The following is a 56812-nucleotide window of genomic DNA, read 5'->3' as shown; positions in this document are numbered from 1 at the left end:
ACCGTCCGGGTGTCGCGCGGGTCGATCACCCCGTCGTCGTAGAGCATCCCGGACAAGAACGCAGGCACCGATTCCGCCTCGATCTGGGCTTCGATCATCTGCCGCATCCCGGCATCGGCAGCCTCGTCGACTGTTCCGCCGCGCGCCTCGGTCGCCGCCCGCGACACGATCGAGATCACACCCGCTAGCTGCGCTGCCCCCATCACCGCGGATTTGGCACTGGGCCAGGCGAACAGGAAACGCGGATCGTAGGCGCGACCGCACATGCCGTAATGCCCCGCACCGTAGCTGGCGCCCATCAGCACCGAGATGTGCGGCACCGTCGAGTTGGAGACGGCATTGATCATCATCGAACCGTGTTTGATGATGCCGCCCTGCTCGTACTCCTTGCCGACCATGTAGCCGGTGGTGTTGTGCAGGAACAACAGCGGCGTGTTGCTGCGGTTGGCGTGCTGGATGAACTGGGTGGCCTTCTGCGCCTCTTGACTGAACAGCACGCCCTGCGCGTTGGCGAGGATGCCGATCGGGTACCCGTGCAGGCGGGCCCACCCCGTGCACAGCGAGCTACCGTATTCGGGTTTGAACTCGTCGAAGTCGCTGTCGTCGACGATGCGGGCGATCACGTCGCGCGGGTTGAACGGGATCTTCAGGTCCGCCGGCACGATGCCGAGTAGTTCGGACGGGTCGTGGTGCGGCTCGACGACCTCGGCCACCGGTCCGGGTCCCTGCTTGCGCCAGTTCAACCGGGACACAATGCGACGGCCGATGCGGATCGCGTCCTGTTCGTCGGCCGCGTAATGGTCGGCGAGCCCGGACTGACGCGCGTGCATCTGTGCGCCGCCGAGGGATTCGTCGTCGCTGTCCTCACCGGTGGCCATCTTGACCAGCGGTGGACCACCGAGGAACACCTTGGACGCATTCTCGATCATCACCACGTGATCGCTCATCCCCGGAACGTATGCACCACCGGCGGTCGAGTTGCCGAAGACCAGCGCGATGGTGGGGATACCCGCTGCGGACAGCCGGGTGAGGTCTCGGAACATCCGACCACCCGGGATGAACACCTCTTTCTGCGTGGGCAGGTCCGCCCCGCCGGATTCGACCAGCGAGATCACCGGCAGTCGGTTGGCCAGCGCGATGTCGTTGCAGCGCAGAATCTTGCGCAGTGTCCACGGGTTGGACGTGCCGCCACGCACGGTGGGGTCGTTGGCGACGATCATGCATTCGACACCTTCGACGACGCCGATGCCGGTGACGACCGAGGCGCCGACCTGGAAGTCGGAACCATATCCGGCCAGCGGGCACAGTTCGAGGAAAGCGGAATCCTCGTCGATCAGCAGCTCGATCCGCTCACGCGGAATCATCTTGCCGCGCTTGCGGTGCCGCTCGACGTACTTCCCACCTCCGCCGGCGAGAGCCTTGTCGAACTCCGCCTGCAGTTCGGTCAGCTTCTGGTTCATCGACTGCTCGGCGGAGCGGAAGTCCTCGGCAGCGGGATCAATGGTGGATCGAAGTGTGGTCACTGCTGATACCCCAATCGTTTTGCGGCGAGGCCGGTGAGGATCTCCGTGGTGCCGCCGCCGATGCCGAGGATGCGCATGTCCCGGTATTGCCGTTCGACCTCGGTGCCGGTCATGTAACCCAGTCCCCCGAACAACTGCACCGCCTTGTTGGCCACCCATTCACCGGTTTGCACCGCGGTGTTCTTGGCGAAGCAGACCTCGGCGATGAGATCGTCGCCAGAGGCGACCTTGCGCTCCACCACGGCCCGGGTGTAGGTCCGGGCCACGTCGATGCGGCGCGCCATCTCGGTGACGGTGTCCTGCACCGATTGCCGGGCGATGAGTGGTTTACCGAACGTCTGCCGGTCCCGGGCCCAGTCCAGAGTGAGGTCCAGGCACCGTTGCGCGCTGGCGTAGGCCTGCACCGCAAGACCCGCCCGCTCCGCGACGAACCCGGCGGCGATCTGCGCGAATCCGGAGTTCTCCGGACCCACCAGATTCGACACCGGGACCCGCGCATCGACGAAGGCCAGTTCCGCGGTGTCGGAGCTGCGCCAGCCCATCTTGTCCAGTCGGCGGGTGACGGTGAACCCCGGCGTGTCCTTCTCGAGCACCAGCAGCGACACGCCGGACGCCCCCGGCCCGCCGGTCCGCACGGCGGTGGTCACGAAGTCAGCGCGCACCGCCGAGGTGATGTAGGTCTTGGCGCCGTTCACCACGAAGTGGTCGCCATCGCGCACCGCGGTGGTCCGCAAATGGCCCACGTCGCTGCCGCCATCGGGTTCGGTGATGGCGAGGCTGCCGATCTTCTCCCCGGCCAACGTGGGTCGCACCCAGCGATCGATCTGGTCGGGATCACCGGCGGCGATCAAGTGGGGCAGAGCGATGCCGTGTGTGAAAAGCGAAGCGAACACGCCAGCCGCCGCCCCGGCGTAGTGGAACTCCTCACCCAGCACCGAGGCATCGACCAGGTCACCGCCGGAGCCTCCCACCTCCTCGTCGATGCCAAGTCCGAACAGGCCGAGCTTCGCGGCCTCACGATGCAGGTCACGCGGCAACAGCCCGTCACGCTCCCAGTCGTCCTGATGCGGCCGAACGTGCCGTTCGACGAATCCGCGGACGGTCGAACGGAGTTCGGCGCGCTCCGGGCTGTCCCAGACCGGACTGGTGATGGTCACCTGTTCTCCTCGCTGTCGGGGGATGCGCTGTCAGTTGGTGCCGCGGTGAAGGCGACGGGGATCGGTACCGGACGCGACCGCAGCCACTCCCCCATCCCCTTGGCCTGCGGATCGAAGCGCACGTTCTCGGCGACGCCGCGTCCGAGGACCCCTTCGATCACGAAGTTGACCGCATGGAGATTGGGCAGCCGGTACCGGTGCACGACGAGGTCGGCGACCTCGGGCAGCAACTCTTTGAGCAGCGCAACGTCGAGGGTGTGGTCGAGCCACTCGAAGTGCGCCGGATCACGCACCCACACACCGATGTTCGCGCTGCCGCCCTTGTCGCCGCTACGCGCGCCCGCCACCGTGCCCAACGGTATCGACGATGTCGGTCCCCAGTCGTGGGCACCGGATGGCGACGGCTCGTCGGGGTCGGCGGGCACCTCGGTGCGCAGCGAGCTCGGATCGATCCGCTCCACCACCCCATTGGGCAGGGCCACCCGATGCTCCACCTCGGCGGCGTCGACGTACCCGGGTTCGAACACCCCGTACGGCGAGCCGTTACCCGGCGGACCGGTCATGGTGAAGCCGGGATAGCTCGCCAGGGCCAACTCCACGGCGGTCGCCGAGAACGCCCGGCCGACTTTCTTCGCATCGGGATCGCGGACCACACAACGCAACAGCGCACTCGCCTGCTCCTCGGTGGTGGCGTCGGGCCGGTCGAGCCGGGACAGTTCCCACGCCATCTCGGCCGGCTGCGTCGGCAGCGCATCGGCGAACTGCGCCATGAACAGTTCGGCCTTGGCCTCGATGTCGAGGCCGGTCAGGATGAGGGTGATTTCGTTGCGCACACCGGCCAGATGGTTGAGCGACACCTTCGTGGTCGCCGGTGGCGCCTCGCCGCGCACACCGCTGATCGACACCCGATCCTCGCCGGCCTGCGTCAGCGTGATGCTGTCGAGTCGGGTGGTCACGTCGGGCCCCAGGTAGCGCGGTCCGGTGACCTCGTAAAGCAGTTGCGCGGTGACCGTTCCGACGGTGACCGCACCGCCGGTGTCGGGGTGTTTGGTGATCACCGACGAGCCGTCCGCGGCGATCTCGGCGATGGGGAATCCGAGATGCCCCATCCGCGGCAACTCGGTGAAGAACGAGTAGTTGCCGCCCGTCGCCTGCGCACCGCACTCGATCACATGGCCGGCCACCACCGCACCGGCCAGTGCATCCAGGTCATCTGGTTCCCAACCGAATTCACTGGCGGCCGGCCCCACGGTCAACGAGGCGTCGGTGACCCGGCCGGTCACCACCACGTCGGCACCGGCGTCGAGAGCCATCTTGATGCCGAACGCGCCCAGGTAGGCGTTGGCGGTCAGCGGCGTGCCGAGGCCGAGCTCGGCAGCACGCTCGGTGAGGTCGTCACCGTCGACGAACGCGATCCCCGCATCGATGCCCACGCTGTCGGCGAGTTCGCGCAACGCCACGGTCAACCCGTGCGGGTTGAGTCCGCCGGCGTTGACGACGATCCGGACGCCCTTGTCGACGGCCAAACCGAGACAGTCTTCCATCTGACGCAGAAAGGTCTTGGCGTAACCGGCTTTCGGGTCCTTCATCCGGTCGCGGCCGAGGATGAGCATGGTCAGTTCGGCGAGGTAGTCGCCGGTCAGGTAGTCCAGCTCGCCGCCGTCGAGCATCTCGCGGACAGCGGCGAAGCGGTCGCCGTAGAAGCCCGACGCGTTGCCGATGCGAATACTGCGCGGTGCGGTGGAGGCCATCTCGTCAGTCCTTCGTCGCGGTGCCGGCGGGTTCGCGGCCCGCTCCGGGCGGCCCGGCGAAGGCCTGGGCGATCCGAACCCATCGGCGCGCCTCGTCGCCGTCGACGGTCAGATCCGAGTCGGCCGCTGCACGCCGCTGGGTGACCACGCCGCAGAAATCGACGGCCGGACCCCGCACGATGTCGGGGGCGTCCTCGGGTCCCCACGTCCACAACTGCCCCGATGGCGCGGTGAGCTCGTAGCGGAACGCAGCCTCCGGCGGGGTCAGCCCGTTGACCGTGTAGGCGAAGTCGCGGGTACGGACCCCGATGTGCACGACACCCTTGATGCGGTCGGTGGGGGTCCGCGCCACCCCCAGCGCGTCGGCGACGTCGAGCCCGTGCGCCCAGGTCTCCATCAGTCGCGCGGTGGCCATCGACGCCGCCGACATCGGCGGTCCGAACCACGGGATCTTCACACCGTCGGGCACAGCGCGCAGGGCATCCGCGAGCGCGCTACGCGCGGTCCGCCAGTCGTGGAGGATTCGCGCGGGGGCTGCGGCCGCACCACGCTCGGCGGCCTCGTCGACGTAACGCTCCGCGTTCGGCGCCGCCTCGGTGAGCGCGACCGCGAACCCGTCGGGGTCGGTAGCGGCGAGCAACGCCATCCCGTCGGTCCAGCTCAGGTGGGCGATCTGATGTGCAATCGTCCATCCGGGAGCCGGAGTCGGCCGGGACCAGGTGGCATCGTCAAGGTCGGCCACCAGGTCATCGAGTTCTCGGGATTCATCGCTCAGATCGGCGACGAGAGTGTCCACCAACGACATGCGACCAGCGTCACACATGCCGTCAGAAAAAGCAATCATGCTTGATTGTTTTTTACCGCCGCCATCGCACGTCCGGCGTCGAAACCCGGCCCGCAGAACTCAGCGATAGATGACGTCAGCGGCCGCGGTGCTCAGCACCGTGCTGTCGGCCGACCGCATGATCGCCTCGAAGGACGCGATCCGACGACCCGCCTTCACCGGCCGCACGTCGACGGCGAGCTCGCCGCCGTGCACTGCCGGCGACCTGAGGAACCCGATGGCGAGGTCGCCGAGCTGGTAGTCCGCGCCGGCGGCGGCGTTGGCCTGACCGGCGAACGAGCATGCCTGCGCCGCGATCGCAGCGATCACTCCCCCATGCATGGTGCCGAAGATGTTGCCCATCCAGGGCTCGGTGGTGATCAGGAAACGCACACCGGCGGCGCGGTCGTAGTCGACGAGTTCGACCCGACCGTTGAGAAGGTCGGCGATCGGCCCGGCCGGGCGTATCCCGTTCGCGATCTGCTCGACGATCTCCCGCCCGGTCAGGGACGGCTCGATGGCCGGCGGCAGTTCGACGCCATGGGTGTAGGCACCGCTGGGTGTGGGTTCGGCGCCGCGGGGCTCGGCGGGATGCGCGTCGAAGGATCGCCCCACCGCCACGTTGCGCGCGGTTCCGGTACAGCACAGCCGTCCGGTCGAGGTGACCAGATCGACCCGGGTCGAACCGAAGCCGTCGTCGTGCATCATCAGCTCGGCGGTCCCGGTGACCCGGTCATCCACGCCGACGCGCCCCTGCATCGACATCGCCAGCCGCGCCTGTACGCACGGGGACCCGTTGGGGCCGGACCGGAAGAACGGCAGGCCCCCCAGGTGATCGAACAGCACCGCCAGGGCCGCCAGGTCGATGCGGCCGCGGTGATCGGCGAACAGCGGTCCGAGCTGCTGGTCGGCGGCCACCCGGCCGCCCTCGACCATGGCCACGTTGCCGATACCGAAGGCACTCATCGGATCGGTCGGCGGCTCGCGGTCTGTCCAGTTCATGTCGGCAACCATGGACCAATCCAAGCACTCGCATCGCAGTGGTCGGCGTCACGCATCTCGGATGCATAACAGATCACCACGGGCGCGCCCCGGCGGCCGTGGGCGTCGGCGACCCTGGGAGGCAACGCCGGCGACCATGCGGGCCCACCTCGAAGGGAAAGCAATGACCGTGATCGCGTCCCGACTCGTCTCCCGCGGTACCACCGCGCGCCAGTCCACCCTGATCGCCGCAGCAGCTGCCGCCGGGCTCACCCTGAGCGTCGGCGCGGGCGTTGCCGATGCCGCACCGACCCCGTTGCGTGTCGACCAGGCCCCGAATGTCGGCATCACTGTCGACGACAACGGGATCTCGGGAGGTTTTGCCGCCGATCTCACCGCGGTGGCAGCCGACGGTGAGCGCACCCGGTTGGCGCTGCGGCCGTTCGCCGAGGCATGTGCCGACAGCCTGGCCACCGCACGGGTGGCCATCACCTGGCGCAACGTGAACACGAACCGCACCGACGACGTCACCTTCCCGGTCTGCGCTGCCGGCAAGCCCTCGTCGGGCGCGGTCGTATCCACTGGCATCGGCCGGATATCGTTCACCACCACCATCATCGGACGGGCCGAGCAGGCCTTCACGATCAGCCCCGGCACCGGCTGGTTCATCCGCTGATCGGCTCCGCGGAACGTCCGAGTAGACATTTCTCGGAATCTGTTCACAAGGAATGAGAACACGTTCTACAGTGAGGACGTGGCCGAGACCGTGACGCAGCTCCTCCGCGAGCGCACCGACGACGACAACCTGGCGATCACCTACAACGACATGCAATGGTCGTGGCGGGAGTACATCGCGGCTGCCGAACGTGCCGCAGCCGCGGTCTTGACGCTGACCGACCGGTCACGGCCGCCGCATGTCGGTGTCCTACTCGGCAACACACCGGACATGCTGATCGCGCTGGCCGCGGGAGCACTCGGCGGCTACGTCACCGTCGGTCTCAACAACACCCGCCGCGGCGAAGGTCTGGCGGCCGACATCGTCCGCGCCGACTGCCAGATCCTCATCACCGATGCCGAGCATCGCCCGCTGCTCGCCGGTCTGAATCTGTCCGGGGTTCGTGTGCTCGACACATCGTCGCCGGAGTGGGCCACGCTGCTGGCCGATGCCGGCGAGCTGGTCCCGCTGAGCGAGCCGACCGCAATGGACACGTTCATGCTGATCTTCACCTCCGGAACCAGTGGTAACCCCAAACCGGTTCAGTTCGCGCACATGATGATTCCGTTCGCCGGACCGGTCCTGGCCGACAAGTACGATGTGGGACCAGGGGATGTCTGCTACCTGTCGATGCCACTGTTCCACTCCGCGGCCCTGATGGGCGGCTACTGCGTGGCGCTGTGTGGCGGGGCGGCGATCGCACCGGCGAAGTTCTCCGCGTCGACCTTCCTCGACGACATCCGGCGATACCGGGCCACCTACATGAACTACGTCGGGAAACCACTGGCCTACATCCTCGCCACCGAGGAGCGGTCCGACGACGCCGACAACCCTCTGCGCGTGGCGTTCGGCAACGAGGCCACCGACCGCGACATCAACGAGTTCTCCCGCCGTTTCGCATGCACGGTGTGGGACGGCTTCGGCTCCACCGAACTCGCCATCATCATCACCCGCGAACCGGGCACACCGGAGGGTTCCATCGGCAAGGGTTTTCCCAATGTGGCCGTGTACAACTCGGACACGCTCACCGAGTGTCCGCGTGCCGAGTTCGACGAGAACGGCGCACTGACCAACGCGGAGGACGCCATCGGCGAGCTGGTCAACATCGAGGGCGCCGGCATGTTCATGGGCTACTACAACGACGCCGACGCCACCAGCGAACGAATCCGTCACGGGATGTACTGGTCCGGCGACCTCGCCTACAAGGACGCCGACGACTGGATCTACCTCGCCGGGCGGACCGGCGACTGGATGCGGGTCGATGGCGAGAACCTGGCCGCCGGACCGATCGAACGCAATCTGCTGCGCATTCCCGAACTCAACCGGGTGGCCGTGTACGCGGTCCCGGACGAGCATGTCGGTGACGCGGTGATGGCGGCGGTCGTGTTGCAGGACGACGCGAAGTTGACACCCGAGTCGTTCGCCGAACAGCTTGCCGCACAACCGGACCTGTCCCCCAAGGCGTGGCCGCGGTTCGTCCGTATCGAGGATGACCTGCCCACCACTGCGACGAACAAGATCCTCAAGCGGGAGCTCAAGAAGGACGGACCGACCTCGACCGGCGGAACGTTGTGGGTGCGGGATGCGCGGTCCAGGGACTACCGGGTGGTGACCACCTCGGCGGCCGTGTGAGCGTGCGAATGCCCGTCGACCCCTCCGACCCGCGCAAGCCGCTTCCGGAGATCGGCTACTACGCACTCTCCCGGCACCCCGTCAACCCGGGTGAGCTGGTAGACGAGGCCGCCCTGGCGGATCGAGCCGGTTTCGGGACCGCATTCGTCTCCGAACGGTTCAACGTCAAGGACGCCGCCGTCCTCTGCGGGGCCATCGCGGCTGCGACCACGCGTATCGGGGTCGCCACCGCGGCAACCAATCACAACACCCGTCACCCGATCATCACCGCGACGATGGGGGCAACTCTCGCCGAACTCAGCGGCAACCGGTTCGCCCTGGGCCTCGGCCGCGGGATCGACGCGCAGTGGCAGATCCTCGATGTGCCGCCGGTCACCGGGGCGCAACTCGCCGATGTCGCCGAAGTTCTCCGCATCTTGTGGCGCGGCGAGATGATCGTCGGACACGACGGCCCGATCGGGAGCTTTCCGCTGCTGAATCTCGGCGTCTCGGTGACACCGGTACCGGTCATGCTGATCACCATGTCCCGCCGGACACTCGAACTCGCCGGTCGCATCGCCGACGGCGTGGTGCTGCACACCTTCTTTTCCGACGAGGCGACGCGTAGAGCCGTAGAGATCGTGCGCACCGCCGCCGAACGCGCCGGACGGGACCCGGCGTCGGTACGCATCTGGTCGGTCCTGGCCACCATCCCCGACGGACTCGGTGACGCCGAACGACTCCGTCGCCTCTACGGACGACTGGCCACGTACCTGCAGGGCTACCCCGATGTCCTCATGAAGGCCAATGACTGGGCCGCGGCAGATCTCGAACACCTGAGAGCGACGGACGCGTTCGTCGGCGCGCGCGGTCCGATTGACGCCACCGCGACCGACGACGAGATCCGGCAACTCCATGCGGCCATACCGCAAGCGTGGGTGGCCGACTCGGCGACCGGCAGCGCGGCACAGTGCGCCGCCACTATTGCCCACCAATTCGACCTCGGTGTCGACTCCGTCATCCTGCACGGGGCGGCCCCGTCCGAACTCCTCGACGTCCTCGCCGCGTATCGGTCCATCCGACCGGAACTGCCTGATCTCCCGGTCAATCCCGGACTCTGCGCGGCCTACGCGCGCGTCTCGATCGGTGACACTCGATGACCGGGAGCGGGGTGAGTCCATCGCCCTCGAAACCGGGGTTGATCCCCACCGATGTCGACGCGGTCACCGCCGACTTCCTCACCGGTGTGCTGCGTTCGGCCGGTCACGTGGCGACGGTGGCTTCGGTGTCGGCATCTCCGGTCGGTTCCGGTCAGATGGCCAGTTCGTTCCGGTTGTCGCTCACCTACGCGATCAACGACGCGACGCTCCCGACAACCATGGTCGCCAAGATCGCCACCGGCCCACTCGACCAACGCACGTTCGCAGTGGGCGCATTCCGCAACGAAGTTGCCTTCTACGCCGACATCGCCCCGACAGTCGACGTCCCCACTCCACGCGCATACGCGGCGGTGATCTCCGATGCGGGAAGCGAGTTCGTGCTGCTCCTCGAGGACATGGCCCCGGCGGAGCAGGGTGATCAGATCGCCGGCGCCGATCCGCAGGCCGTCACCGCGGTTGCCGTTGCCGCCGCCGGCCTGCACGCACCCCGGTGGTGCGATGAAACGCTGCTCACCGAAGCCGGCCTGAACTTGCCCACCGCCGAGGACGCGGACATGATGCAGGAGTTCCTCGTCCCGATGGCGGACACCTTCCGCGAGCGGTTCGCGCCGACGGGGCCGGACTCTGCAGCCCTCGACCATCTCGTGGCGCACGCACACGACTGGCTCGTCGCATCCGACCAGCCGTACACGATCATCCACTCCGACCTGCGGCTCGACAACATCCTGTTCGATCCGGACGGAACGGCCACGGTGGTCGACTGGCAGACCATTGCCGCCGGTCCCCCCTTGCGCGACATCGCATTTCTGGTCTCTACGAGTCTGTCGGTCACGGACCGGCGCGCTCATGAACGAGCCATCGTGAGCGCCTACCACGACGCACTGTGCACACGCGGGATCGCCGACTACTCGGCAGCGCAGTGCTGGAACGATTACGTCGACGGCCTGCTGCACACGCTGCTGCTGGTGGTGTTCGGCGCGGGCGCGGCGCAGCCCACCGAGCGTGGTGATCGCATGTTCGCGACCATGTTGTCGCGGGGTGCCGCAGCCGTCGCCGATCATGCGAGCGGATCGTCGGGGTGAAACTGGTGATCGGGGCGACCGGTTTCCTCGGCTCCCGGGTGACGCGGCAGTTGGTCGAATCCGGCGAACACGTGCGGGTTCTGGTGCGCGCGACCAGCAACACCCGGGCCATCGACGATCTCGATGTGGAGCGGGTGGTCGGCGACCTGTTCGACAGCGACGCGCTGGCGTCGGCGATGTCGGGCTGCGAGGTGGTGTACCACTGCGCGGTAGACGCGCGCGCCTGGCTCACCGATGGCTCGGTGTTGGATCGAACCAATGTTGACGGGGTGCGTTCGGTGCTTGACGTCGCCGCCCGTGCCGACCTGCGAAAATTCGTGTTCACCAGCAGCATCGCGACGATCGGACGCCGTCCGGACGCCATCGTCGACGAGACCGACGAGTTCAACTGGCACCACGAGGCGAACGATTACATCCGGTCCCGGGTCGCCGGCGAGGACGTCGCCCTGGGTTACGGACGCGACGGCCGGGTGCCGGTCGTCGCGCTGTGCGTGGCCAACACCTACGGCCCTGGCGACTACCTGCCCACCCCGCACGGGTCGTTCGTCGCGGGCGCCGCGCTGGGCAAACTGCCCTTCACCGTTCGCGGGATGCGCACCGAATCGGTGGGTGTCGACGATGCCGCCGCCGCGCTCCGTCTCGCCGCCGACAAGGGCCGCGTCGGCGAACGCTACATCATCGCCGAGTCGCAGATCGATCTCGACGAGGTCGTGTCCATCGCAGCCGGCATCGCCGGTCGTCGAGAACCCCGTCTGGTGTTGCACAAACCGACGATGTATGCGATCGGTGCGGTGGGCTCCTTGCGCAGCCGACTGACCGGTGCCACACCCAAGCTCAGCGTGCAGACCGTACGGCTGATGCACCAGATGTCGCAGATGGATCACCGCAAGGCGGTGCGCGAACTCGGTTGGGAGCCGGCACCGGTGGCCGATGCCGTGCGTGCGGGGGCGCGGTCCTGGCTCGACCTCGCGGCGCGGCGAACGGCTGCAGGTGCCGGCCCTTCGTGACGCCCACCCCTCACATCAGTTCGTGCCCAGCAACTCCGCGAGTTCGCTCAGCGTGTAGGGGGCGCTGTCCTTGTGGTCGCGGTAGGCGACGAACGACGCCTGCTGGGGCTCATAGCGCCCGATGAAACCGCCTGCTGCGGTGAATATTTGACCGGTGACGTGTCGTGCGGCGCCGCTGGCGAGGAACACGTAGAGCGCGGCGACGTACTCGGGCGGGGCAGGGTCGAGCGCCGCGTCCCGGGTCACCTCGTCGAGTATCCCTCGCCGATGCAGGCTCTCGATATGCGACACGTAGTCGTCACCGCTCGACAACCGCGACTTCGCACCGGGCATCACCACGTTCACCCGGACGCCACGGTCGGCGAGGTCGGCACCAGCGGCCAGCGCAAGGGCGTTGACCCCGCCCTTGGCCGCCGGGTAGCCACTGCCCCCGAACATCCCGAGCGAGGCCGCGGACCCGGTCAGGACGATCGACCCGGTCTGCTGTTCGGCGAAGACCCGGCCGGCGGCCTGCATCAGATGAAATGCACTCATCAGATGTGCGTCGAGCTGGTCACGGAACTCCTCGGCGCTGATCGACAGGATCGTCGATCCCGGCGGTTCGGCGATGCCGGCACAGTTGATGGCGATGTCGAGCGCCCCGAACTCCGAGAGCGCCGCATCGACCATCTTCTGGGCCACACCGTCGTCACCGGCCGACCCGACAACGCCCACCGCATAGCCACCACCGCCACGGATCTCGGTGACGGTCTCATCGACGGCAACCGGATCTCGACCGTTGATCACCACCGACACACCTCGTCCGGCGAGCGCGTATGCCACCGACAGACCGATCCCCCGGGTCGCGCCGGCCACCGCGGCAACGCGACCCGAGAGACTCAGGTCCCCCGCCCCCGGCCAGGGGGCGGTCACCGACTCGGGGTCATCAAACACCGCTACCCACCGGCGTGATCGGAATCGATCGCCCACGGTCGGTGAACTCGAAGTCGGCGCCCGAACTGAATCGCGCGATCGCCACCTCCCCTGACTCCTGGTGCGCGGCATCTCCTCTGCTCATCACGAACTCGGTGACTCCGTCGGCAGCGGTTGCCGACGACACCGCCCAGTATGCGTCCACCGCGGTCGCGATCGCCTGCAGCGGTTCGACGTGGTCGGCATCGAGAAGCGCGATCCAGCCGCCGTCGACGGCCGCATCCGACTCGGTGGGCACCACAACGATGACGTCGTCCCCCCGCACCTCGGCAGCCACCCCGGTGTAGGCGAGCGGACCGAGAACCGGATGCAGGTTGATCACCGTCGCCAGGGCCGACGCGTCGGCGCCCAGCGTCAGCGCCCGCCGCAGACGGTCGGCCGACAATCCCGCGATGCCGGTCAGCTGTTTGCGGTAGATTTCGCGCACCTGGGCCTCATCGGTCGCGTGCCGACGAACCGACCAGAGGAAGCCGAGCGACAACAGCTGGTGCTGCAGTGCGATCTCCTCGGCGATCCGGGCGAGCGCGGTGTGTGACCACTCCCGGAACTGGAGGTCGGCCAGCAGCGGTCCCCGGTAGTCGACCAGTCCGTCTGTCGCCGACGCGTCGATGGGGGTGAGCGTCACCGTCCCGGCTCGGGTGCCGAACATCTCCTGCGCATCGGACGGCAACGGCAGTTCGTCGCGGTCGTCCTCGATCGTCACTGTCCACTCACAATGCGGTGTACGACCTTCCGGCCGTCGCGGCGGCCGGTGGATCGGACGGATGCGCGCCCGACGGTTCGTGGCGATGGCAGTGGCGTCGAAAGTCGGGTCCTCGATGTCGTGGCACATCGTGGTGACGTAGTCGTCGCCCATCGGTTCCACGTCCATCAACGCGCCGCAGTGCTGCAGGAAGAAGGAACCGTGGTACTTGTCGGTCACCTCATAGCGAAAGTCCATGAACTGTGGTGGCGCACCGATGTCGAGTTGCAGACATTTGAACATGTCCTCGACGCCGTCGCCGTCGATGCCGAGAGCGGTGCGCATACGCTGGGTGTAGACGGGGCTGGCGGCCATCCACTCCTCGATGGCGACCTGCCCCATCACTTCTCGCCCGAAGGCGCTGATCAGGTGTGCCATACCACTGCGGTCGATCAACTGCCCGGAGAGCAGGAGTTCGGGCACCAAGACGGCGAGTTGCGACTGACTCAGACCTTGGTAGGCCGGGGCTGGAGTAGTCATCTCAGTGCTCACCAGAACCCGACGGGCGCCTTGCCGAACGGATACCAGCCCGGCTGATCGCCGGTGGCCTTCTCGATCCGCTTGAGCATGCCGTCACTCATCGCGTTGTTCTTCAGCATCTCGATGAACAGCGCCGACACGTTCCCGTAGTCGAAGAAGTCGCGCTGCCAGGAGAACTGGAAGTTACCGGCGTACTTGAACCAGCTGCCCTGAATACCCTCGAGGGCGTAGTTGGTGCCGTCCTCGCGGGTGCCCTGATACACCTGCTTCCAGAAACCGATCATGTCGCCGGTCTGATCGTCGATCACCCACGCCTGATACGGATACTCCCAACCTTCGAGGCCCTCCATCTCCTGGCCGAGTGCGATGTCGCGGATCTCGTCGCGTCCGACGGCCATGAAATCTTTGTCGGGGCCGTAATTCCACCCGTAGGTGGCGTCTTCGGTGTAGAACTCCGCCAGCGGTTTCCAGTCGCCGGCCTTCTCCGCCTCGACGTTGGCGTCCAGCCAACGCTGTTTCATCTCTTCCAGTTCGGCACGATCAAAAGGCATGTCGCGTCTCTCCACTCATTCGTCGTCCACAATCTTGAGGGCTTGTGTCGGGCAATACATGACCGCGGCCTCGACCTCGGCTCGGCGGCTCTCGTCTGGCTCCTTGTCGAGGATCTCGACGTGGTCGGAGTGCGCTCGGAAGACCTCAGGCGCCTCCATCTCGCACATGCCGTGCCCCTGGCACAGATCCAGATCCACTTCGACACGCATCGGCGCTCACCGCCTCCGGTACTTCACACGGCACGGCTGCTGCAGCTGGACGACCATCTTGGAATGATCATTGCGGTAGGTCTCCGACGGCTGCAGCATCTCGAACTCGTAGTTCTGGAACAGTACCGAGAAGATCGCCTTGAGCTGCATGATCGCGAACTGCGCCCCGACGCAACGATGGCGGCCGGCACCGAACGGAATCCACGTCCACCGGTTCACCAGGTCCTCCTGCCGGGGCTTGTCATAGCGATCCGGATCGAAGGTGTCCGGCTCGGGGAAGTCCTCGGGTAGCCGGTTGGAGATGGCCGGGGACACCGCGATCGACTGACCTGCCGTGATCTCGAAGTCCTCGATGTGAAAGTCGTTTTGCACCACACGCATCAGGATGATCAGCGGTGGGTGCAGTCGCAGTGCCTCCTTGAGCGCATTCTCCAGCTGCGGCATCTGCCGGGTGTGGGCGAAGGTGTACTCGGGCCGCTCGCCGTCGGGGGTGTCGCCGTAGATCTCGTCGAGTTCGGCGTACACGCGCCCCATGTAGTCGGGGTTGCGTAACAACTCGATCAGCGTCCACGCTGCGGTTCCTGAGGTGGTGTGGTGGCCGGCGAACATCATCGAGATGAACATCCCGGTGATGGTGTTGGCGTCGAATCCGACCTGGACGAGAACATCCATCAGGTCGCGATCTTCTTTGTTCTCAGTCGGATTCGCGATCCGCTCGTCCATCACGCCCTGGATGAACTCCACCAACTCGGCTCGGGCCTCGTCGCGCTTGCGGAAGCTTTCGATGTCGGCGTTGTAGTCGACGTAGGCGATCGGGTCGGTGCCCTTCTCCAGGTCGTGGAACAGGTGCGCGATGTGTCCGTTGAGCCGCTCGCGGAACTTGCGGCCGATCAGGCACGCCGACGACGTGTACAGCGTGAGTTCGGCGAAGAACTCGAGCAGGTCGATCTCGCCTTCGTCACCCCAGTCGGCGATGATGCGTTCGACCTCGTTCGGGATGGTCACCGCGTGCTGCTTCATGTGCGGGCCCTTGAGCGCCGAGTTGTGGATGGCCTTGGAGCGCTCTTCGGGGCTGGTGTCGAAGACGACGCCCTCCCCGAACACCGGCGTCATGAACGGGTAGGCGGCCGCCTGGTCGAGATCTTCTTCCGGCGCGCGGAAGAACTCCTCATTGGCAAGTGCACCGGAGACGAGGACCACCTCCCGGTCGGCGAGCTGGAACTGGCCCACATCGCCACACTCGTCGCGGACCCGCCAGAACAGTCCGATGGGGTCGGAGGCGAGTTCGTCGAGGTGGCCGTGTTCGCCGTCCCCGCCGGAGACGCGCTGGGGTTTGGTGAGTGCGGTCATGCGTCGGTTCCCTTCTTGGTCAATGCTCCTTCGGCCTCGATCTCCACCACGCGCATGTGCGCCCCGCGCGGCATCGCGACGATGGCGCCGATCCCCTGCGCAAGGTGTTCGGGGGCAAGGAAGTTCCCATGCCGAGCGAGGCCGTGTCTGATCCAGTCGTTGAGCATGGCGTCGGTGGATTTCTGATCCAGGTTCATACCCATGCCGGTGATGGTCTGGCCCGGCCGGATGATGCTGGCCCGCACGCCGGTTCCTTCGAGTTCCAGCTGCACGGTCGCGACCAGGCCGTCGATACCCGACTTCGCCGCCACGTAGGCCGACGACCAGGGTCGCGGATGCAGCGCCACATCCGAACCGATGAACACGAAGTCACCGCGTCCGCGTTCGATCATGTCCGGGACCACCGCACGGTAGATGCGGTGTGCGCCGACGAGGTGGATGTTCACCTGCGACGCGAACTCCTCGGGCGACGTCTCGTAGGAGAGTCCGATCGCGAGGTCACCCGCACCGGAGACCGCGATCTCGATTGGCCCCAGGGCTGCCTGCGCCTTCGCCACGCAGTCGACGACGGATTGTTCGTCGGTCACGTCGAGCGGGACCGCCACCGCCTCACCACCATTGGCGGTGATCTTCTCGGCGATCTCGTGGCACTTGTCCACGCGCCGGGCTGCGAGTGCGACCGGATAGCCTGCGTCGGCCAGATATTCGGCGGTCGCTGCGCCGATACCCGAGGACGCACCGGCGATCAGCACCGGTCGTCTGTCCGGATGAGGGATGAATGCCATCAGCGCACCTGCACTTTCACGGGTAGTTGGGCGAAGCCACGAACATTCACCGAGTGGACGCGGACGGCACGATCCATGTCGATGTCCACCGACTTGATGGTGCGAACCACCTCGGACAGACCGATGTTCGATTCGAGTCGCGCGAGGTGCGCGCCGAGACAGAAGTGGGTCCCCATGCCGAAGCTCATCAGCGCTTGGCTGCAGTCGCGGCCGATCTGGTACCGATCGGCGTTGTCGAAGACCTCGTCGTCCCGGTTGGCCGAACCGACGAGCAGCAGCACCCGATCACCCTCCGGGATGGTGATGTCACCGAAAGTGGTGTCGGCGGCGACTTTGCGCAGCACCATCTGCGTCGAGTTGTCGTATCTGAGGGTCTCCTCGGTCCAGTCGGGCACCATGTCCTCGTCGGCGATCACCTTGGCGAGTTCGGCCGGATTGCGCCAGGCCCAATACAGTGCGTTGGCAAGCAGTTTGGTCGTGGTCTCGTTGCCGGCGACCACCATCAGCACCATGAAGCCGACGATCTCGTCCTCGGTGAGGCTGGTCTTCTCGCCGGTCTCGTCGTCGTCGATCTCGGCGGCGATCAACGCCGACACCAGATCCTCGCCGAGATTGTTCCGGCGTTCGGCGATGAGTTCGGTGTAGTACTTGTGCAGTTCGATATAGGCGTAGACGGCGGCCTCGGGGATGTCGAGCACACCCTCTTCGCGATGCAGCAGCAGATCCGACTGCTGCCGCAGGAAGGCGCGATCGGCCTCGGGGACCCCCAGCAGTTCGGAGACGACGTCCATCGGGAGCAGGCCGGCGAAGTCCTCGACGTAGTCGAACTCGCCCATCTCGAGACATCTGTCCCAATGTTGCTGTGTCAGTGCGGTGATCCGATCTGTGAGGTCGTTGACGCGCCGTGGCGTGAACCCCTTGGACACCAGCTTCCGGATGCGCATGTGCTTCGGGTCGTCCATCGCCAAGAACGACATTGACTTGTGTGCGTCCGGCCCATACGACGACGGGTCCATCGACACGCCCCACGCGTTGGACAGGTTCACACTGTCGCGAAACCCCGTGCGCACATCGGAATGTTTGGCCAGCGCCCAGAAGTTCATCTCCGCGTTGTAGTAGACAGGCGCCTCGTCCCGGAGCCGAGCGTACGTCGGATACGGATCCTCGTGAAAGTCATAGGCATACGGATCGAACGGGACGAGATGCTCCATACCCGTCCCCGTGGCGGTATCGGTCATCACTTCTCCATCAGTAGGTGTGCTGCTGCGACCAGACGTTCGGATGTCTGCTCGTAGGACATATGCCCCATCCCCGCGTGCACCAGGCCACCGGCGTAGATCATCTCGAGTGCATCGAGCAGCGGACCCGGGTGCTCGGGGTCCACCTCGAGCGCCTCGGCGAGCCGGCGACGAATAAAACCGCCGATCCGCAGGCGCAGGTGCTCGACGTCCGGGTCGGTGCCCAACAGCGCCATGGTCACGGCGCCACCGAGCTGCCCCTCACCTGCCACCACCATCGAGACCTCACGCAGCACCTGGGCGACGCGCTCGGCCGGTGGCACCGACAGATCCGGCTCGGGCACACCCGCACTGAGGCGACGCCAGAACACCTCGGCGACCAGATGACTCTTCGACGAGAAATACGTGTACGCGGTCGCCGGGGCGACCCCCGCCAATTTCGCCACGGTGCGCACAGTGAGACCGTCGAAACCCTCGATGTTGAGCACCTCGACCGCCGCGTCGGTCAACCGGGTGACCGTCTCGGCCTGTTGCTGCGTCAGCCGTCGGCGAGTGGATTCCTGAGACACGGGACTGGACATGTGAGTCACGCTACACTAGGTTTGATCACGAGTCCAGACACCTGTCCAGATGGAGTTCCAGACCATGCCTCTACGCCCAGTGTCGTCGTCAGACCTGTTGATCGACGGCAAACTCGCTCCCGGCACCGGCGGCACTTTCGATGTGCGCAACCCGGCCACCGAAGAAGTACTCGGCCAGGCGGCCGATGCCACCGCCGACGACATGGACGCGGCGATCGCGGCCGCGCGCCGCGCCTTCGACACCACCGACTGGTCACGCGACCACGGGTTCCGCGCGCGCTGTCTGCGTCAGCTTCGCGATGCGCTGCTCGCCCACGGCGACGAGTTCCGCGAACTCGCCGTCGCCGAGGTCGGTTGCCCGACCTTCCTGACCTCCGGACCCCAATTCTCCGGCCCCGTCAACGATCTCGGCTACTTCGCCGACCTGGCCGAGTCCTACGAGTGGACCACCGATCTCGGCGAGGCGAAACCGATGGGCCTCAAGAACACCCGCGAAGTCCGGTACGAGGCGGTCGGGGTGGTCGGCGCCATCACCCCGTGGAACTTCCCGCACCAGATCAACTTCGCGAAGATCGGCCCCGCCTTGGCGGCCGGTTGCACGGTGGTACTCAAGCCCGCGCCGGACACCCCGTGGTGCGCGGCGTTGGTCGGCAAGGTCATCGCCGAGGAAACCGACTTCCCGCCCGGCGTCATCAACGTCGTCACCTCCAGCGATCACGCGCTCGGTGCGCAGCTCTCGACCGATCCGCGCGTCGACCTGGTCTCGTTCACCGGTTCCACCGCGACCGGCAAGAAGGTGATGGCCGGTGCCGCCGAGACATTGAAGAAGGTGTTCCTGGAACTCGGCGGGAAGTCGGCGTTCATCGTGCTCGACGACGCCGACATCGCGTCGGCCTGCTCGATGGCCGCGTTCAACGTGGTCACCCACGCCGGTCAGGGATGCGCCATCACCACCCGGCTGGTGGTCCCGCGCGAGAAGCTCGACGAGGCGATCACCGCGACGAAGAACGCGCTGGCGGGACTGCCCGCCGGCGATCCGAGCGACGCGGGAACCATCTGCGGACCGTTGATCTCGGCCGTCCAACGCGACCGGGTGGAGTCCTACATCGCGCTCGCCAGGAGCGAGGGCGGCACCATCGAGATCGGCGGCGGCCGTCCCGCCGACAGGGACAAGGGCTACTTCGTGGAGCCCACCCTGATATCCGGCCTGGACAACTCCGCCCGGGTCGCGCAGGAGGAGATCTTCGGGCCGGTGCTGGTGATCATTGCGCACGACGGCGACGATGATGCGATTCGCATCGCCAACGATTCACCATACGGCCTGTCGGGGGCGGTCTGGGGTACCGATCCGGACCGGATCAACAAGGTCGTCAACGGAGTCCGCACCGGGACCATGGGCATCAACGGCGGCATCTGGTACTCCGCCGACGTCCCGTTCGGTGGCTACAAGCAGTCCGGCATCGGTCGCGAGATGGGCGTCGCCGGATTCGAGGAGTATCTGGAGTCCAAGGCCGTGGCGACCCCGGCGTGACCCTTCGTGACGCTCGCAAGCTCGCTCCTCAGGGAACAGCAGGTGACGCTCGCAAGCTCGCTCCTCACCGACCAACAGATGACGCTCGCACAACCCACAACAGAAAGCAGCACAATGACTTCCGATAGTCGCAACCGTTTCGGAGACAAGACCATCATCGTGACCGGGGCCGCCGGCGGCATCGGTGAGGTCTATGCCCGCGCTCTGGCCGCCGAGGGCGCCAACGTCGTCGTCGCCGACCTCAACGACGACGCAGGTAAGCAGGTGGCCGCCGACATCAACGGTCTCTACGTCAGTACCGACGTCGCCGACGAACAGTCCGCGCAGGCGCTCGCCGCGGCGGCCGTCGACGCCTATGGCCGGATCGACGGTCTGGTCAACAACGCGGCGATCTACGGCGGGATGAAGCTCGACTTCCTGATCACCGTGCCCTGGGACTACTACAAGAAGTTCATGAGCGTGAACCTCGACGGCGCCCTCAACGTCACCCGGGCGGTGTACCCGCATATGACCGACGGCGGCGCGATCGTCAACCAGTCCTCCACCGCCGCATGGCTCTACAGCGGTTTCTATGGCCTGGCCAAAGTGGGTGTGAACGGCCTCACCCAGCAGCTGGCCACCGAACTGGGCGGACAGAACATCCGGGTCAACGCCATCGCGCCCGGCCCGATCGACACCGAGGCCACCCGCTCCACCACTCCCAAGGAAATGGTGGACGACATCGTCAACCGTCTGCCGCTCAAGCGGTTCGGGACACCGGAGGATCTGGTCGGCATGTGCTTGTTCCTGCTCTCCGACGAGGCCGGTTGGGTGACCGGGCAGATCTTCAATGTCGACGGTGGACAGGTCATCCGCTCATGAGTGACCCCGGCCCGGGACAGATCCGGCTCGGCTACGTCGGACTCGGCAACATCGGGGGTCCGATGGCCGCAAGCCTCACCGCCTGGTCGGACGAGCTCACGGTGTTCGACCTCTCCGCCGACGCGGTCGCCAAGCTCGTCGATGCGGGCGCCACCGCGGCGTCATCGTTGGTCGATCTCGCCACCCGTGCCGACATCATCGGCATCTGCGTGCTCAACGACGATCAGGTACGCACGGTCGTGTCCGGTGCCGGCGGGCTCCTCGAGGCCGCCACGCCCGGAACGATCATCGCCGTCCACTCCACCATCAGCCCTCAGACGGCCACCGAGTTGGCCGCCCACTGCGCCGACAAGGGCGTCACCCTGCTGGACGCACCGATCTCCGGGGGCGCGGCGGGTGCCGAGCAGCGGCGGCTGGCCATCATGGTCGGGGGTGACCGGGAGGCATACCTGCGGTTGAAGGAGCCTTACGCGGCGGTGTCGGACATGCTCGTCCACGCCGGCAACGACGTGGGCGCCGGCACCAAGATGAAATTGGCGCGCAACCTGATGCATTTCGTGGCGTTCACCGCGGCGATGGAGGCATCTCGCCTCGCCGAGGCCGCCGGGATCGACATCACCAAGCTCGGCAAAGTGGTTCGGCACACCGACGCGATCACCGGTGGGCCGGGTGCGATCATGCTGCGCGACACCACTGCCGACGTGGCACCCGACGACTTCTGGCACGACGTGCTGATCCCAGTCCGCGGGCTCGGCGAAAAGGATCTGACCCTGGCGCTGGAACTGGGACGCGAACTCGACGTCGACCTCCCCCTCGGCGAAATCGCGCTACGCGACTTCGCGGCGGAACTCGGTGTGCCACATCAGGAAGGAGAACAACGATGACGGCCCCACATGAGGCAGGTACAGACGGGTCGAGCCCAGACGAGACTGCCGACGCCCGGCGGCGAAAGGGCCTCGACATGATGTCGAAGGTCTACGGCTGGGAGATGTCCGACGGACCGGGCGACTTCTTCGCGCACACCTGCGATCAGGTGTTCGCCGAAGTGTGGACCCGCGAGGGGTTGTCCATCCGTGATCGTCGGCTGATCCTGCTGGGTGCGCTCGCCGCCGGTGGGCAGATCGACGTGGCCGAGATACAGGCCGGGGCAGCCCTGACCAACGAGGAACTGACTCCCGAGCAACTCGAGGAGATCGCGTTGTTCCTCTGCTACTACGTGGGCTGGCCGTTGGGCACCAAGATGAACTTCATGTTCGGCACTGTGATCGCCAATCATCGCAAGAACCAGAAGTAGCCCATGTCCGTCTCGGGCCGTGGACCTCGCCCGAGCCAGTCAGGAGCATCATGGAGTTCACCTACGAAGACCTGACGGCCGACGAGTACCACCACCGGGTTGCGGTGTACCAACCGCTCACCGCAGCCCTCCGCGAACTCGTCGACGCCGTCATCCGGACCGAGGTCGACGACGCGACCGTGCACTCGGCGACGGAAACGATCTCGGAGGTCACCGCAGCCTTGCGGGCACAGCAGATCCCCGGGGCCTACGGTGTCCGGCACACCGCCGAGGGTCGCGGAATGGCCTGGGGCAACGCGGTGATCGGCCTCCGCAACGCGATCGCGCCACCGCTGACGGTGGTCCGGGGCAGTGTCACCGATCCAGTGGTCGCCCACGCCGACGTGGAACTCGGCGCCGCATACGAGGGTCCGCCCGGTCACGTCCACGGTGGTGTGGTTTCTCTGCTGTTCGACCAGGTTCTCGGTGAGGCGGCGAGTATGACCGGCCTACCGAGCTACACCGGGACGCTCACCATCCGATATCTGCGGCCCACCCCGTTGGGGCCGCTGCGGATCGAAGCATTCACTCCAGAACGGGATGGCCGAAAGACGTTGGCCCGCGCGGCGATGCTGGTCGACGGGGCTGTCACAGCGGAGGCCGAAGGCCTCTTCATCTCACCGCGCGGGATGACTCCGCTGCACCCGTTTGCCGGCGAGTCCCGATGATGCGGCCGGCGTTCTCCCGCGGGTCACCGTCGCATGGCCCGCGCATCGACCGCTACGGTGCGCCCGGCGCCACGAAGGGCAGGCCGCGCGGCGCCCCGTCCCGCGCCAGATCCACCAGCGCGTCGACGTCGAGACACGTCTCCACGAGATCGCCGAGCACGTCGAGTCGCCGTTCTCGCGCGGCCCCGAAAGAGACGTCAGAAGCATTGAGCGACAGAGACTGCCGAAGAAACTCGTGCCGCAACTCGTCGCCCTCGAGCGAACCGTGCCACATGGTGCCGAAGACGCGGCCCGCACGTGCGCCGGCGAGGAACTCTTCGGCGCCTTCACCTCGGGTGATCCGCCCGTGATGGATTTCGTAGCCCGAGGCCGGCACGTCGCGCCACCGCCCCTCCGACAGCCGCAGTACCTTCGACGACCCGAAGGTGGTCTCGACGTCGAGCAGTCCCAGACCGTCGACCTCGGCCGGCGCACCTTCGATACCTTCGGGGTCGCAGACCGTGCGGCCGAGCATCTGAAAGCCACCGCAGATACCCAGCACCGGTCTGCCCGCCTGTGCGTGGTCGATGATCGATCGGTCGAGGCCGCGCTCGCGCAGCCAGGCCAGGTCGGCGATGGTCGATCGCGTGCCCGGCAACACCACCAGGTCGGCGTCGGCCAGCGATCGGGGATCCGAGGCGAACACGACGTCGAGGTCGGGTTCGATACCGAGCGCGTCTACGTCGGTGAAGTTGCTGATGCGGGGCAGCCGGATCACCACCACCCGTGCGCGCCGCCCGGTCGTCGTCCGTCGTCCTTGCAGGTCGAGGGCATCCTCGGAGTCCAACCAGATGTCCGGGTGCCAGGGCAGCGTGCCGAACACCCGGCGGCCGGTGACCCGTTCGAGATCGCGCAGGCCCCCAGCGAGCAGATCGAGGTCACCGCGGAACTTGTTCACGACGAACCCCGCAACCAATGCCTGATCCTCCGGCGACAGCAGGGCCACCGTACCGAGGAACGCCGCGAACACCCCACCGCGATCGATATCACCGACGACGACCGTCGGCAGATCGGCATGCCGGGCCAATCCCATGTTGACGTAGTCACCCGCCCGCAGGTTGATCTCGGCGGGGCTGCCCGCGCCCTCGGCGACCACCACGTCGAATCGAGTCGCGAGATCGTCGAAGGCGGCGTGTGCCGCCCGCCCGAGCTCGCGCCGTCCCTCCAGCCAGTCCGAGGAGTCGATCGCACCCCACGGCCGTCCCATCAACATGACGTGGCTGCGGCGATCGCTCCCCGGTTTCAGCAGGACCGGATTCATCGCCGCCTCCGGGGTGGCCTGCGCCGCCATGGCCTGCACCCACTGGGCCCGCCCGATCTCCACACCGTCACCGTCTGGACCGACGCACACCATCGAGTTGTTCGACATGTTCTGCGCCTTGTACGGCGCGACCCGCATGCCACGGCGCGCCAACGCCCGGCACAAACCGGTGGTCACCACGCTCTTACCGGCGTCGCTGGTGGTGCCCGCGATCAAGATGCCCGCCATCGAGAACTCCTCACCCACGAACCGGTCGCAGATCAGTAAACTCGACAATCAGCGTGAAGCACAAACGCTTTCATGTGACCGTCGGCAGAAGGGAAGCCCACGTGTCCGCAGGGACCCCACCAGCACGCGACGTCATCGAACCGATCGAGTTCACCGAACTGTCCGGCGGCAACGGCTGTTCGATCGTGAGCGCCACCCCGGGACCCGACCTCGTCGAACACGGCTACCGTGAGGGTGAGTACGCGGTCCGCGGTGTGGCGCGCGGATACGCGCCGTCGGGCGCCGACGGCGTGACGTTGCTCGATTCCGCCGCGTTCACCACGCGCGCCCTGCTCCGACGACCCGTCGCGGACACCGGTTTCAACGGCACCGTCGTGGTGGAGTGGCTCAATGTCAGCAGCGGCTCCGATGCCGCACCCGAATACACCTATCTCGCCGAGGAACTCCTCCGGAACGGCTACGCCTGGCTGGGCGTGTCGGCCCAATACACCGGAATCGCCGGCGGACACGGTTCGGTGGGAATGGCGATCGATGGCGGTCCCCGCAGTCTTGCCGCCAAGGACCCGGAACGCTATGGCGCACTGCGTCACCCCGGCGATGCCTATTGTTTCGACATCTTCGGTGCCGTCTGCGCCGCACTGCGCGCACCCTCCGACGACGGTCACCCGCTGAGCGGGTTGTCGGTGCGACGCGTGCTCGCCGCAGGCGAGTCGCAGTCGGCGATGGCGCTGACCACCTACGCCAACCGGTTCGCCGAGCGCCATGCGGTCCTCGACGGCATCCTCATCCACAGCCGCGCCGCAGCCGAGATGCCGTTCGGCGAGCCCGGATGCGGCGTCGACATCGACCAGGTCTTCCGCGGCGCACCCACCAGGATCGCCGAATCGGTGCCCATCCCGGTGTTCATGGTGCAGACCGAGACCGACGTGTTGACCAACTTCATGTCGGTGCGGTCACGTCAGCCCGACACCGACCGCATCCGGATCTGGGAGCTGGCCGGGACCTCGCACGCCGACCTGCACCAGATCGGCCCGTACGAATCCATGCTGGGCTGCCCGACACCGGTCAACCGAGGCCAACAGCGTTTCGTCCTGCGCGCAGCCCTGCACCACCTCAACGCCTGGGCCGCCGGTGGCCCCCCGCCGCCGATCGCGGCACCGCTGGCCGTCGAGAGCCTCGACACGAGACCACGATTCGTTCTCGACGAAATCGGCAACGTTGTCGGCGGGGTGCGTTCACCCAGCGTCGACGCGGCGACCCAGGTACTGCGCGGCATCGTCACCGGTGACGTCGTCCGCATCTGCATGCTCTTCGGTTCCACGACTCCGGCCGATCCCGGCCTGCTGGCGCGACGGTATCGCGACGCCGATGACTATCTGGCCCGGTACCGCTCGGCGACCGAGCAGATGATCGACAGTGGATTCGCCCTCGCCGCTGATCGCGACGAGATCCTCGCCGACGCGCGGCCGGATCTGGTGCCCAGCCGATCGGCCGTCGGCTGACCCGATGACCCCGTTCCATCCACGAGGACGTGTTCTTCGTTGACGTAGTCGCAGAGACGGGCCGACGGTAACGTCGATCGAGTGGACAACGACGTGTACCAGAACTCCGGATCAGCTCCGTTCGGAGCGGAGGAAGCCGACGCGGTGCGGCAGATGTGGAAGTCCCTGCATCTGCCCGGGCTGATCGACATCCACACCCACTTCATGCCCAAGCCGGTGATGGACAAGGTCTGGGCGTACTTCGATTCGGCCGGACCACTGATCGGACGGGAGTGGCCCATCACCTACCGGGCCGACGAGGACATCCGGGTCGCGGGCCTGCAGGGTTTCGGATTGCGCGGTTACTCGTCGCTGGTGTATCCGCACAAGCCGGACATGGCCGAGTGGCTTAACGGCTGGGCATCGGACTTCGCGGCGCATCACCCGGACTGCCTGCACACGGCCACCTTCTACCCGGAAGAGTCCGCACCCTCCTACATCTCGCACGCGATCCAGCGCGGCACGCAGGTGTTCAAATGCCACATCCAGGTCGGAGACTTCTCGCCGATGGACTCGCTGCTCGACGGGGTGTGGTCGCAGATCGCCGACAGCCAGGTGCCGGTGATCATCCACTGCGGGTCCGGGCCGGCGCCGGGCACTCACACCGGGCCCGAACCGATCGCCGCGCTGCTGCGCCGATTTCCGTCGCTACCGCTGATCATCGCGCACATGGGCACCCCCGAGTACGTCGAGTTCCTCGACCTCGCCGAGCGCTACCCGAACGTCCGCTTCGACACCACGATGTCGTTCACAGACTTTGCCGAGGAAAGTGCACCGTTTCCGGTCGACGCATTGCCCCGTCTGCTCGACGTCGGCGATCGCATCATGTTCGGCAGCGACTACCCCAACATCCCCTACCCCTACACGCATGCGCTCGAAGCGGTCGTGCGTCTCGATCTCGGCGACGACTGGGTTCGCGGCGTGTTCTACGAGAACGCCGCGCAGCTGTTCGGGATCGGCACTCCGTGAGGCGTGCGCTCAGAGCACCTGAGACAGGAAGTTGCGCAGCCGCTCCGACGACGCGTCGGTGAACAGCTGCTCGGGCGGCCCGGTTTCCACCACCGCGCCGTGGTCCATGAACAACACGTGATCGGAGACGTTGCGCGCGTAGCCCATCTCGTGGGTGACCACCACCATCGTCATCCCCTCCGCCGAGAGGTCCGCCATCAGCGCAAGGACCCCTTTGACGAGTTCGGGGTCCAGCGCGGAGGTGGCCTCGTCGAAGAACATCACCTGCGGTGACATCGCCAGCGCACGGGCGATCGCCACCCGCTGCTGCTGGCCGCCCGACAGATTGCCCGGCCGCACATCGGCTTTCGCGCGCAGACCGACGACGTCGAGTTGCCGCAACGCAACCTCGTGCGCCTCGTCTTTGCTCAACCCACGCAGCTTGCGCGGACCCAACGCGATGTTCTGCGCCACCGTCTTGTGCGGGAACAGATTGAAGTGCTGGAACACCATGCCGATGCGACGGCGCAGTTCATCGGGATTGTCGCGCAGCACCGAACGGCCGTCGAGCGCGATGTCACCCTTGTCGGGTTCGTGCAGCCGGTTGAGCACCCGCAGCAACGTCGACTTCCCTGACCCGGACGGACCGATGACAGTGGTGGTGGTGCCGGCGTCGACGGCGATGTCGACACCGCGCAGCACATGGTTCTTGCCGAACGACAGATGCAGATCGGTACCGGTCAGCGACACCGCATCGCGGGTGGTGGTCTCAGACACTGCTCAGCCTCTCTCGACGGCAGTCGGGGGTACCGGATCCTCATCTACCTCGACGGATCGGCCCGTCCGTAGCCGGGCGTCGATGTAATTGACCAAATGGGTCAGCGGAATGGTGAGCACCAGGTACACGATGCCCGCAGCCACCAGCGGCGACAGATTGCCGGTCTGGGCGTTGAGGTCACGTCCCACCGCGAACAGTTCGCGTTGACTGGCCAGCAACCCGAGGAAATAGACCAGCGAACTGTCCTTGATCAGGGCGATGAATTGGTTCATCAAGGCCGGAAGGACGCGGCGCACACCCTGGGGCACCACGACGAGCCGCATCGACTGCCGGTAACTGAAGCCGATGGCGCGTGACGCCTCCATCTGCCCGTCGTCGACGCTCTGGATGCCGGAGCGGAAGATCTCGCCGATGTAGGCCGCAGAGAGCAAGGCGAGCGCGACCGCGCCGAGCCAGTACGGATTGTTGCCGGTGATGCCACGCACCACCGGGCCCACTCCGAGCCCGACGATGAGGATCACCACCACCGCGGGCAGGCCGCGGAAGATGTCGGTGTAAATCCGGGCCGGCCAGCGCAGCCAGCGGGACCGGGAGATGCCCGCGACCGCCAGCAGCATGCCGAGGATGGTGCCCAGCACCCCGGAAACCAGCGACAGGATCAGCGTGTTGACCAGGCCGGTCTTGATCAGGTCGGGGAACGACTCCTTGTACAGCCCCCAGTCGAAGAATGTCGCGCCGAGTTGTTCCAGGGTGCTCTTCGGTGCGGTGTCGCCGGCAGCGGTGTCGTCGGCATTCTCGCGGGCGATCGCGGCGAAGTCAGGCAGTTCGGGTTCCGGCGCAGCCTTACTGCCCGGTTTCCAGCCGTCGGGTAGCTCGCGCGGAACCCAGTCGGCGTACAGGTCCGCATAGGTGCCGTCGGCGATCACCGCGTCCAGACCGGAGTTGAGGGCCTCGGTCAGATTGGGTTTGTTCTTGCCGATCGCCCAGGCGATGAAGTTGTTGACGCTGAATGTGTTCTCCACGATCGACGCGTTGTCGCCGGGCTGCACCGACCCCTCGGCCTGCTGCGACGGCGCCACCCAGGCATCGATCTGCCCGGCCTTCAGGTTCGCGTAGGCGGTGGCGTAGTCGGGGAACTTGACCGGGTCGAGCCCGAGCGTGTTGACGACGTAGTCGTCCTGCACGGTGCCCTGCACGACGCCGATCCGCACGGAATCGTTCAGGTCGCCGAAGCCTTGGACCGCACCGCCGTCCGGCGCGACGAGCGAGAAGTAGCCGAAGTCGTAGCCGTTGGTGAAATCGACGGTTCGGCGACGCTCATCGGTCGTGGTGATCGACGACGAGCCGACATCGAAGCGGTTGGTGGCAACCTGCGACAGCAGCCCGGCGAACTCGGTCCCGGCGAACTGGATCTGCAGGCCGAGCTTGGCGGCCACCGCTTTGAGAAGCTCGTTGTCGAAGCCGGTGAACACGCCCTGGCCGTTGACACAGATGCTCGGACCGGCGTCGGACAGGGTGCCCACTGACAGCGTGCCGGGCGTGAGTAGCTCGAGCTGACTCACGTCGATCTGGTCGATCGGCGTGGTGGTGGCTGTGGTGAAGCGGTCTTCGCCGCCCTGCTCGGCGGCCGCAAGGTTGAGCGGAGCCGCCGACGCCGACTCGACGCCGGGCGGCGCGCAGTTGTCGGTGGGAGCGGCAGCTGCCCGCGGCATTCCGATCAGGCCCGTCGTCGCGAGCACTGCGGCGACGATCAGCACCACCGTGACGCGTAGGGGCCGGGAGAGGGGTGTCACCTCTGCACAGTAGCGAGCACGGTCACGCGACCACTCATGCCCGACTCATCGCGCGCGAAAGTCGGCCTACGCCGAGGAGCGCCCCGCCATCCGAGCCCGGACCTCCGGCCGTCGCAACGGCGGCACCGTCTTGGGCGGTTGTCGCCGCTCGGGGAGCGCGTCGAGGAGTTCGTGCGTGGTCTCGGTGACCTTGCGCACAGCCTCCTCGAATGCCTCGGCGTTGTTCGCCGACGGGTGCCGGATGCCGCTCACCTTGCGGATGTACTGCCGGGCGGCGGCTTCGATCTCTTCGTCGGTCGCCGCGGGCTCCAGACCACGCAGTTCGGTGATGTTGCGGCACATGGAGGGCTCCCCCTGTTGGCGGGTCACTCGGCGACCTTGACGACCGCCTTCCCCAGGATCCGCCCCTGCGCCAGATCGGTCAATGCCTTGGGCAGTTCGTCGAGGGAGTAGGTCACGTTGACCTGCGGACTCATCCCGGCATCGATCATTTCGGTGAGCTCGTCGTGCAGCAGCGCCGGCAGATCGGGGTGGGTGCGCACATATTCGCCCCAGGCCGCGCCGACCACCGAGATGTTGCGGAACAGCACCCGGTTGAGCTTGACCGTCGGGATACCGCCGGCCGCGAAACCGATCACCACATAGCGGCCGTCCGGCGCGACCTGGCGCAGCGCCTCGTCGAACACCTCACCGCCGGAGGGGTCGAGCATCACGTCGACACCCTCGGGTGCGATCTCCTTCAGCTTGGTTCCCCAACCGTCCTCGAGCTGCACGATCTCGTCGGCCCCGGCGCTGCGCAGCAGTTCGTCGGCTCCCTTGCGGTGCACGATCGCGATGACCTTGGCGCCCATCGCTTTCGCCACCATGATCGAGGCCGTGCCGACACCACCCGCGGCGCCCAGCACCCCGACGATCTCGCCCGGCGCGGTTTGGGCGCGCACCTTGAGGGCGAACAGCGCGGTCTGGTAGTTGATGCCCATCGCGGCACCCTGATCGAAGGTGATGCCCTCGGGCATCGGCAACAGTTGCCCGGGCGACGCGGCGACCTGCTCGGCGAACCCGCCCACGATCGAGGCGACGAGCACCTTGTCGCCGGCCTTCACCGAAGACCCCTCGGGGGCCTCGCGGACCACGCCAGCCACCTCGGTGCCGGGCGTGAACGGCGTGGGCACCCGCAGCTGATACTTGCCCTGACTCATCAGTAGGTCGGGGAAGCACACACCGCACGACTTGATATCGACCAGGACCTGCCCGTCGGCGGGTTTGGGGTCGTCGACGTCGGTCAGTTCGAGTCCTTCGGGACCGTTCTCTGCGGTCAGCACCTGTGCTTTCATAGGGCTCACCCTACTGTGCGCCGGGGGTCGACCGGATAGGATCTGCCTCATGACCGGATCGTCGACGCGGATGTCCGCAGCACCTTCTCCCGAACGTCTCGAGGTGGCCGAGCAGGCCCCCGGTTTCATGCCGCTCGACGAGGCGCAGACCCTGTTCGAGATCGCCGGAGAGTATCTGTCACAGCCGAATTCGACCCGGATCGGGGTGGAGATCGGTACCTACTGCGGTAAGTCGACGGTATTCCTGGGTGCGGCGGCCGAGTCGGCGGGGGCAACGATCGTGACCGTCGACCACCATCGCGGTTCCGAGGAACACCAGCCTGGCTGGGAATACCACGACACCTCGCTGGTGGACCCGCACACCGGCACCCTGGACACCTCGGCACGATTCCGACGCACCATGTACGACGCCGGGCTCGAGGGCACGGTCATCGGCATGCTCGCCGGATCGGCGACAGCAGCGAAGGTGTGGGGTAAACCCGCCGACTTCGTGTTCATCGACGGCGGCCACAGCATGGCTGCCGCGCAGAACGACCTCGACGGCTGGGCCCCGTGGGTCCGCATCGGTGGCGCCTTACTCATCCACGACGTGTTCCCGAATCCCGCGGACGGTGGCCGCCCGCCGTTCGAGATCTACCAGCAGGCGCTGGCCACCGGTCAATTCACCGAGGTCCGCGCCGAGGGCTCGCTGCGCGTGCTGCGTCGCGACGCCGGCACCCCCGGCGAGCCCCTCCCCCACCCCTAGCCACGCACGGCCGGTTCCTCCCCCGGGTATCACCAGACTCTCCACGAGTTCAGAGGGGGTCTGGCGATACCCGGGGGAAGAACCGTCACTGGACAATGCCGGCCGCCCGAAGCGCAGCGATCACCCTGGGATGGAGCACCTTTGGCCGTCGCGCGTCGGACCATGTCCAACGAACGACCTGTGGCCCTGTGGCTCGAATCGCGTCCTCACGCAGCTTCTCGTCGTAGATGACATCCTCGGGCAAGCGGTCGTCAGCGAACGGCTTCGTACGGTGATACTTGAAACGCCCGTCGAACTCGCCGACCACTCGGAGCCGCCCGCTGCGATCACGCCAGCCGAAGTCACCGCGTACCGTCTGTCGGCGCCCCCCGAGCTCGACCTCGATCTCAACTTGCAACTCAGGAACGGGGATCAAGGGACAGTCGGCCAACCCGACACGACTCACGGTTTCACCAACACTCTCCGACAGGCCGTTGGCCAACACCAACGCCGACCGCAGCATCGCAATGCCGCGTCGGCGGGACAGGAGCTTGAGCTGCGTGTCGAGTTCGGCTGTCGTCACACCGAGGTGAAGCCCCGAGTCGAGGACGCAGACTGCCTGCACGAGGGTGCCCATCCGCGCAACGTCGCACACCGATCGAGCCAGCGATGTCACCTGGGTGTCGTCGACGACGACGATGTCGGATTCGCGTAACGCCGCTTGATGGATGATGCCGCGTTTGATGTGCTTTCCCGTTGTGGTGGAGGTGAAGTGGACCAGCGAGAAGTCCGGGTTCAACATCGGGATGCGATGCATGGCTGCCGCCGAGAAGTGGCTGGCCGTGCGATTGGGGCCACCGTTGAGCGACGCCGCAATCACCGTGGCGCGGTATCTTTCCAACTTGGCCGCGTATGACAGCGTCGATTCGTCTCCGGCAACGGGTAGATAAGCTCCGTGCCAGACCCGCTGCGAACTTCCGGCATGCACCTCTCGGTTCAGCTCGCTGTCGGTCCGGCCGGCACGGATCGCGTCTGCGCGGAAGACGAGATCGCGGGGACCGATGTTGTTCTTGTCCATGGCCCGTGATCATGCCCGCTTCCGAGCACAACGCGATTCATCCATCCACAGGCCCACTCCCCATGGTTCGTCCCCCGGGAATCGCCATCTCCCCCTCAAACGCACGGAGAACCTGCGGATACCCGGGGGACGAACACCCAAGGCAGTCAGGACGATAGGGCGCGGATCTTGCCGAGGACGTCCGGGTAGCGTTGCAAGTGGGCGCCGCCGTTGAGGTCGAAGGCGGAGCCGGTGATCCACGCAGCCTTCTCGGAGGCGAGGTACGCGGCCATGTCGGCCACCTCTTCGGGACGGCCGCTGCGACCGAGCGGGGTGTTCTCGAGGTACTCGTCGACGAGGCCCGGCACCAGCGCGAGACCTTCGGTGAGGGGCGTGTCGACGAGGCCAGGAGAGATGGCGTTGACCCTGATCTTGCGCGGCGCCAGTTCGAGGGCCGCGACCTCGACCAACATGGTGACCCCGGCCTTCGCCGCACAGTAGGCGCCCATCCCGGCCCCGGGTTGGCGACCGTTGAGCGAGGAGATCACCGTGATGCTGCCGCCGTCGACCATCCGCTGCCCGGCGTGCTTGAGCACCAGGAACGACCCGGTGAGACATACGTCGATGCTGGTCTGCCACTGGTCGAGTCCCAGTTCGGTGAGCGCTCCGGGAACGGTGAGACCGGCGCAGCTGACCACCGCCTCGAGTTCGTCGACTGACGCGAATCCTGCGGCAACCGACGACTCGTCGGTGACATCCAGGGTGACCGCACGGCCGCCGATCTCCTCTGCCGCGGCGAGGGCGGCGTCGCTGTTCACATCGGCGACCACCACCGAGAACCCCTCGGCAGCAAGCACCCTCGCCGTGGCCAGCCCGATGCCCGATGCGCCGCCGACGACGACCGCGGTGGGTGTCATCGTGGCACCCCCTCAGCGGCATCGGCCCGATCGCCGGCGAGGTGGCGGGTCAGGAAGGCTATCTGATGGGCGACCGCGGGTTCGAACCAGTCATTGCCTTCGAAGACGTCGAAATGGTCGCAGGGGTAATGCCGAACCTCGGCGCGCGCCTTGAACCCGGCCTTGGCCGCAGCATGTGGTGGCGCACCCTGGTCGAAGTCCGCGATCTGCATGAGCACTGGCGCCGTGACGTTCTCGGCGGCCTTGTCGGCGCGGAAGCTGCCCAGTTCCAAGCCAACCGAGGCGTCGACCTCGTTGCGCCATGACGGCCCCGCGATGGCGAGGTAGCTGTCGTAGAAGCCGGGCGAGGTCAGTGCGGCCTTCTCCCCCGGCCGGCCGACGACCGGCATCATCGTCGGCGCACGGCCGGTCTTGACGGCCAACGTACTGCCGATGCCGACCGCGGTGGAACGCAGCATGGCGGCGGCGCCAACCTGCGGGTAGTGGTGGATTCCGGCAGCGAGCCCGTTGACGAGCGGCACCATGCTGATCACCGCCGCGATGTCGGTGCGGCCGCCGCCGACGATGAGCGCATGACCGCCCGATTGCGATATCCCCCAGAGAATCACCCGCGTGGGATCGACTCCCGGTTGACGCTTCGCGGCGACGATGGCCGCACGGTAGTCATCGGCCTGACCGGTCATCGAGATCCGCTGGCGCGGTGCTCCGTCGGATAGGCCGAAGCCGCGATAGTCGAAGGCGAACACCGCCAGACCCGCGTCGGCGAGCCGACGCGCGTACGGTTCGAGGCCGGAATCCTTGGTGCCGGCAAAGCCATGCGCCATCACCACGACGGGACGTCCGGAGGGCGCATCGAAGGCCGAATCCGTTGCGCCGGCGAAGAACCAGGCGTCACACGCGGTGCCGCGCGAATCGAAGGTCACGGTCTGTCGGTTGATTGTCATTCCTGCGCTCCCGCCGCCACCGCGGTCCGCTGCTGCGCGCGCTCGCCTACCCGCGACCATGGCGGGCTCCCCTGCGCTGCTGCACGTTTCATCCCGGACGGAATCTCCTTGGTGCGAATGTCGTGTTCGTAGAGATAGTGGTCGAGTTGTTGAGTGTGTCGCGGGCGGTCCAGCATGTGTCCGGTGAAGAACTGCATGTCCTCGGCAATGACCCGTCGCATGTCGTCGACACCCGGTAGCCGATAACGGCCGACCGCGTAGGCACCGATGAGCCGCGATTGGCATTCCACGAACGGGAACAGGGTCGGCGTCGCCTGCGCGAACCCGGCGAAGACGAGATCGTCGATGCCTGGGTAGAACATCCGCTTGTAGAGGTCGATGCGATTGTCGGGCGCACTGATGAAGTCCGGATCGAAGAACGGAAAGGTGATGTTGTACCCGGTTGCGTAGATGATGATGTCGAAGTCATCGGATGTGCCGTCCTCGAAGTGCACGGTCGAACCGTCGAGTCGGGAGATGTTCGGTTTCGGGATCACATCACCGGATCCGAGGCGTAGCGGCAGTTCCACCGACTGCGTCGGATGTGCCTCGAAGAACTTGTGATTCGGCGTCGGCAGGCCGTAGTCCTCAGGTCGACCAGCGGTCATCGGCTGCATCACCTGCATGAACTTGCGCTGCCACGACCACGGGATGTACGGCGAGGTGTGGTAGTACTTGTCGGCCGGTTGCCCGGCGAAGTATTTCGGCACGATCCACGCGCCCGAACGAGTGGACAGCGTGAGCGTGTTGTCGAGCGCCTTCGACGACAACTCGACCGCGATGTCGGCGGCGCTGTTCCCAAGCCCCACCACCAGGATTCGTTTGCCGGTGAAGTCGTGTGGGGTCTTCGGATCGATGTAGTGGTGGGCATGCATCTCGAGGCCGTCGAAGGTGCCCGGGAAGTCGGGCAGGCGCGGGTCCCAGTGATGGCCGTTCGCCACGATCAGCAGGTCGAAGTAGCGGGTCTCACCGCACTCGGTGGACAGTTCCCAGCCGCCCTCATCGAGCCTGCGGGCGTGGGTGACACCGTTGCGGAACTCGATGTTGTCCAGCAATCCGAAGACCTCGGCGTAGGAGTCCAGATACGCCTTGATCTGGGTGTGGTGTGGGAAGTCGGGGTACTCCTTGGGCATCGGGAAGTCACGGAAGCTCAGCTGATGCTTGGAGGTGTCGATGTGCAGGGAACGATAGGCGCTGCTGTGCCCGTTCGGATTGCCGAAAGCCCAATTTCCCCCGATCCGATCCGAGGATTCGAAACAGGTGTACGGCACGCCGTAGTCCGCCAGCATCTTGCCGGCGGTGAGGCCGCTGATGCCAGCCCCGATGATCGCGGTTCGCGGTAGGTACGTGGTCATGTTTCCTCATCGAACGGCCCACAACGACAGGCAGTAGACAGATTGCATATTCTGTCTACCGCATCCGGGCTGGCGAAGTGGACAGAATCCGGGATTTGTCTACGATTTGCTAGGGTTCGGTTGTGAGCGAGGCATCGACCGACAGCCGTCCGACCAGCACGGTGAGCGGCCGACTCCTGGACGCGACGGAGAAGCTGCTCGCCGACAAAGGAATTCGCGCCACCACGATGCAGCAGGTGGCCGAGACCGCGGGAGTTTCGCGCGCGTGGCTCTATCGCCACTTTCCGGACAAATCCACGCTGATCGGCGCCGCGATCGTGCGATTGAACGAATCGTTCTGGTCCGGTGCCGTCGGCGAACTCGATCGAATCGAGGGTTTCGACCGGCAAGTGGCAGCCGGGGTGCGGATCGGACGTGGCGCCTACGACGACCCGGGCACCTTGCTGATGCGCCTGCGGACCGAGGAGCCCGACGACTTCGCGGCGTGTGCCGGCGCGGGTGTCACCGGCCTGGTACCCGATCTGTCGGCGTTCTGGCGCCCGTACGTCGAAGCGGCCACCGACCGTGGCGAGATCCACCCCGCCCACGACCTCGCCGAGGTCTCCGAATGGGTTGCGCGCGTGCTGATCAGTCTCGGGACGGTGCCGTCGGAGACCATCGACCCCGACGATCCGGACGCGGTGCTGCGGCATGTGCGGAGATACCTCATGCCCGGTTTGCGGGCTGATCCGCGGGACGTGGCGGGTGGTCTCGATACGCCGCTCGGCTAGCGCCTCGCGACTACTCGACCAGCAGTACAGAGCGCGACCCGACCAGCAGAACAGAGCGCGACCCAACCAGCAGTACAAAGCGCGACCCAACCAGCAGTACAAAGCGCGACCCAACCAGCAGTACAGAGCGCGACCCGACCAGTGGTTGGGACGCAACCCCAGGCAGGGCTTGGGGGTCCGGATCAGACGCCGACGGACGTGAGCCCGAGCTTGCCGGCCAGTTTCGCGAGGTACCCACTCGCCCGCTCAACGCTGTCGTCGGGCAGTCCGTAGAGCACCTGGGTCACGCCGATCTCACGCCACTTCTCGAGCTTCTCAGCGACCGGCTTGAAGTCGAGGACCACGATCTGCGGATCGCCGGCCCGCCCCGCATCGGACCAGATCTGCTTGAGCAGGGTCACGGAGCCCTCGATGTCGTCCTCACCCGGAGTGGTGATCCATCCGTCGGCGCTGCGCGTGATCCACTTGAAGTTCTTTTCGTTGCCGGCCGCACCGACCAGGGTCGGGATGTGCTGTTGGGGTTTCGGCCACGCCCAGCTGGTACCGAAATCGACGAACTCGCCGTGGTATTCGGCTTCCTCGTCGGTCCACAGCGCGCGCATCGCCTCGAGATACTCGCGCAGCATCGTCCGGCGACGCTTCGGTGGCACGTTGTGATCGGCGAGTTCGTCGAGGTTCCAGCCGAATCCGACGCCCAAGGTGAGGCGTCCACCCGAGATGTGGTCCAGCGTCGCAAGCGTCTTGGCGAGCGTGATCGGATCGGACTGGACCGGCAACGCAACCGCAGTGGCCAGCCGAATCCGTTCGGTCACCGCGGCCGCAGCGGCCAGCGAGGTCCAGGGGTCCAGGGTGCGCATGTAGCGATCGTCGGGCAGTGTCTCGTCGCCGGTCTGCGGGTGGGCCGCATCGCGCCGCGTCGGGATGTGTCCATGCTCGGGCACGAAGTACGACGCGAAGCCGGCCTCCTCGATCAACGGGGCCAGCACCTGGGGCTTCAGCCCACGGTCGCTGGTGAACTGCACGATTCCGAATTCCATGGACCCTCCCGCGCGACGTCGCGATCGCGGCCGCCCACACCTTGGACGGCTGACTGGACACCAGTCTAGGTGACTTCCTGCCCGAGGACCAGGGTTTGCCGGACGTCGCGGAAGATTCCTTCGCCGGCGCTTGTCCGGCTGATCGCGTCGGCCGCCAGCACCACGGCCGCCGACGTCCAGCAACTCTTCTCGACCGGCCAGCGCTTCCCGTCGGAGAACACCAGTCCCGTCCAATAGGAGCCGTCGGGGTCGCGCAGATGCTGGATGGATTCGACCAGTGTGATGGCGTCTGCGGTGTCCCCGAGCGCGTCGAGCGCCAGCGCCAGCTCACACGTCTCCGCCCCGGTGACCCACGGCCGGTGGTCCACGCACCGGATACCCAATCCCCCCACCACGAATTCGTCCCAGCGGCGGGCGATGTGCTCCTGACCCGCACGTCCGCGCACAGCACCACCGAGGATCGGGTAGTACCAGTCCATCGAATGATCTGACGGCGGCTCGAAGTTCTCCGGGCGCTCACGGATGACGTTGCCGAGCGCGGCATGTGCGGTCGCCCACGATGATTCCGGCTGCCCCATCTCGTCGGCGATCCGCAAGGCACAGTCGATGGCCTGGAAGATACTGGCATTACCGGTGATCTGGGCCTGGTCGAACATCGCGCCGGTGCGATGATCGCCACCCCAGCGGAACGCGCCGTCGGGACGTTGGAACTTCATCACCAGATCCATCGCCGACCACACCGTCGGCCACATCTCGTCGAGAAACGCGGTGTCACCGGTGATCAGATAGTGATGCCACACCCCGACCGCGATGTAGGCACAGAAGTTGCTGTCGATGTTCGGGTCCTGCACGCGACCCTCGATCATCCGGATCGGCCACGACCCGTCCTCGCGCTGATGCCGCTGCGACCACGCATAGGCCGCTTCGGCCTCGGCGATCCGACCGGTCACCGACAGTGCCATCGCCGACTCCACATGGTCCCACGGGTCGGTCTGACCACCCGGAAACCACGGCAGCGCCCCGGAATCCTCCTGCATCGCCGCGATCGCGGCACCCGTGGCGTCGACCTGCTCGGCGGTCAGCACCCCCGCGATCGCCGGTTGCGGTGTCACCTGCCCGCGGCGTCGTCGCCGGCGTTGCCCGGCTTGCGCAGGTACAACGCGACCGACTTGCCGATGAACGGGTTGAGCACCTGCTCACCGACTCGGGTCAGCCACGGCTTGCTCATCATGTCCCACACCAGCAGCTGGTGATAACCCTTGACCAGGAAGTTGTCGTTGTTCTCTACGCCCACAGCGCATTTGATCCACCAGTACGGCGCGTGCAGAGCATGTGCGTGATCGGTACCGGTGACCTCGAGGCCGGCTTGAGTCAACTTGCCGGCGAGTTCGGACGCCTTGTAGATGCGCACATGGCCACCCTCGACCTCGTGGTACTCGTCCGACAGCGCCCAGCAGACCTTCTCGGGCCAGTACCTCGGCACCGTCACTGCGCCGACGCCGCCGGGCTTGAGGATGCGCACCATCTCGGCGATCGCGGCCTCGTCACTCGGGATGTGCTCGAGGATCTCCGACATGAGGACCACGTCAAAGCTGTTGTCGGCGTATGGAAGCCGCAGCGCGTCACCGACCTCGGCGCGCGCCTTGGCATCGCTGGGCACATGGCCTTCGGCCATCATCGCGTCGAACATCTCGGCGACGTCGGCCATGTCCTGCTCGGACTGGTCGAAGGCGATGACGTCCGCGCCACGGCGGAACATCTCGAAGGAGTGCCGGCCCTGTCCCGCCCCGATGTCGATCGCCTTGGTCTGCGGACCCACCCCCAGGCGGTCGAAATCCACTGTCAGCACGCGTTCTTCTCCTTTGTGTCGATCCGGTGTCGCGCGAACGGCCTTCGGCGCGCCAGGTCACCGCGCAGTGGTGAGTCCCGAGCCGCTCTGTTCGGCGCCGACCCGCTGCAGCACTGTCTCATAGTGTGCCGCGGTTTTCGCGGCGACCGCCGCCCAGCTGTAGCGTTCCTCCACCCGGCGGCGGCCCCCCTCACCGAGTCGACTGCGCAGCTCCGCGTCGTCGAGCAGCCGTTCGATCGCCTGCGCCAGCGCACCCGAGTCGCGCGGCGGCACCAGCATCGCGGCCTCCTCGCCGGTCCCGACGACCTCGGGAATCGCGCCGGCCCGGGTGGCGACGAGCGGCGTGGCACAGCTCATCGCCTCCACTGCGGGCAGCGAAAACCCCTCGTACAGCGATGGCACACAGGCGACCTCGGCGGAGGCGAGTAGATCTGCCATCTCCTCGTCCTCGAGACCGGAGACCACCCGCACCTTGTCCCGGATGGCGAGATCGTCGATCATCTTGGCCGACGGGCCGTTCGGGTCCAGCTTGGACACCAACACGAGTTCGACGGCGCGCTCGGCGCTGAGTTTGGCGACCGCCTCCAGCAGATACGAGACACCCTTCAACGGTGCGTCAGCACTTGCGACGCAGGCGATCCGACCGGGCACGCGCTCCACACCAGGCTTGAACACCGCGGTGTTCACCCCGAGCGGGATCGTGGTGATGCGGCCCGACGGGATGTCGAAGGCCTTGCGGATGTCCACCTCGCTGCTGCGAGACACCGTCAGCAGCTCCGGAATCCGTCGAGACACCCGACCCTGCATCCGCAGGAAGGAATGCCAGCGCCATGCGGTGATCTTGCGCCAGCCCTTGGCGGCTTTCACCGCGAGCGTGCGGTCGCGGGTGATCGGATGGTGAATCGTCGCGATCAGCGGGAAACCGGCCTTCTGGATGTCGAGCAGACCGTAACCGAGACACTGGTTGTCGTGCACGATGTCGAAATCGTCGCGCCGTTGTCTCAACAGCCGCGCCACTCGAAGGCTGAACGTCAGCGGCTCACCGAAACTCGCCGTCCACATGGAGCCGACCTCGAGGGCGTCAATCCAGTCGCGGTACTCCCCGGGCCGCGGCGTGCGGAACGGGTCCGGTTCGTCGTAGAGCGCCATGCTGGGCACCTTGGTGAGCTTCACGCCCGCGTCGATGGCCACCTGGTCGAGCTCGGGATAGGGCTGCCCGGAGAAGATTTCGACCTCGTGTCCGAGCAGCGCGAGCTCACGGGACAGATGCCGGACGTAGACCCCCTGGCCGCCACAGTGCGGCTTGCTGCGATACGACAGCAGTGCGACGCGCATCCCCTTACACCGGTTCCATACCGGCGGCGGTCTCGAACTCGGTGACCGCGACGATCTTCACACGGCGACGACCGGCCGACTTGCCCGCATCGCGCTCGGCGGCGTCGATCGCCTTCCAGCCGGCCAGATCGATTCGTCGCGCACCACGATCGGCGACGATGTCGGCGACATCGTCGCGTACGACCGCCGGCGTCGACAGGGCGCCGTCGACGAAGTCACGCAGCACCGCCTCCGCGGTTTCCTGCCCACATATCCGGTTCATCCCGATACCCCCGGTTGCGCCTCGTTTGATCCATCCCGTCACGAACAGGCCGGGCATGACGTCTCCGTCAGCGGCCGCCTGCACCCGCCCGTCCGCGTTGGGCACCACACCCTTGACCTCGTCGAACGGCAGGTCCATCACCGGCACACCGCGATAGCCGATGGCCCGCAGCACCACTCCGGTAGGCAGCTCGAAGCGTTCGTCGGTCGGTGTGACCGCGATCCGTTCGGTGCCCGGCGCGTAGGCATTGCGCACGCAGGTCAGCGACTCGACATGTCCGTCGCCGCCGATCTCTACCGGCGAGACCAAGAAGCGGAACACGATGCGACGGTTGCCGTCGGTAGTGGGTCGTTCGGCGAACTCGCGGGCCAGCCGGATCTTGGTGGCGATGGTCGAGTCGAGCGTGTCGTCGTCGAGCGCCGCCTCGGTGGCGGCATCGAGGGCGAGGTCGTCGGAATCGATGACCACATCGACGCCCTCGACGTCACCGAGCGCGAGGAACTCGCTGTTGGTATAGGCGGCCTGCGCGACACCGCGCCGGGCCAGCAGGACTACCTCCCGGACATTCGACTCCCGCAACGCGGCGAGCGCGTGGTCGGCGATGTCGGTCTTTGCCAACTCCTCGGGATCGCTCACCAGGATGCGGGCGACGTCGAGGGCGACGTTGCCGTTGCCGATCACCACCGCCCGTTCCGATGACAGGTCGACGTCGAGGTCGGCGTAATCGGGATGGCCGTTGTACCAGGCGACGAACTCGGTGGCGGGAATCGAACCGGCGAGGTCTTCGCCCTCGATACCGAGCCGCTTGTCGGTCGCGGCGCCGACGGCATAGATCACCGCGTGATAGCGCTCGGCGAGCTCGGCGTGCGTGATGTGCTTGCCGACCTCGACGTTGAGGAAGTACTGGAAATTGCGTTTGGCCGCGGTGGCCGCGAAAGTCTTCTCGACTCCCTTGGTCGGGGCGTGATCGGGCGCGACGCCGGCGCGGACCAGGCCGTAGGGCGTGGGCAGCCGATCGAACATGTCGACCTTGACCTGGGGTTTGCGCACGAGTTCCTCGGCGGCATAGAAGGCCGCCGGGCCGGCGCCGACGATCGCGACGTGCAGCTCACCGTCGGGCAACTGGGGTGCCTTCTTGGGCGGTACGAGCCCACCTTCGACGTCATGGTCCTTGTAGTAGTCGGCGTTGATCTGCAGATAGGGCTCGTCACGCTCTTCGAGCTGGTCATCGGGCAGGATCGCCTCGACCGGACACTCGTCGATGCACGCACCGCAATCGATGCAGGTCTCCGGATCGATGAACAACATCTCCGCGGTGAAGAACTCCGGTTCGTCCGGAGTGGGGTGGATGCAGTTGACCGGACACACGCTGACACAACTGGCGTCGTTGCAACATGGTCGGGTGATCACATGCGCCATCTGCTGTTTCCTCGAAATCCGACACGTGGAACGTGTTCTAGTTTTTCCGTCCTGAGTATCTTAACTGTAAAGATACCGGCGGCCGAAAGTAGGGACCGAGTGAGCGCCTCACCCAGCGGGATGGACAGCCAACCACTGCGGGATCGAAAGGATGGTGCACGGCACTTCGAAGTCGCCTACCGCGTCCGCACCGGTGACATCGACCAGCAGATGCGGCTACGACTCGACGCGGTGGCGCGCTACCTGCAGGATGTTGCCAACGACAACATCGAGGCCACCGACTACAGCCACAGCGATCCCTTCTGGATCGTGCGACGCACCGTCATCGACGTCATCCGCCCCATCTCGTGGCCCGCGACGGTCACCGCGCAACGATGGTGCGGCGCGCTGTCGACTCGCTGGACCAACATGCGAGTGCGTCTCACGGCCGAGCACGACACGAATCGGTTCAATCCGGAGCCACGGGAACCGGGCCTGATCGAGACCGAGGCGTTCTGGATCAACGTCAACGATCAGGGGATGCCGTCGCGGATCAGCGACGACATGCTCGAGATGTTGTCGTCGATGACCGACGAGCACCGGCTGCGCTGGCGGTCGATGAACCCGGACAAGGCGCCCGCGGCCGACGAGGTCTCCATCCCCGATCGCGTCCATGTCCTGCGCATCACCGATTTCGACCCGTTCAAGCACCTCAACAACGCGGCGTATCTGGAGGCGGTCGAAGACGAGCTGGTCGAGCATCCCGACCTCGCCGACGTTCCGCACCGCGCGGTGATCGAGTATCTTCGGCCGATCACGCCGGGTGTGTCCATCACCCTGCGCCGCGTGCGCGAGGCCGACCGTCTCCTGGTGTGGATGCTGATCCCCGACGCCGACGGCCAGCTGGTGGTGGCTGCGACGGTGTCGGTGACGAAGCTGCCGCCGGGGTGAAGAACCGGACGGTGAGGTAGCACAAGCGCTACACTGTACTGATGACGACCGTGGGACTGCGCGAACTGCGCCAAGACGCCTCTGAGCTGGTGCGACGAGTCGAGGCCGGCGAACAGATCACCATCACGGTGTCAGGTCGTCCGAGTGCTCGCCTCGTCCCTGCGGCCCCGCGAGCCTGGCGCCGGTGGCACGACATCCGCGACCTGTTCGCCGGTCCCGCCGACGCCGACTGGGCTACCGACCGCGAGACCATCGATCACGCTGTCGGTGATCCGTGGCTACCTCGGTGAGGGCGATTCTTGATACCAGCGTGGTTCTCGCCCCCGATGTTGGAGCGCTCGCAGGCGAGCTGGCGTTGAGCGCCATCACGGTGGCAGAACTGCACTTCGGTGTGCTCGTTGCCAAAGACGCAACGTCGCGGGCCGAGCGACTGCGGCGGCTGCTGATCATCGAGCGATCCTTCGATGCGCTGCCGGTCGACGAGGCGGTTGCAGCCGCATACGGCAAAGTGGCTGCTGCCGTACTCGAGGCGGGCCGGCAACCTCGCGCACGCTCGCTGGATCTACTCATCGCGGCCACCGCACATGCCCACGACGCGCATCTCTACACGCGCAATCCGGCGGACTTCGTCGGTATCGACGAGTTGGTCCGGGTCATACCGGTCTGAGCGAACCCGTCACTGACCACCGCTGAGCAGCAGCTCCATCAGTTTGATCGGGGCCGCGCACGGGTCGGCCGGTACCGCCGACGTGCGGGGTTCGACCCACCAGGTGAAGACGCCCCGGCTCGGTGCGCGTGCGGTGACCCCGCAGACGGCCGGGCGATCCGGGTCACGCTGCGTGAACGCGGCCTGGCTGGCGACCTTGATGTTCTCGGTCTGGTAACCGAGTTCCTTGGCGGTGTCCTTCTCGACGTTCGGATCGCCCCACTCGAACCAGTTGAAGGTGACACCGGCGGTGGTGGTGCCCTCGACGATCCATCGGCAGATGGCGCCGTTGAAGGTGCCCCGGGCCACCGTCCCGCCCACCGCGTCGGCGATCTGCATCGGGGACAACACCGAGCATTCGAGCAGCAGATTGTCGAACTGGTCGGTGTCGACGTTGCCGGGTTGCTGATCGTCGGCGGCGCCAACGGCGACCGGGGTGCCGTCGACGCTGCAGCCGGTCGCCATCCCCAGGCTCATCAGCACCGCGGCGAGGACCGCGAGCAAGCTGCGCCTCATGACGACCGCTCGATCGACAGGCGCGACAGCTCGCGGGCAGCGTCGCAGATCTGTTCGGTCGGCGGTGGCTGCTCACCGAGGAGCGCCTGCGTACCGGCGCTCACCGACCATTCGAAGAAGTCGGCGCCGAACGCGATGCCGATTTCGCAGATGCCGACGTCGGAGGCGATGAATCCACGGTGCCCGTCGATCTCGACGTCCTTGGTCGATTCGCGGGACAGTTGCTCGGTGGCGCGTTCGCGCCCGATCGGCGAACCGCGGTACCAGTTGAACGAGGTGACGGCGCCGGTGCGGTCACCGCTGCTGTCCCATTCGCACACCGATGGGTTGTTGACCGTGTTGGAAAGGCCCGCGAATTTCGTGATCCGGGTGACCTCCTCGGTGGTCAGCCCACCACACTCGCCGAAGAACGGCCCTGCGCCGGCCTGCGCCGGCGCTTCGGGGGTGTTGGGCGATGCCGGGTCGTCGGAGTCACCGGAGCCACCCGAGCACCCGGTGAGCACGACAGCGATGATCGCCGCGGTCGCGATGAGGAACCCATCACGCATCCGCAGACGGTCCAACTCACGGCGTTCGCGTTTGGTGGGCCGACCGGCGCCGCGGTCGCGTCGGGGCTGACTGGCCAGGACCTCGCGTGGCGGCGGTGGTGGGCTGCGGTCGATGAAACATTCGGCGGCCGCGGGCGCGGAGACACGCTTGGCGATCAGCTTGGTCACCTCGACGATCCGTTCGTGCCCGTGCAGGCGTACACGCACCTCGTCGCCGATGCTGACCGGTTGTGCCGGCTTGGCGGTGACCCCGTTGACGCGGACGTGCCCACCGCGGCACGCCGCCCCCGCCGCTGATCGGGTCTTGGTGAGCCGGATCGCCCAGATCCAACTGTCGACGCGGGTGGCCATTGCTCCTCTGCGTTGGTCGCTGCTCGGGGTTGGTCGCTGCTCGGGTTTACCGCTGACGGGTCAGGAAGTAGTAACCGGCGCCCCCGGCCACCAGGCCGATGATCAGCGCAGGCCAGAAACCGAGAACCAACCAGAGCACCGCGAACACCACGATCGCCGGTGACACCGCGGCCACCGCCATCCCGGGATGCTGACGTACGACCTCCGACACCGCTTGACGTTTCGCTGGATCTACCGCCATGGCTCCTCCTTGGTGCGGTCGGTCAGGTGAGACTGATCGATGCCTCCACTGTAGCCAAGGAGAGTGACTTCCCCCCGCTGACGCCGCGGCGTCAGCCCTCGTCGACCGACGACGAACCAGCATCACCCCCGTCTGTGGCGGCGTCGTCGGCGTCGGACTCGGTCGAGTCGGTGTCGGTCGCATCGGTGTCGGTCGCATCGGTCTCGTCGGCGGACTCGGTGGCGTCGGCGGCGGCGGACTCGGTGTCGGCCGCTTCCGTCTCGGTCGCGTCGTTCTGCGAGGTGTCGGTGGTGTCCGCTGAGTCCTCACCGGGGTCCGTCGACTCCGCGGGAGCTTCGGTGGTGGGGTCGTCATCGGAGGGGGTGTCGGCTGTATCGTCCGCGCGGTGCTTGCCGACGTACTCGGGTGTTGCGTCGGCGGTCCGGTGCTTGCCGACGTACTCCTCGGTCTCGTCGGCAGCGGACTCCGGCTCGGCCTCGACCGGATCACTGAGCGCAGCCATCCGTTGCATCGTCGGCTCGATGACCGGCGCCTCGCCCTCGCTCGACGCTAGAGTGACGCTCGACGTCATCGACGAGCTGGTGTCGGGGATGACGAACGGTCCGGCCGATGGGATACCGAAGGGGAACTCGATGTCCGGGATGTGCAGCACCGGCACGATCTCCCCGGTGTCGAGCGCACCGAGTGTCAGGATCGGCACGCCGAGATGGTTCGGACGCTCCTGCCCGTTCACGGTGACCATCGGGTTGAGGGTGAGTTGCTGACCGAGCCAGTTGATGGTGGTCGATTCCTGCGTGCCGTAGTCACTCGTGAAGCGCACGAAGTTGCCGCTGAGCAGGTCGTAGTCGCCGGCGAAGCTCAGCCGGGCGAAGTCCTTGCTGAGGGTGAAGGGTTCACCGTTGAGCAGCTGGGTGATGACCTGAGAGAACACCCCCGAGGGATCGGTCAGCACCGCCGACGGGTCGGTCAGCGCGAACTGGACCTCGCCATTGGGTTGTGACCAACGGAAGTCGAAGGTGCCCAGCACATTTGCGCAGGCGCCGACGCCCTCCGCGTACGCACCGGTCAGGCCGCCGTAGCAGCTGACCTGTTGCACCGCGGGAATCGCCGGCAGGTCGATGCCGAGGATGTTGTCGCTGCCCAGCAGGGTCACCGGGATCTCGTCGGTGGTCCAGGCGTTGGCCATACCCAGGATCGCGAACGAGACGGCTGTGCGGTCTCCGCTCGCGCCTGCGGTCGCCAGGCTCACGGGGAGATACGAAATCGCGGTGGCGTCACCGCCACCGGATGCCAGGGCGAACTGGAAGCCGCTGCCGATGACCTTCGCCGAGCCGTCGGTCACGGGCGCGTCGGGGATCGGGATGTCGATTCCGGCGACTTGCGCGGCGCCCTCGGCGACCGTGTAGGCGCCGTCTTCGATCACGTACTGGGCGTAGGCGGCGAGGTAGGCAGCGTAGTTCGGGAAGTCGCCGGGTTGTGGCTCGACTGGCGGATTGTTCAGATAGTCCTTGGTCCCGTTGTAGAGAATGTCCGTGTTCGACGAGTCGTTGGGATCATCGACGCGCGGAACGAGTTCGATTCTCGTCGGCATGATGATGGCGATCCCGGTGCCCGTCGACTGTGAACAGTCGGCGCCGCCGCTCGTTCCGCCACTCGCGCACAATTCGATACGCAGGGCCTTCAGGGCCTCCTGCGTGGCGGCATTGTTCGCGATGCCGCCGATGATCTCACCCAGTTGGCCCGCCGGATTGTCGATGTCGACGTTGCCGACACCGGGGATCGGGATTGTCACCGCCTCGGCCTGCGCCGGCCCCATCATCTGCCCCGCACCCACCGCGGCGACGGTTGCCAAGGCGGCAACGCCGGCGGCAGCACCGTGGCGCCTCTGCTTGCGGTTGCGCCGTCGTTGCACCTTCTGCGAACGCCGAATTCCGTTGCCGCCCATGTTGGTCATCCGTCCCAATCCCCTGTCCACCAGATGTGAGCGCGCTCATTGAACCATGTCCGAATCGTGCGGTGTGCGATTTCAAAGAAATGTTCAACGGACTCAAACAGCGGCCATCACCTGGGCCGGGACCGACACGCCGCGCGTTCACCACCGGGTGCGGGTCAAGCGCTCCCCTCGCTCGGCGGCGTCGGCGGCGCATCCGAATCCCACGACCCATCGGCCGTCGGACAGTTCGACGCTGCCCAGCATCATCGGGGCCGGCAGCGCAGCAAGAAACTCGCCCAGGGCATTCGGGGACATCACCCACACTTCACCGGCGATCTCGCGCCCTGCGTCTGGATCCCGCACCAATCCCGGCTTGGCGGGAACGGTGTCCAACGCCACCAACCGGTAGCAGTCCGCAGTGCTCACCTCCCCCGCCCACCGCGCCCCACGCTCGGACAGTTCGTGGGTGAGGGGGCCGCCGCGCATGTGTGCACCGAACACCGCGAGTTCCACCGTCGGGGCGACGGATTCCGGCCACGCGGCACCGGGGGTTTCGGTACGCAACCGTCGGGCCAGATCCATCACGACGGCGTCCTCGTGCGAGCGAGCCAACAGCGTGATGCCGAATTGCGCTTGTGTTCGGTCTGTTTCGTCAACGGTTCCCGCAGGCACAGCGACACCGCACAGATCGAAGAGGTTGCAGAAATTGGTGTAGATACCCATCCGGGAATTCACGCCCACCGGGTCGGCGGCCACCTCGGCCAGACTGGGGTGAGCCGGCGCGGTGGGCACCATCAGCGCATCCGCGTCACCGAGTTCGGCCATTGCCTCACGTCGCAGCGTGGCGAGCCGGGACCGCGCCGCCAGCAGGTCGACTGCACTGAACCTGTCTGCGGCGCCGATGATCCCGGCGACCACCGGATCAAGTCCGGCGGACTCGTCTGCGCCACGCAACCACCCGCCGACGGCGTGCGCGCGTTCGGCCACGAGCGCATCCTCGTACAGCAGTCGCGCGGCGGCCAGAAACGGCGACAAGTCGATGTGCTTGATCCGCAGTCCGGCCGCCTCGGCAGTGGCAACGGCATCGGCAAACGCTGCACGCCAGGCATCGTCGAGCTCCGGCAGTTCGGCCGGAACCGCAATGGTCGGTTGTTCCGGTGCGGCCAATCGGCTCGCCGGGCCGTACGGCCGGGGCCCGGTCCCCACGGCCATCGCGGCCATCGCCCGATCGGCCAGGTCGAGGGACGTGGCGAAGATGGTCACCGTGTCATAGCTCTCACATGCCGGCACCACGCCCTCGGTGGAGACCACCCCCAGCGTCGGCTTGACACCGACGATGCCCTGCAGCCCGGCGGGCACACGTCCCGACCCGGCGGTGTCGGTGCCGATGGCGATGTCGGCGAAGCCGAGCGCCACCGCGACCGCCGAGCCCGAACTGGAACCACCCGAGATGTGTTCGGGTCGTCGGGAATCCCGCACCGCGCCATAGGGGCTGCGGGTTCCCACGAGTCCGGTGGCGAACTGGTCCAGATTCGTCTTGCCGATCACCACCGCCCCGGCCGCACGCAGCGCGGCAACCGCCGGAGCATCGTCGGCCGGGCGGTAGCCATACCCGGGACATGCGGCAGTGGTCGGCAGCCCGGCCACATCGACGTTGTCCTTCACGGCGAGGACCACGCCCGCGAGCGGCAGACCGCTGCCCGCCGAGGCGGCGAACTCGGCAGCCACCTCCTCGCGCGGGCGGAGCGTGATGAACACCTCGGGCCGGTCGGCGTCGGCGATCCGGCGGTAGATGTCGTCGATGCGAGTCATGCGACCTTCCCCTGTTCGATGTTCTGGGCGCCACCACGTGCCGCGAATTCTCCCTGCTGAGACCAGCGTTCGCGCTCCTGGTCGCGAGCGGACACCATCGCCGATCGGGTGGCCGAGATGGCGCCGGCGTTGACATCGAGGAAAGCCTGATGTTCGGCCAACGAGAAGCTGCCCTCGGTGATCCGCATACTGTCGCCGCGACCGGCGGCCACGTCGGCACGCATGTCGAGCAACTCGTCGGCGCTCACCGGGTACCAACTGATGCGGTCGAAGAACCGCAGCAGCCACGGGTGCTCGGCGTCGAAACCGGGTGCCGGCTCGGGGTGGCGGTGATTCCACACCTGCGTGGTACGGCCGACGAACTGGTAGCCGCCCGGCCCCTCCATACCGTAGACACATAGGTACGCACCGCCGATGCCGACCGCGTTCTCCGGCGTCCAGGTACGCGCCGGGTTGTATTTGGTGGTGACCAACCGATGTCGCGGATCGAGCGGAACCGCCACCGGCGCACCGAGATAGACGTCGCCCAGCCCCAGGACCAGATAGCTCGCGTCGAACACGATCTGGTGGACATCGTCGACCGAGTCGAGTCCGTTCATCCGACGGATGAACTCGATGTTCCATGGGCACCACGGCGCATCGGCGCGCACACCGAGCATGTAACGTTCGATGGCCTCCCGGGTGGCCGGGTCGTCCCACGACAGCGGCAACGACACCTCACGACTCGGGACCACGAGGTCCTCGGCGGCCGGCAACTGGCTCTCACACTCGGTCAGCCAGTGCTGCACGTCGCGCTGCGACCACACATCGGGGTCCACCTTGACCTGCAGGGACCTGATACCCGGGGTGAGGTCGATGAGACCGGCCGGCCGCTCGGCGGCGATGCGCTCGCTGAGTGCGTGCACGCGGGCCCGCAACGCGAGATCGAGCCGCATGTCGCCGTATTCGACCAGGATGTTGTCATCGCCGCTGCGGCGATAAGTGACCGTGGTGGCCCCGTCGGCGGTCGTGGTGGTGCCGAGTATGCCGTCGTCGAGGTCGCCGCCGGCGGAGAGCACGTTCACCATCCCGGCCCGTCGGCCCGGGCCGATCGTGGACGGTGATGCCGCATGCTCACTGCGCACGGCGACGAAGCGGACGGTGTCACCGGGTTTGAGCTGACCCAACTTCCAGCGTTCCGCGGCGACCACGGTGACCGGACAAACGAATCCGCCGAGGCTGGGGCCGTCCGGTCCCAACAGGATCGGGGTGTCGCCGGTGAAATCCAACGCCCCAACCGAGTAGGCGTTGTCGTGGATGTTGGACGGATGCAGTCCGGCCTCGCCGCCGTCGTCGCGCGCCCACCGCGGTTTCGGTCCGATAAGGCGGATACCGGTGCGGTCGGAATTGAAGTGCACCTCATACGCGGTGGCAAAGACGTCGTCGATGTCCTCGGCGGTGAAGAACTCCGGCGCACTGTGCGGTCCGACCGTCACGCCGAGTTCCCAGGTGTGCGTGAAGGCAGGCTGCTCGTCGGTCAGGACGCGACGCGACCGCCCGGTCGGGGTGTCGGCCGGTGTGAGCTCGTCGCCGTCGGCGAGTTTGCGGCCGTCCTTGCCGCCGAATCGGCCCATCGTGAAGGTGGATCGGCTCCCCAGGTAGTCCTCGGCCTCGATACCGCCGGACACCGCGATGTAGATACGCATTCCGAGGTCGGCGGCCGCACCCACATCGAGGACATCACCCGCTTCGAGTCGTACCGGAACCCACTGCGCGACCGGACGTCCCGACACGGTGACCGGGGCGGGCGCGCCCCCCACCGCGACGATGGCAGGGGCGTCGAACCGCAGGGCGGGTCCCATCATCGTCGCCTCCAGACCGGCTGCGGTGTCGCCGTTGCCGACCGCCTGGTTGACGAGCCGAAACGAGAGGTCGTCCATCGGCCCGGACGGCGGGACGCCGACTTTCCAGTAGCCGATCCGACCGGGCCAGTCCTGGATCGTTGTCTGTGGCCCCGCGCGGAGAACGGTGATGGTGGCCATGGGTTTCGAGCTCCTCGTGTTGGAAGGCAGTTCGGCGGTCAGGCCGAGGGACGGGTGATGATGACGCGCACCGCGGTCGGATCGAATCCGTTGCAGGGGTTGTTGATCTGCGGGCAGTTGGAGATCAACACCAAGGTGTCGACCTCGGCGCGCAGCGCGAGACGTTTGCCCGGCGCCGACAGGCCGTCGACGATGCCCAGCGAGCCGTCCGGGTCCACCGGCACATTCATGAAGAAGTTGACGTTGCCGACCAGGTCACGTTTACCCAGGCCGTGTTTCGCACCACCGATGAGGAAGTTCTCGACACATGCGTGCTGGTGTTTGGTGTGGTGGCCGTAACGCAGTGTGTTGGATTCCTGCGAACAGGCGCCGCCCAGGGTGTCGTGGTTGCCGACCTCGTCGTCGACAATCGTCATCAGCGCGTTGGACTCCTGGTCCCGGATCACGGTGCCCGTGGTCAGGAAGATGTTGCCCTGCGCGGCGATGGTGGCCTGCGCCGAGTACCGGACGGTGTGATCGTGGCCGCCGTAGAACAGGGTGTCCACGGCCTGGTTGCCGTAGAGGTCGACGATGGTCAGCACATCGCCGGCGGCGACGACGCCGGACCAGGGGGCGCGGTCACCGACGACGGCGTCGGTGATGATCTCTCCCGGGACGAGGGCGAGCTCGTGAGGGTCGGTGGGGATTTCGGTGGTGGTCATGCAACTTTCCGTTCAGGTGGTTGGTCTCGATACGTCCCGGACTCGCTGCGCTCACTGTGGGCTACTCGACCAGCGGACGGGACGGTGGGTATCGGATCAGAAATGGGCTGCGGCCCAAACGTCTTCGGAGTTCGCTACCGCCCGCTGGTATTCGGGGTCGGTGTCGGCGACGCTGCCCAGCAGGTCGTCGAGGTCACCGGTGGCCCGCCAGGACACGACCTCGAGCGGGCCGGTGTCGAAGGTGGGCGACGGATCGAGTGGATGGGCGGTGTTGACGACGGCCACCACGCACGGCAGGTGCAGGATCAACTCGACCGATTTGTCCCGCCCCGCCGACCCCTTCGAGGTCAGGGTGCCGTCGGGTTCGACGACAACACCGTGGAAGAACGACAGCGACGGCGCCACGTCGGCGGCAGCGAGTCCGTGTTTGGCCGCTGCGAGCGTGAAGAGCTCGCGTCCGGCTGGGGTGTCCGAATGTGCCAGTCCGTCACCGTATTTCGCGATGTTGCCGGCCAGCGTGCTGGTGCCGCACAGGGCGTCGTGGTGACCGGAGTCGTCGGCGACGACAGTGGCCAGCGCACGTCCCTGGTCGCTGAGCAGAGGGTGGCCGGTCGACAGGTAGGCCTGCCAGGGCACCTTGACGGTGTCGGCGACATTGAGCCGCTCCCAGGGGGCATCGGCGCGCCAGAGCAGGAGGTGCGCGCAGGCCGAGCCGGTGATGTCCCGCAGCCGCAGGCGCGTACCCCGGGCGAGCACTTTGCTGGTGTACCGACCGCCGGGCACCGTTTCCGCCCAGGTCAGACGGTCGGCGTCGACACCGGCCGGCGGGTTGGGCCAGTTGGCGGCGGGCACCACCGGCATCGAGTCGGTGATGGTGCCGGCCTGCGACCGGGCGTGTTCGCGGGCACCCGCCGTGGTGGCGGTGCCGTCGTCGTGGGTGATGGTGCTCATGATGTGACTCCTTGAGGGGATGCGGTCGGGTCGCGGGATCTCAGACCGGCGAGGTGACAGGCTTGGGATGTTCCTTGCCGCGGGGGAAGCATGCGATGCCGACCAGCACGGTGATGGCGATGCAGATCGGACCGGCCCACCGCAGGATCGGCATGTCGCCCGCGGGGTCGAACACCTCGGCTCGGGGCCAGGCGAGGTTGATGACCATGAGCGTGCCGTAGAGCACGGCCAACAGGTTCACGACGATTCCGAACCATCCCATGGTGAACAGCTTCTTGCCCTCTGCGTCGACGGCCGCCCGATCGGTGGGCCAGCCCTGGAACCGGCGGTACAGCATGGGTCCGGTCACCGCCAGGTAGGCGAGGTAGATCAGGATGATGCAGACGCTGGCCAGGGTGGCGAAGATCGCCGAGTTGCCGACGTTGACGAGCAGGATGCCGATGCACAGCACCCCGATCAGGATCGCGGGCGCGATCGGGGTTCCGGTGCGCTCGTTGACATGCGACAGCGTCTTGGAGAACGGCAGCCGACCGTCGCGGGCCATCGAGAACATCAGCCGCGAGCACGCGGTCTGGATCGCCAGGGTGCAGATGAAGATCGCCACCGCGACGTCGCAGAGCAGCACCTTGCCCCAGAAACTGCCGAGCACCGAGTCGAGCACGTAGGGCAGGCCGCCGGTGGCCAGCTGTTCGTCGAGCGTCGGGGCCGCCATCAGCGCACCGAGCAGCATCAGACCGCCGCCGATCGCGGACACGGTCAGCGCCAGCCGGATGGTGCGCGGGGCGACACGACGCGGGTTGCGGGTCTCCTCGGCGAGCTCGCCGGCCGAACCGAAGCCGACCATGACGTAGGCGGCCATCAGGCCGGAGACGATGAAAGCCCAGATGTAACCGGGCTGCTGGCCGGGGACGCCGGTGTCGAAGACGACGTCGGGGCCGCGCTGGGCGTGAGTGAACAGTGCGAGCACCACGGCGACCACGCCGACCAGCTCACAGGTGACACCGATGTTGTTGATACGGCTCATCCACGAGATGCCCACACAGTTGATGGAGGTGACGATGACCAGCAGAATCGAACCGAGCAGGACCGCGTTGGCCGCGCCACTGGTGCTGGTCAGGGTGGGGTCGTCGCCGATGATCTGGAACCCACTCCAGACCGACGGCAATACCACCTGCAGCGCGATGGCCGCGGCCGATGCGGTGACGATCTGGGCGATCATCATGAACCAGCCGCCGAACCAGCCGATCACCTCGCCGCCCATCCGCCGCGACCACTGGTAGATCGCGCCGGAGATCGGGTACCGCGCCGCGATCTCGGCGAAGCACAGCGCCACCAGGAACTGGCCCGCGTAGACGATTGGCCAGGTCCAGAAGAAGGCCGGTCCGCCGAAGCCGAAGCCAAGTCCGAACAACTGGAAGATCGTCGTCAGGATGGACACGAACGAGAAGCCGGCGGCGAAAGAGGCGAACTTGCCGAGCGACCGATGCAGCTGCTGGTCGTAGCCGAACTCCGACAGGTCGTCGGCGTCGCCTCCCGATGGTTCGGGCGGCACTGGCGGCGGCGTGATGGCGGTGGAGGTCATTGTCGTCGTCTCTCTGCTGAGGTCTGTGCGTCGGCTCCACGATGAGCGGCGTATCTGTCAGGTGATAGATAACCTTCGGCGAATTTCTATCAAGTGACAGAATTATTTCGTAGATGGAAACGCGCGCTACAAGTGTGTTACATCGCGCAGGTCAGCGGCCTGGCGGCTCCGCAATATGGGTGCGTTAGGGTGAATGCAGTCGGGTGTCGAGACCTCGACACAGGCAGAATCGAGGACCTCATGGCGTCGCGGCCGTCAGCATCGTCGGGCACCGCCGGCCCGGGCCGACCGCGTCTGGTCAAGCCACGACGGCACGGAGATTCCGCCAGCGAGGAGATCCTCGACGCGGCTGCCGAACTGTTCACCCGACACGGCTACACCGGAACGTCGACGCGGATGATCGCCGATGCGGTCGGGGTACGGCAGGCGTCGCTATACCACTACTTCAAGACCAAGGACGACATCCTCGCCGCTTTGCTCGCCACCACCGTCGATCCTTCGGTGGAGCGGGCCCGCGAGCTGCTGCAGGCCGACGAGGCGCCGCTTCACCGACTGTTGGATCTCGCCCGATACGACGTCACCCAGCTGGCCGCCGCGCGCTGGAACCTCGGCGCCCTGTATCTGCTACCCGAGCTGGCCGACGATCGGTTCGGCGAGTTCCGCGCCGCCCGCCAGGAACTCGCCGGCGCGTACGAGTCACTGGCCACGGCGGCGCTCGGCACCGCCTCGGACACCCGCGCGCTGCTGCCGTTCCGGCTGGTGGAGTCGGTGATCATGATGCGATCCGACGAGCAGCGCGGCGAGCTCGGCGACCACACCGTGGCCGGCCTGGTCGACACCATCGTCGGCGCCATCGAGATGCTCATGGAGCACACACCCAGCCACTGAGACCCGCTGGACCGCGCGCTCGATTGTTCTTCCCCCGGGTATCGGTTCGTTCTCCGGCGGCAGCTGGCGAGTGAAGCGATACCCGGGGGAGGAACCGCGACCTACCGATGCGCCGATCGCCGATAGGGTGTGAGCATGGCAGGCCGCAGCATGCGTTTCGACCCGATCGCCGAGGCACGACAGAACTGGGCGGACGCCGGGTGGGGGGACGTGGCCGACGGGATGGTCGCAGTGACCTCGATCATGCGAGCGCATCAGATCCTGCTGGCGCGCGTCGAGGGAGCGCTACGTCCGTACGATCTGAGTTTCTCGCGCTTCGAACTTCTTCGCCTGCTGGCCTTTTCACGACAGGGCGCGCTACCGATCACCAAGGCGAGTGATCGGCTGCAGGTGCACGTCACCAGCGTGACGCACGCGATCCGTCGGCTGGAAGAGGCGAAACTCGTCCGGCGCGTCCCCCACCCCACCGACGGACGCACCACCCTGGTGGAGATCACCGATCTCGGTCGTTCCACGGTGGAGGATGCCACCGCGACGCTCAACGTGGAAGTGTTCGGTGCGGTCGGGATGACCGACGACGAGATGGACTCGATGGTGAAAGCCATTCAATCGCTACGGCACAACGCGGGCGACTTCTGACGACAGAATCTGCTGTCGGTGTCCATCCGGATCACCTCTGAGCCTGCTCGGATGGATTATCCAGCCGACGGCGACGAGCGGTGATGCTCACGGACATGCTCCAGCGTCCGGGTCGCCGAACGAGGATCGACGAGCGCAGCGAGGAGGACCGGAGTGAGAGCGGGCCCGGCGCCATCCAGCGTCCGGGTCGCCGAACGAGGATCGACGAGCGCAGCGAGGAGGACCGGAGTGAGAGCGGGCCCGGCGCCATC

Annotated in this window: 56 protein-coding genes (1 of these 56 only partly in view); 19 read left to right on the top strand and 37 right to left on the bottom strand. The window is 66.7% G+C overall.

Translation table 11 applies throughout. From position 1 onward, the window contains the following. The 5 genes from VX037_RS15580 to VX037_RS15560 all read right to left on the bottom strand — a co-directional run. Positions 1–1523 carry the 5' portion of an acyl-CoA carboxylase subunit beta gene (locus VX037_RS15580; protein ID WP_235723539.1) on the bottom strand. 76 nt of this gene lie to the left of the window's left edge, so only the first 1523 of its 1599 coding nucleotides appear in the window; the start codon lies at positions 1521–1523; the stop codon falls past the left edge of the window. Further along, positions 1520–2680, bottom strand: coding sequence for an acyl-CoA dehydrogenase family protein (locus VX037_RS15575; RefSeq protein ID WP_235723538.1), 1161 nt, complete (start codon positions 2678–2680; stop codon positions 1520–1522). Before VX037_RS15575 ends, VX037_RS15580 begins: the two co-directional genes overlap by 4 nt. After that, positions 2677–4431 (bottom strand): acyclic terpene utilization AtuA family protein, encoded by a 1755-nt coding sequence (locus tag VX037_RS15570; RefSeq protein WP_235723537.1) that lies wholly within the window; start codon positions 4429–4431, stop codon positions 2677–2679. Before VX037_RS15570 ends, VX037_RS15575 begins: the two co-directional genes overlap by 4 nt. A gap of 4 nt (positions 4432–4435) precedes the next feature. Beyond that, the gene (locus tag VX037_RS15565; RefSeq protein ID WP_235723536.1) at positions 4436–5236 is read right to left on the bottom strand and encodes a TIGR03084 family metal-binding protein; all 801 of its coding nucleotides are present in this window, start codon (positions 5234–5236) and stop codon (positions 4436–4438) included. A gap of 99 nt (positions 5237–5335) precedes the next feature. Further along, positions 5336–6256, bottom strand: a complete 921-nt coding sequence (locus VX037_RS15560; RefSeq protein ID WP_235723535.1) for a hotdog domain-containing protein — start codon at positions 6254–6256, stop codon at positions 5336–5338. Between the two features lie 163 nt (positions 6257–6419). Between VX037_RS15560 and VX037_RS15555 the strand changes: the two genes are divergently transcribed. From VX037_RS15555 to VX037_RS15535, 5 genes are all read left to right on the top strand, one after another. Then, on the top strand, positions 6420–6911 hold the full coding sequence (locus tag VX037_RS15555; RefSeq protein ID WP_235723534.1) for a hypothetical protein: 492 nt from the start codon (positions 6420–6422) through the stop codon (positions 6909–6911). 78 nt (positions 6912–6989) lie between these two features. Next, positions 6990–8582 (top strand): fatty-acid--CoA ligase FadD1, encoded by a 1593-nt coding sequence (gene fadD1, locus VX037_RS15550; protein WP_235723533.1) that lies wholly within the window; start codon positions 6990–6992, stop codon positions 8580–8582. An 8-nt stretch (positions 8583–8590) separates the two neighbouring features. Beyond that, positions 8591–9721, top strand: a complete 1131-nt coding sequence (locus tag VX037_RS15545; protein WP_328714844.1) for a TIGR03857 family LLM class F420-dependent oxidoreductase — start codon at positions 8591–8593, stop codon at positions 9719–9721. After that, positions 9718–10803 (top strand): ecdysteroid 22-kinase family protein, encoded by a 1086-nt coding sequence (locus VX037_RS15540; protein WP_235723531.1) that lies wholly within the window; start codon positions 9718–9720, stop codon positions 10801–10803. Before VX037_RS15545 ends, VX037_RS15540 begins: the two co-directional genes overlap by 4 nt. Continuing rightward, the gene (locus tag VX037_RS15535) at positions 10800–11810 is read left to right on the top strand and encodes an NAD-dependent epimerase/dehydratase family protein (RefSeq protein ID WP_328714843.1); all 1011 of its coding nucleotides are present in this window, start codon (positions 10800–10802) and stop codon (positions 11808–11810) included. Before VX037_RS15540 ends, VX037_RS15535 begins: the two co-directional genes overlap by 4 nt. A gap of 15 nt (positions 11811–11825) precedes the next feature. On the opposite strand, the gene VX037_RS15530 is transcribed toward VX037_RS15535, so the two are convergent. Genes VX037_RS15530 through VX037_RS15495 form a run of 8 tightly spaced genes read right to left on the bottom strand, consistent with a single transcriptional unit; the run spans position 11826 to position 18719 of the window. Next, complete coding sequence (locus VX037_RS15530; RefSeq protein WP_235723598.1) at positions 11826–12722, bottom strand: SDR family NAD(P)-dependent oxidoreductase; 897 nt, start codon at positions 12720–12722, stop codon at positions 11826–11828. Positions 12723–12735: 13 nt separating this feature from the next. Further along, on the bottom strand, positions 12736–14004 hold the full coding sequence (locus VX037_RS15525) for a hypothetical protein (RefSeq protein ID WP_328714842.1): 1269 nt from the start codon (positions 14002–14004) through the stop codon (positions 12736–12738). A gap of 8 nt (positions 14005–14012) precedes the next feature. Continuing rightward, positions 14013–14555 (bottom strand): nuclear transport factor 2 family protein, encoded by a 543-nt coding sequence (locus VX037_RS15520; protein ID WP_328714841.1) that lies wholly within the window; start codon positions 14553–14555, stop codon positions 14013–14015. A 15-nt stretch (positions 14556–14570) separates the two neighbouring features. Beyond that, complete coding sequence (locus VX037_RS15515; RefSeq protein ID WP_235723527.1) at positions 14571–14765, bottom strand: ferredoxin; 195 nt, start codon at positions 14763–14765, stop codon at positions 14571–14573. 6 nt (positions 14766–14771) lie between these two features. Next, on the bottom strand, positions 14772–16115 hold the full coding sequence (locus VX037_RS15510; protein WP_235723526.1) for a cytochrome P450: 1344 nt from the start codon (positions 16113–16115) through the stop codon (positions 14772–14774). After that, positions 16112–16900, bottom strand: a complete 789-nt coding sequence (locus VX037_RS15505) for an SDR family oxidoreductase (protein WP_235723525.1) — start codon at positions 16898–16900, stop codon at positions 16112–16114. The genes VX037_RS15510 and VX037_RS15505 overlap by 4 nt, the downstream gene beginning before the upstream one ends. Next, positions 16900–18138, bottom strand: a complete 1239-nt coding sequence (locus VX037_RS15500) for a cytochrome P450 (RefSeq protein ID WP_235723524.1) — start codon at positions 18136–18138, stop codon at positions 16900–16902. Before VX037_RS15500 ends, VX037_RS15505 begins: the two co-directional genes overlap by 1 nt. Further along, the gene (locus tag VX037_RS15495; RefSeq protein WP_235723523.1) at positions 18138–18719 is read right to left on the bottom strand and encodes a TetR/AcrR family transcriptional regulator; all 582 of its coding nucleotides are present in this window, start codon (positions 18717–18719) and stop codon (positions 18138–18140) included. The genes VX037_RS15500 and VX037_RS15495 overlap by 1 nt, the downstream gene beginning before the upstream one ends. 64 nt (positions 18720–18783) lie before the next feature. Here VX037_RS15495 and VX037_RS15490 point away from each other — a divergent pair, with 64 nt between their 5' ends. The 5 genes from VX037_RS15490 to VX037_RS15470 all read left to right on the top strand — a co-directional run bounded on the left by VX037_RS15490 (position 18784) and on the right by VX037_RS15470 (position 23112). Beyond that, positions 18784–20250 carry an aldehyde dehydrogenase gene (locus tag VX037_RS15490; protein WP_235723522.1) on the top strand — a complete coding sequence of 489 codons (1467 nt, stop codon included), beginning with the start codon at positions 18784–18786 and terminating at the stop codon, positions 20248–20250. A gap of 114 nt (positions 20251–20364) precedes the next feature. Next, positions 20365–21111 (top strand): SDR family oxidoreductase, encoded by a 747-nt coding sequence (locus tag VX037_RS15485; protein WP_235723521.1) that lies wholly within the window; start codon positions 20365–20367, stop codon positions 21109–21111. After that, the gene (locus VX037_RS15480) at positions 21108–21995 is read left to right on the top strand and encodes an NAD(P)-dependent oxidoreductase (RefSeq protein WP_235723520.1); all 888 of its coding nucleotides are present in this window, start codon (positions 21108–21110) and stop codon (positions 21993–21995) included. Before VX037_RS15485 ends, VX037_RS15480 begins: the two co-directional genes overlap by 4 nt. Positions 21996–22072: 77 nt before the next feature. Continuing rightward, a complete protein-coding gene (locus tag VX037_RS15475; RefSeq protein ID WP_235723597.1) occupies positions 22073–22405 on the top strand; it encodes a carboxymuconolactone decarboxylase family protein in 333 nt (110 codons plus the stop codon). A 50-nt stretch (positions 22406–22455) separates the two neighbouring features. Continuing rightward, positions 22456–23112 (top strand): PaaI family thioesterase, encoded by a 657-nt coding sequence (locus VX037_RS15470; protein ID WP_266061639.1) that lies wholly within the window; start codon positions 22456–22458, stop codon positions 23110–23112. Between the two features lie 52 nt (positions 23113–23164). On the opposite strand, the gene VX037_RS15465 is transcribed toward VX037_RS15470, so the two are convergent. Beyond that, positions 23165–24640 carry a cobyric acid synthase gene (locus tag VX037_RS15465; RefSeq protein ID WP_287015356.1) on the bottom strand — a complete coding sequence of 492 codons (1476 nt, stop codon included), beginning with the start codon at positions 24638–24640 and terminating at the stop codon, positions 23165–23167. 101 nt (positions 24641–24741) lie between these two features. On the opposite strand from VX037_RS15465, the gene VX037_RS15460 reads away from it, so the two are divergent. Together VX037_RS15460 and VX037_RS15455 are read left to right on the top strand one after the other, a co-directional pair. Beyond that, positions 24742–26142 (top strand): alpha/beta hydrolase domain-containing protein, encoded by a 1401-nt coding sequence (locus VX037_RS15460; protein WP_287015355.1) that lies wholly within the window; start codon positions 24742–24744, stop codon positions 26140–26142. Between the two features lie 153 nt (positions 26143–26295). After that, entirely contained in the window at positions 26296–27150 is an 855-nt protein-coding gene (locus tag VX037_RS15455; RefSeq protein WP_266061676.1) for an amidohydrolase family protein, read from the top strand. A gap of 9 nt (positions 27151–27159) precedes the next feature. On the opposite strand, the gene VX037_RS15450 is transcribed toward VX037_RS15455, so the two are convergent. The 4 genes from VX037_RS15450 to VX037_RS15435 form a co-directional block, all read right to left on the bottom strand. Then, positions 27160–27906, bottom strand: a complete 747-nt coding sequence (locus VX037_RS15450; RefSeq protein ID WP_266061641.1) for an amino acid ABC transporter ATP-binding protein — start codon at positions 27904–27906, stop codon at positions 27160–27162. A gap of 3 nt (positions 27907–27909) precedes the next feature. After that, the gene (locus tag VX037_RS15445) at positions 27910–29619 is read right to left on the bottom strand and encodes an ABC transporter substrate-binding protein/permease (protein WP_235723595.1); all 1710 of its coding nucleotides are present in this window, start codon (positions 29617–29619) and stop codon (positions 27910–27912) included. Positions 29620–29766: 147 nt separating this feature from the next. Beyond that, a complete protein-coding gene (locus VX037_RS15440) occupies positions 29767–30042 on the bottom strand; it encodes a DUF2277 domain-containing protein (RefSeq protein ID WP_235723515.1) in 276 nt (91 codons plus the stop codon). A gap of 23 nt (positions 30043–30065) precedes the next feature. After that, positions 30066–31034 (bottom strand): NADPH:quinone oxidoreductase family protein, encoded by a 969-nt coding sequence (locus VX037_RS15435; protein ID WP_328714840.1) that lies wholly within the window; start codon positions 31032–31034, stop codon positions 30066–30068. Between the two features lie 49 nt (positions 31035–31083). Here VX037_RS15435 and VX037_RS15430 point away from each other — a divergent pair, with 49 nt between their 5' ends. Further along, on the top strand, positions 31084–31779 hold the full coding sequence (locus VX037_RS15430; protein ID WP_235723513.1) for a class I SAM-dependent methyltransferase: 696 nt from the start codon (positions 31084–31086) through the stop codon (positions 31777–31779). An 85-nt stretch (positions 31780–31864) separates the two neighbouring features. On the opposite strand, the gene VX037_RS15425 is transcribed toward VX037_RS15430, so the two are convergent. From VX037_RS15425 to VX037_RS15410, 4 genes are all read right to left on the bottom strand, one after another. Further along, positions 31865–32836 carry a hypothetical protein gene (locus VX037_RS15425; RefSeq protein WP_266061643.1) on the bottom strand — a complete coding sequence of 324 codons (972 nt, stop codon included), beginning with the start codon at positions 32834–32836 and terminating at the stop codon, positions 31865–31867. 146 nt (positions 32837–32982) lie between these two features. Then, the gene (locus tag VX037_RS15420) at positions 32983–33732 is read right to left on the bottom strand and encodes an SDR family NAD(P)-dependent oxidoreductase (RefSeq protein WP_235723511.1); all 750 of its coding nucleotides are present in this window, start codon (positions 33730–33732) and stop codon (positions 32983–32985) included. Continuing rightward, complete coding sequence (locus tag VX037_RS15415) at positions 33729–34676, bottom strand: alpha/beta hydrolase (protein WP_328714839.1); 948 nt, start codon at positions 34674–34676, stop codon at positions 33729–33731. Before VX037_RS15415 ends, VX037_RS15420 begins: the two co-directional genes overlap by 4 nt. After that, positions 34673–36070 carry a flavin-containing monooxygenase gene (locus VX037_RS15410; RefSeq protein ID WP_287015352.1) on the bottom strand — a complete coding sequence of 466 codons (1398 nt, stop codon included), beginning with the start codon at positions 36068–36070 and terminating at the stop codon, positions 34673–34675. Before VX037_RS15410 ends, VX037_RS15415 begins: the two co-directional genes overlap by 4 nt. 122 nt (positions 36071–36192) lie before the next feature. Between VX037_RS15410 and VX037_RS15405 the strand changes: the two genes are divergently transcribed. After that, positions 36193–36840 carry a TetR/AcrR family transcriptional regulator gene (locus VX037_RS15405; protein WP_235723508.1) on the top strand — a complete coding sequence of 216 codons (648 nt, stop codon included), beginning with the start codon at positions 36193–36195 and terminating at the stop codon, positions 36838–36840. A 182-nt stretch (positions 36841–37022) separates the two neighbouring features. Here the strand turns inward: VX037_RS15405 and VX037_RS15400 are convergent, their stop codons facing one another. The 5 genes from VX037_RS15400 to VX037_RS15380 all read right to left on the bottom strand — a co-directional run bounded on the left by VX037_RS15400 (position 37023) and on the right by VX037_RS15380 (position 42742). Then, positions 37023–37877 (bottom strand): LLM class F420-dependent oxidoreductase, encoded by an 855-nt coding sequence (locus VX037_RS15400; protein WP_287015351.1) that lies wholly within the window; start codon positions 37875–37877, stop codon positions 37023–37025. A 65-nt stretch (positions 37878–37942) separates the two neighbouring features. Continuing rightward, a complete protein-coding gene (locus VX037_RS15395; RefSeq protein ID WP_235723506.1) occupies positions 37943–38989 on the bottom strand; it encodes a prenyltransferase in 1047 nt (348 codons plus the stop codon). Beyond that, positions 38986–39726, bottom strand: a complete 741-nt coding sequence (locus VX037_RS15390; RefSeq protein WP_328714838.1) for a class I SAM-dependent methyltransferase — start codon at positions 39724–39726, stop codon at positions 38986–38988. Before VX037_RS15390 ends, VX037_RS15395 begins: the two co-directional genes overlap by 4 nt. Before the next feature lie 57 nt (positions 39727–39783). Further along, positions 39784–41061 (bottom strand): glycosyltransferase family 4 protein, encoded by a 1278-nt coding sequence (locus VX037_RS15385; protein ID WP_328714836.1) that lies wholly within the window; start codon positions 41059–41061, stop codon positions 39784–39786. 4 nt (positions 41062–41065) lie between these two features. Beyond that, complete coding sequence (locus VX037_RS15380) at positions 41066–42742, bottom strand: FAD-dependent oxidoreductase (RefSeq protein WP_328714835.1); 1677 nt, start codon at positions 42740–42742, stop codon at positions 41066–41068. 120 nt (positions 42743–42862) lie between these two features. Here VX037_RS15380 and VX037_RS15375 point away from each other — a divergent pair, with 120 nt between their 5' ends. The 3 genes from VX037_RS15375 to VX037_RS15365 are packed head-to-tail and all read left to right on the top strand — an operon-like array spanning position 42863 to position 44339. After that, positions 42863–43672 (top strand): acyl-[acyl-carrier-protein] thioesterase, encoded by an 810-nt coding sequence (locus VX037_RS15375; RefSeq protein ID WP_328714853.1) that lies wholly within the window; start codon positions 42863–42865, stop codon positions 43670–43672. A gap of 41 nt (positions 43673–43713) precedes the next feature. Then, positions 43714–43962, top strand: coding sequence for a type II toxin-antitoxin system Phd/YefM family antitoxin (locus VX037_RS15370; protein WP_235723502.1), 249 nt, complete (start codon positions 43714–43716; stop codon positions 43960–43962). After that, complete coding sequence (locus VX037_RS15365; RefSeq protein WP_328714834.1) at positions 43947–44339, top strand: PIN domain-containing protein; 393 nt, start codon at positions 43947–43949, stop codon at positions 44337–44339. The genes VX037_RS15370 and VX037_RS15365 overlap by 16 nt, the downstream gene beginning before the upstream one ends. A 9-nt stretch (positions 44340–44348) precedes the next feature. Here the strand turns inward: VX037_RS15365 and VX037_RS15360 are convergent, their stop codons facing one another. The 9 genes from VX037_RS15360 to VX037_RS15320 all read right to left on the bottom strand — a co-directional run bounded on the left by VX037_RS15360 (position 44349) and on the right by VX037_RS15320 (position 55034). Continuing rightward, positions 44349–44894 carry a DUF3558 domain-containing protein gene (locus VX037_RS15360; protein ID WP_328714833.1) on the bottom strand — a complete coding sequence of 182 codons (546 nt, stop codon included), beginning with the start codon at positions 44892–44894 and terminating at the stop codon, positions 44349–44351. After that, positions 44891–45793 (bottom strand): DUF3558 family protein, encoded by a 903-nt coding sequence (locus tag VX037_RS15355; protein WP_328714832.1) that lies wholly within the window; start codon positions 45791–45793, stop codon positions 44891–44893. Before VX037_RS15355 ends, VX037_RS15360 begins: the two co-directional genes overlap by 4 nt. A 46-nt stretch (positions 45794–45839) precedes the next feature. Beyond that, entirely contained in the window at positions 45840–46034 is a 195-nt protein-coding gene (locus tag VX037_RS15350) for a hypothetical protein (protein ID WP_235723498.1), read from the bottom strand. Positions 46035–46125: 91 nt separating this feature from the next. Continuing rightward, entirely contained in the window at positions 46126–47988 is a 1863-nt protein-coding gene (locus VX037_RS15345; RefSeq protein WP_328714830.1) for a hypothetical protein, read from the bottom strand. A gap of 138 nt (positions 47989–48126) precedes the next feature. Then, positions 48127–49779 (bottom strand): allophanate hydrolase, encoded by a 1653-nt coding sequence (gene atzF, locus VX037_RS15340; protein ID WP_328714829.1) that lies wholly within the window; start codon positions 49777–49779, stop codon positions 48127–48129. After that, positions 49776–51800, bottom strand: coding sequence for a 5-oxoprolinase/urea amidolyase family protein (locus tag VX037_RS15335; protein ID WP_328714828.1), 2025 nt, complete (start codon positions 51798–51800; stop codon positions 49776–49778). The genes atzF and VX037_RS15335 overlap by 4 nt, the downstream gene beginning before the upstream one ends. A gap of 38 nt (positions 51801–51838) precedes the next feature. Beyond that, positions 51839–52501 carry an urea amidolyase associated protein UAAP2 gene (locus VX037_RS15330; protein WP_328714827.1) on the bottom strand — a complete coding sequence of 221 codons (663 nt, stop codon included), beginning with the start codon at positions 52499–52501 and terminating at the stop codon, positions 51839–51841. A 96-nt stretch (positions 52502–52597) separates the two neighbouring features. Next, on the bottom strand, positions 52598–53452 hold the full coding sequence (locus VX037_RS15325; RefSeq protein WP_328714825.1) for an urea amidolyase associated protein UAAP1: 855 nt from the start codon (positions 53450–53452) through the stop codon (positions 52598–52600). Between the two features lie 40 nt (positions 53453–53492). Next, positions 53493–55034 (bottom strand): amino acid permease, encoded by a 1542-nt coding sequence (locus VX037_RS15320; RefSeq protein ID WP_266061659.1) that lies wholly within the window; start codon positions 55032–55034, stop codon positions 53493–53495. 240 nt (positions 55035–55274) lie between these two features. On the opposite strand from VX037_RS15320, the gene VX037_RS15315 reads away from it, so the two are divergent. Next, complete coding sequence (locus tag VX037_RS15315) at positions 55275–55922, top strand: TetR/AcrR family transcriptional regulator (protein WP_235723492.1); 648 nt, start codon at positions 55275–55277, stop codon at positions 55920–55922. Positions 55923–56057: 135 nt separating this feature from the next. Next, positions 56058–56561 carry a MarR family transcriptional regulator gene (locus VX037_RS15310; RefSeq protein WP_235723491.1) on the top strand — a complete coding sequence of 168 codons (504 nt, stop codon included), beginning with the start codon at positions 56058–56060 and terminating at the stop codon, positions 56559–56561. Between the two features lie 56 nt (positions 56562–56617). On the opposite strand, the gene VX037_RS15305 is transcribed toward VX037_RS15310, so the two are convergent. After that, positions 56618–56812, bottom strand: a 195-nt coding sequence (locus tag VX037_RS15305; protein ID WP_328714824.1) for a hypothetical protein, incomplete at its 5' end; no start/stop codon positions are given.

This window comes from Gordonia sp. Z-3 (assembly GCF_036233855.1).
Lineage (GTDB): Bacteria > Actinomycetota > Actinomycetes > Mycobacteriales > Mycobacteriaceae > Gordonia > Gordonia tangerina.
Note: the sequence above shows the minus strand (reverse complement) of the source record. Positions and strands in the feature narration are given on the sequence as shown.

What these genes read in the sequence shown, in the direction of transcription:
- VX037_RS15445 (WP_235723595.1), bottom strand. Translation starts at nt 29,619, where the DNA reads ATGCCGCGGGCAGCTGCCGCTCCCACCGACAACTGCGCGCCGCCCGGC.
- VX037_RS15355 (WP_328714832.1), bottom strand. Translation starts at nt 45,793, where the DNA reads ATGGCCACCCGCGTCGACAGTTGGATCTGGGCGATCCGGCTCACCAAG.
- VX037_RS15475 (WP_235723597.1), top strand. Translation starts at nt 22,073, where the DNA reads ATGATGTCGAAGGTCTACGGCTGGGAGATGTCCGACGGACCGGGCGAC.
- VX037_RS15560 (WP_235723535.1), bottom strand. Translation starts at nt 6,256, where the DNA reads ATGAACTGGACAGACCGCGAGCCGCCGACCGATCCGATGAGTGCCTTC.
- VX037_RS15480 (WP_235723520.1), top strand. Translation starts at nt 21,108, where the DNA reads ATGAGTGACCCCGGCCCGGGACAGATCCGGCTCGGCTACGTCGGACTC.
- VX037_RS15520 (WP_328714841.1), bottom strand. Translation starts at nt 14,555, where the DNA reads ATGCCTTTTGATCGTGCCGAACTGGAAGAGATGAAACAGCGTTGGCTG.
- VX037_RS15565 (WP_235723536.1), bottom strand. Translation starts at nt 5,236, where the DNA reads ATGTCGTTGGTGGACACTCTCGTCGCCGATCTGAGCGATGAATCCCGA.
- VX037_RS15515 (WP_235723527.1), bottom strand. Translation starts at nt 14,765, where the DNA reads ATGCGTGTCGAAGTGGATCTGGATCTGTGCCAGGGGCACGGCATGTGC.
- VX037_RS15370 (WP_235723502.1), top strand. Translation starts at nt 43,714, where the DNA reads ATGACGACCGTGGGACTGCGCGAACTGCGCCAAGACGCCTCTGAGCTG.
- VX037_RS15505 (WP_235723525.1), bottom strand. Translation starts at nt 16,900, where the DNA reads ATGGCATTCATCCCTCATCCGGACAGACGACCGGTGCTGATCGCCGGT.
- VX037_RS15570 (WP_235723537.1), bottom strand. Translation starts at nt 4,431, where the DNA reads ATGGCCTCCACCGCACCGCGCAGTATTCGCATCGGCAACGCGTCGGGC.
- VX037_RS15350 (WP_235723498.1), bottom strand. Translation starts at nt 46,034, where the DNA reads ATGGCGGTAGATCCAGCGAAACGTCAAGCGGTGTCGGAGGTCGTACGT.
- VX037_RS15425 (WP_266061643.1), bottom strand. Translation starts at nt 32,836, where the DNA reads ATGGACAAGAACAACATCGGTCCCCGCGATCTCGTCTTCCGCGCAGAC.
- VX037_RS15310 (WP_235723491.1), top strand. Translation starts at nt 56,058, where the DNA reads ATGGCAGGCCGCAGCATGCGTTTCGACCCGATCGCCGAGGCACGACAG.
- VX037_RS15470 (WP_266061639.1), top strand. Translation starts at nt 22,456, where the DNA reads ATGGAGTTCACCTACGAAGACCTGACGGCCGACGAGTACCACCACCGG.
- VX037_RS15485 (WP_235723521.1), top strand. Translation starts at nt 20,365, where the DNA reads ATGACTTCCGATAGTCGCAACCGTTTCGGAGACAAGACCATCATCGTG.
- VX037_RS15410 (WP_287015352.1), bottom strand. Translation starts at nt 36,070, where the DNA reads ATGACCACGTACCTACCGCGAACCGCGATCATCGGGGCTGGCATCAGC.
- atzF (WP_328714829.1), bottom strand. Translation starts at nt 49,779, where the DNA reads ATGACTCGCATCGACGACATCTACCGCCGGATCGCCGACGCCGACCGG.
- VX037_RS15385 (WP_328714836.1), bottom strand. Translation starts at nt 41,061, where the DNA reads ATGCGCGTCGCACTGCTGTCGTATCGCAGCAAGCCGCACTGTGGCGGC.
- VX037_RS15435 (WP_328714840.1), bottom strand. Translation starts at nt 31,034, where the DNA reads ATGAAAGCACAGGTGCTGACCGCAGAGAACGGTCCCGAAGGACTCGAA.
- VX037_RS15335 (WP_328714828.1), bottom strand. Translation starts at nt 51,800, where the DNA reads ATGGCCACCATCACCGTTCTCCGCGCGGGGCCACAGACAACGATCCAG.
- VX037_RS15455 (WP_266061676.1), top strand. Translation starts at nt 26,296, where the DNA reads ATGTGGAAGTCCCTGCATCTGCCCGGGCTGATCGACATCCACACCCAC.
- VX037_RS15400 (WP_287015351.1), bottom strand. Translation starts at nt 37,877, where the DNA reads ATGGAATTCGGAATCGTGCAGTTCACCAGCGACCGTGGGCTGAAGCCC.
- VX037_RS15545 (WP_328714844.1), top strand. Translation starts at nt 8,591, where the DNA reads ATGCCCGTCGACCCCTCCGACCCGCGCAAGCCGCTTCCGGAGATCGGC.
- VX037_RS15380 (WP_328714835.1), bottom strand. Translation starts at nt 42,742, where the DNA reads ATGGCGCATGTGATCACCCGACCATGTTGCAACGACGCCAGTTGTGTC.
- VX037_RS15430 (WP_235723513.1), top strand. Translation starts at nt 31,084, where the DNA reads ATGACCGGATCGTCGACGCGGATGTCCGCAGCACCTTCTCCCGAACGT.
- VX037_RS15345 (WP_328714830.1), bottom strand. Translation starts at nt 47,988, where the DNA reads ATGACCAACATGGGCGGCAACGGAATTCGGCGTTCGCAGAAGGTGCAA.
- VX037_RS15315 (WP_235723492.1), top strand. Translation starts at nt 55,275, where the DNA reads ATGGCGTCGCGGCCGTCAGCATCGTCGGGCACCGCCGGCCCGGGCCGA.
- VX037_RS15440 (WP_235723515.1), bottom strand. Translation starts at nt 30,042, where the DNA reads ATGTGCCGCAACATCACCGAACTGCGTGGTCTGGAGCCCGCGGCGACC.
- VX037_RS15320 (WP_266061659.1), bottom strand. Translation starts at nt 55,034, where the DNA reads ATGACCTCCACCGCCATCACGCCGCCGCCAGTGCCGCCCGAACCATCG.
- VX037_RS15420 (WP_235723511.1), bottom strand. Translation starts at nt 33,732, where the DNA reads ATGACACCCACCGCGGTCGTCGTCGGCGGCGCATCGGGCATCGGGCTG.
- VX037_RS15330 (WP_328714827.1), bottom strand. Translation starts at nt 52,501, where the DNA reads ATGACCACCACCGAAATCCCCACCGACCCTCACGAGCTCGCCCTCGTC.
- VX037_RS15465 (WP_287015356.1), bottom strand. Translation starts at nt 24,640, where the DNA reads ATGGCGGGCATCTTGATCGCGGGCACCACCAGCGACGCCGGTAAGAGC.
- VX037_RS15540 (WP_235723531.1), top strand. Translation starts at nt 9,718, where the DNA reads ATGACCGGGAGCGGGGTGAGTCCATCGCCCTCGAAACCGGGGTTGATC.
- VX037_RS15495 (WP_235723523.1), bottom strand. Translation starts at nt 18,719, where the DNA reads ATGTCCAGTCCCGTGTCTCAGGAATCCACTCGCCGACGGCTGACGCAG.
- VX037_RS15555 (WP_235723534.1), top strand. Translation starts at nt 6,420, where the DNA reads ATGACCGTGATCGCGTCCCGACTCGTCTCCCGCGGTACCACCGCGCGC.
- VX037_RS15325 (WP_328714825.1), bottom strand. Translation starts at nt 53,452, where the DNA reads ATGAGCACCATCACCCACGACGACGGCACCGCCACCACGGCGGGTGCC.
- VX037_RS15415 (WP_328714839.1), bottom strand. Translation starts at nt 34,676, where the DNA reads ATGACAATCAACCGACAGACCGTGACCTTCGATTCGCGCGGCACCGCG.
- VX037_RS15375 (WP_328714853.1), top strand. Translation starts at nt 42,863, where the DNA reads ATGGACAGCCAACCACTGCGGGATCGAAAGGATGGTGCACGGCACTTC.
- VX037_RS15500 (WP_235723524.1), bottom strand. Translation starts at nt 18,138, where the DNA reads ATGACCGATACCGCCACGGGGACGGGTATGGAGCATCTCGTCCCGTTC.
- VX037_RS15510 (WP_235723526.1), bottom strand. Translation starts at nt 16,115, where the DNA reads ATGACCGCACTCACCAAACCCCAGCGCGTCTCCGGCGGGGACGGCGAA.
- VX037_RS15360 (WP_328714833.1), bottom strand. Translation starts at nt 44,894, where the DNA reads ATGAGGCGCAGCTTGCTCGCGGTCCTCGCCGCGGTGCTGATGAGCCTG.
- VX037_RS15490 (WP_235723522.1), top strand. Translation starts at nt 18,784, where the DNA reads ATGCCTCTACGCCCAGTGTCGTCGTCAGACCTGTTGATCGACGGCAAA.
- VX037_RS15525 (WP_328714842.1), bottom strand. Translation starts at nt 14,004, where the DNA reads ATGACTACTCCAGCCCCGGCCTACCAAGGTCTGAGTCAGTCGCAACTC.